This window comes from Arthrobacter sp. B6 (assembly GCF_001663775.1).
GTDB lineage: Bacteria > Actinomycetota > Actinomycetes > Actinomycetales > Micrococcaceae > Arthrobacter.
This window is the reverse complement of the sequence record NZ_KV467169.1, coordinates 130,343-188,013: the sequence shown is the minus strand read 5'-3', so window position 1 is coordinate 188,013 and position 57,671 is coordinate 130,343. Positions and strand designations below refer to the sequence as shown.

The window sequence follows — 57,671 nt, the reverse complement described above, 5'->3', positions numbered from 1 at the left end:
ACACCCTGCCCCGCAACGAGCTGATCTCCGGCATGGCCGAAGTGGTCAAGTGCGGCTTCATTGCAGATCCGGCCATCCTGGACCTGGTGGAAAAAGACCCCGAAGCGGTGGTGGATCCGCAGTCCGCGGTGCTGCGGGAACTCATTGAGCGGGCCATTGCGGTCAAGGCCAAGGTTGTTTCCGAAGACTTGAAGGAGTCCGGGCTCCGGGAAATCCTCAACTACGGGCATACCCTGGGCCACGCCATCGAACTGGTGGAGCGCTACTCCTGGCGCCACGGTGCGGCAGTGTCGGTGGGAATGATGTTCGCCGCTGAGCTGGCCCGCAGTGTGGGACGCCTCAGCGACGCCGACGCCGACCGCCACCGCAGCATCCTGGAGACCCTCGGCCTGCCCGTCACCTACCGCAGGGACCGCTGGCAGGGCCTCCTGGACGGCATGCGCCGGGACAAGAAGTCACGCGGTGACCTCCTGCGTTTCGTCGTCCTGGACGGCGTGGCCAAGCCGGGCATCCTCGACGTGCCGGACACTTCACTGCTGTTCGCCGCCTACCAGGAAATTGCTTCCTGATGCAGGGCGACGTGCAAGGCACCAGCGACTGGCCGGAGGCCGGCTTCCCCGGAATCCGCATCAACCCGGAGACACTGTTGCCGCAGATTGTTAACGAGGATGCCTGCCGGAATGCGCTGGCAGCCTCCAGTGACCCTGCAGACCACATTTTTGTGCTGCTGGTGGAAGGCCACGCCGCCGAAGCGGCCGAACTGCTGGCCGAGGCCCGGTTTAAGGACCCCGAATCGTTCAGGCTGAGGGCCTTCGAAGCCGAAGTGCTGCGAGTCTCCAACCGCCTGGACCGTGCGGTGGAGCTGTTCAGGCAATTGCTGGCCGAAGTCCAGGGGACCCCCCGCGAAGCGCTCGTCCTGCAATTCCTCGGCAAAACGCAGTACACCGCAGGCCAGACCTCCGCCGCCGTTGAATCGTTCGCCCGCGCACTGGACCTGCGCGTTGCCGAATCGGCCGACGCCTCCTTGATCTACTCCTCCACTGTGTCACTGCAGCGGGCCCGCGACGTGCTGGAACTGGCCTGCTGACAGCAGACCATCACGGCCTGGGCACCCGTGACGGAAGCCCCGCCGGATTTACCCGGTAGAATGGTTCTTGGATTTTTGACAAACACGCGCTGGCGGGCCGATTGGCATGCCTGCCCGGCATAGAAACGTCTGACCGTCCAGGCAGATAGAAACCAGAGGAAATCAGTGGCAACCACTAACGACATCAAGAACGGAACGGTCCTTAAGCTCGAGGGCCAGCTCTGGAACATCATCGAGTTCCAGCACGTCAAGCCTGGCAAGGGCGGTGCGTTCGTGCGGACCAAGATGCGCAACGTGATGTCCGGCAAGGTTGTGGACAAGACCTTCAACGCCGGCCTCAAGATCGAGACCGCCACGGTTGACCGCCGCGATTACCAGTACCTGTACCAGGACGGTGCGGACTTCGTGTTCATGGACACCTCTGACTACGACCAGATCACCGTCTCCGGTGCAACCGTTGGCGACGCCACCAACTTCATGCTGGAAAACCAGATGGTCAACATCGCCATCCACGAGGGCACCCCGCTCTACATCGAACTTCCCCCCAGCGTTGTGCTGGAAATCACCTACACGGAGCCCGGCCTGCAGGGCGACCGCTCCTCCGCCGGCACCAAGCCCGCCACGCTCGAAACCGGCTATGAGATCCAGGTTCCGCTGTTCGTCGAGAACAACACCAAGGTCAAGGTCGACACCCGCGACGGCAGCTACCTCGGCCGGGTCAGCGAGTAGTGAGCGCACGCGGTAAGGCCCGTAACAGGGCATTGGACGTTCTTTTCGAAGCTGAGCAGCGCTCGGTTTCTGCCTTTGACGTCCTGCGGGCGCGGCGGGAAAAGACGGACCAGATCGTCAACCCTTACACCTTGGAAATCGTTGAAGGCGTGGTCTCGCAGCAGACGGCGATCGACGAATTCCTGGAGACCTACTCGCAGGGCTGGACCCTGGAGCGTATGCCGTCGGTGGACCGCATCATCCTGCGCATCGGCACCTGGGAACTGCTGTACAACGACGACGTACCCGACGGCGTAGCGGTCAGTGAGGCAGTCGCGCTGGCCAAGACGCTGTCAACTGACGAGTCGCCGTCGTTCATCAACGGTCTCCTCGGACGCCTGCAGCAGCTGAAGCCTTCACTGCTGGCCTGAGGCCTTCTCCGCAGCCGGGCGACGCCTCGCTGCGAAGCAGCCAAAGCCCCGACCAGGTCACCTGGCCGGGGCTTTGTGCTTTCCTGCGCCTCAGTGTTTCGCGAGCCATTGGGCCCAGGTCGTTGCTCCCCGCCGGCCGTCATCGCAAGTTTGGGGACCGCTTGCCCGGACGGCAAAGCGGGGCAGCGGAAACTCCACGATTCTTCGATGGAGGCCGCGGGCGGCCTGATATTGCCGGGCGATGTCCCCCTGGGACAGGACGTCCGGTCCTCCGAAACATGGAGCGTCCCCTGCCGGGCCCGCCAAGAGGCGTTCCGTCACGTAGGGTGCGAACTCGGCAGAATCGCCTGGCTGCATGAGCAGGTTCGATGGGGCAAACCAGATGCGCTGCTCCGTCATGTGGTCATGGAACCGGGCCAACAACCAATAAAAAGGCGTGGCCGGAAGGATCGTCCACGGAACCGCGGAGCTCCGGACGATGTTCTCGGCCTGTGCTTTCCGCCGGAGGTAGGGAAACCTGGACTGCTGGACCCCCACTATTGAGATGTACAGGAAGTGTTGCACGCCAGCGCGTTGTGCTTCCTCCAGGAGCCGTCGTGTTCCGTCCACATCCACGTCGGGAGGGCTTGTCACAAAGTCCACAGGCAGGACCTGGCCTCGCAGGGCGGCCGGTGAAAGCGTTGCGGCGTGAACTATCGCGCGAACCCCCGATGCTGCTTCCCGGATTCCCCGGCCCGTGGCGAGATCGCCCTCGAATGTTTTCACATCCGTTCCTGCACGCGGTGTCCGCGACAAAACACGCACGCGTTCTCCCCGCTCAAGGAGCAGGCGGACGACGTCCGTGCCGAGATGGCCAGATCCTCCGGTGACCAGCACGTCATCCATGATCCGGCACCTCAGCCGGCGACGGCGGCCCGCAGCGCCAGGATCCGCTGCAGCTGAGCGCGTTCTTCAGCCTGGTGCAGCGCCACATCCCTGCCGCTCAGGATGCGCTGCCGCGTGAAGGCGAGCTGCGTGGCCGCCTTCACGAAGGCCTTCATCTGCGGACGGCGGTTGTAGCCGGCTGCCCAGCTCAGGGCGGTTCGCCTGCCGCCGGGCGTGGCCAGCAGGTCCACTTCGGCGGGGGTGAACCAGCCCGCCACTGCATACTCAAGAAGCCGCTGCCGGGTCAGCCGGTTTTCCGCGACGCGCAGCAGGATGACCACGCCAATGAACAGCACAAAGATGGGCACCTGGATGAGGATGTAGTCCGCGAGGAAGCCCTCGCCCATGCTGTTCCACCGGTTGTGGAGGAACATGGCGGGAAGCAGCCCCACCGCAAACGCCGCAACCGATGCGCCTGTATGCCAACGCCGCGCCGCGAACCCCATGATAAGCCCGGTGGTTCCAGTGAAGATTGCATGGGCGAACGGGGACATGACACCACGGAGCAGGAAAATCTGGGCCAGGTCGGTGGCGGGGCTTGCAGATTCGGCAATGGCCCGGCCGAAGTAGAGGATGTTCTCCGTGAAGGCGAAGCCGCCGGCGATCGTGAAGGCGAAGACCACCCCGTCCACCGGTCCGTCGAAGTGGCGGCGTGCCAACAGCAGAAGAAGCAGCAGCCCCAGCGCCTTGGCGAATTCCTCCACTACCGGTGCCTGGACGGTAGCCATGTAGGTCTGGAAGTCGCCCTCGTCTGAAAACTGGTAGGTGAGCGCGAAGAACGGCTGGACCAGCAGCGTGACGGCGATTGATACCGCTGCACCCCAGGTGAAGGCGAAAAACAACAGCCGTTTCGGTTCCGGCTCCCAGCGGTCGATCGCGTGGACCGCCAGGAGCACCGCGGACAACGGGAGCAGCGAGGCTATGAATCCCACCATGAATCCGGCGGTTCCCGTGTTGGCCAGCAGGAAGGGAACCACCAGGAACAGACTGAGGAATGCCAGCGCGCCGCCGCCGATCATCAGAGCCAGCAGGCCTGCCCTCGTGGGCGGGGCAGGCGGCCGCTGGGCGCCTCGGCCGTGCTGCTGCGCGACGGAACGGACGGGGCCGGCTGAATTGCCGGGCACCGGCCGGTAGTACTCCGGCTCCACGTGTCCCATCCAGCTCGGGTTCACCTGGCTGGGCAGGGGTCCTTGCGGTCCGGACCGTCCCGGCTGGCCGGGACGGGGATGGTGGGGGTGCATCGACATAGGGAAAGCCTATGGTGCCGGCATCCGGGCTCAAAGGCGTAACGCCTGGCCGACGGCGGGATCAGCGCCTGCAGGGGCATATCACCTGAGGGGAGAACAGGATGTGACCAGCAACGCGCCCGTCCGGCAGCGGCCCGTGTGGTAATTTTGGAACGCAAATAATCCTTCTTTTAATTCCGTCCTGTGAGGCGGGGAAAGGGGAGACGAGCGTTGACTTCTGTCACAAGCGCACCGGTTCCAGCCAGGGTTGTCCTCAACCAGGCAGACATAGACCGTGCCCTCACTCGTATCGCCCATGAGATCCTCGAGGCCAATAAAGGCTCCAAGGACCTGGTGCTGCTGGGTATCCCGCGGCGCGGCTATCCGCTGGCACTCCGGCTGGCCCGCAAGATCGCTGCCGCCGATCCAACCGTGGACGCCGACGCCATCGTCGGACAACTTGACGTCACCATGTTCCGCGACGACCTCTCCCACCATCCCACCAGGCCTCCCTACCCCACCCAGCTTCCGCGCACGGGGATCGACAACAAGGTCGTGGTGCTCATCGATGACGTGCTGTACTCCGGCCGCACCATCCGGGCCGCGCTGGACGCCATCATCGACCTCGGCCGTCCGCGGATCGTCAGGCTCGCCGTGCTGATTGACCGCGGCCACCGCGAGCTTCCCATCAGGGCCGACCACGTGGGAAAGAACCTCCCTACGTCCTCCGCCGAGAAGGTCCGGGTCCGCCTTGAGGAAACCGACACCGCCCCCGGCGGATCCACGGTCAACGAAGTGGTCATCGAGGGCGGCGCGTGAAACACCTCCTCTCCACTGAAGACCTCAGCCTGTCCAACGCCATCCGCATCCTCGACACCGCCGAAGAAATGGCCGCCGTGGGCGACCGCGAGGTCAAGAAGCTCCCGGCCCTGCGCGGACGCACCGTGGTGAACCTCTTCTTCGAGGACTCCACCCGGACACGGATCTCCTTCGAAGCGGCTGCCAAGCGGCTGTCAGCCGACGTCATCAACTTCGCCGCGAAGGGGTCCTCCGTCTCCAAGGGCGAGTCCCTGAAGGACACGGCCCAGACGCTGGCCGCCATGGGAGCGGACGCCGTCGTGATCCGCCACTGGGCCTCCGGTGCACCCCACCGCCTGGCCGCCACGGACTGGATCGATGCCGCCGTCATCAACGCCGGCGACGGAACCCACGAACACCCCACCCAGGCCCTGCTCGACGCCTTCACCATGCGCCGGCACTGGGCAAAGCTGGCTGGCAGCGGATCCGTTGGGGCGGACCTCAAAGGCATGCGCGTCGCCATTGCCGGAGACGTCCTGCACTCCCGCGTGGCCAGGTCCAACGTCTGGCTGCTCCGCACCCTCGGCGCCGAAGTCACCCTCGTTGCGCCGCCCACCCTGCTGCCCATCGGCGTCGAGCAGTGGCCGTGCAAGGTCAGCTACAACATGGACCAAACCCTGGAACAGGGAGTGGACGCAGTCATGATGCTGCGCGTGCAGGGTGAGCGGATGAACGCCTCATTCTTCCCCTCCACCCGCGAATACTCCCGCCGCTGGGGCTTCGATGACAACCGGCTCCGTGCCCTGGACAGCCTGGGACTGAAGGACACCATCATCATGCACCCCGGCCCCATGAACCGGGGCCTGGAAATATCCGCAGCCGCCGCGGACTCGCCCCGCTCCACCGTGCTGTCGCAGGTGCGCAATGGCGTCTCGGTCCGGATGGCCGCGCTGTATCTGCTGCTTTCCGGGGATACCCGCGAACCAGCCGCCGTCCCGGACACCACACGTGCGTACGCCCATTCCAACGCCGCACATTCCACCAAGGAGAGCAACTGATGGCAGACAACAACGGAACCTACCTGATCCGCGGTGCAGCGGTCCTGGGCGCCGGCGCCGAGGACCTGCTCATCCGCGACGGTGTCATTGGCGCCCGGGGAACGGACCTTCACGCCGACGGCGCCACCGTCATCGAGGCAGCCGGACTGGTGGCCCTTCCCGGCATGGTGGACGTGCACACCCACCTGCGCGAACCCGGCCGCGAAGACGCCGAAACCGTTGAAACCGGCACCCGCGCCGCCGCCCTGGGCGGCTACACCGCCGTGCACGCCATGGCCAACAGCACACCCGTAGCGGACACCGCCGGTGTTGTGGAGCAGGTCTACAGCCTGGGCCGCGCGGCCGGCTGGGTGGACGTCCGCCCTGTCGGAGCAGTCACCGTCGGCCTGGCGGGGGAGCAGCTGGCAGAACTCGGCGCCATGGCGGACTCCCGCGCCCGCGTCCGGATGTTTTCCGACGACGGCATCTGCGTCCACGATCCGGTGCTGATGCGCCGGGCACTGGAATACGTCAAGGCGTTCGACGGCGTGGTGGCCCAGCACGCGCAGGAACCCCGCCTCACCGCCGGGGCGCAGATGAATGAGGGCGAAGTGTCCGCCGTCCTGGGGCTCACCGGCTGGCCGGCTGTCGCCGAGGAGAGCATCATCGCCCGCGACGTCCTGCTGGCACAGCACGTGAACTCGCGCCTGCACGTCTGCCACGTCTCCACCGCGGGCTCCGTTGAGATCATCCGGTGGGCGAAAGAACGCGGCATCAACGTCACCGCCGAGGTCACCCCACACCACCTCCTGCTCACCGATGACCTGGTCCGCAGCTACAACCCGGTCTACAAGGTCAACCCGCCGCTGCGGACCGACGCGGACGTCCAGGCATTGCGGGCCGGCCTCGCGGACGGCACCATCGACGTCGTCGGCACTGACCACGCGCCCCACCCCAGCGAGCACAAGGAATGCGAGTGGGCGCAGGCCGCGATGGGCATGACCGGGCTGGAAACCGCACTGTCAGTGGTCCAGCACACGATGATCGAAACCGGACTCATGACCTGGGCAGACTTCGCCCGGGTGACCTCCACAGCCGCGGCACGGATCGGGCGGCTGTCCGACCAGGGCCGCCCCCTCGAAGCCGGCGAGCCCGCCAACCTCATCCTGGTGGACCCCGCTGCCCGCTGGACCGTTGATCCCGCCAGGATGGCAACCATGGGCCGCAATTCGCCATTTGCGGGACTGGAACTGCCGGGCAAGGTGGTGGCCACCTTCTACAAGGGCCACCCCACCGTCCTGGACGGCGAGCTCAACACCCCGTACCGCGAACCGGCAGCCAGTTCGGCGGTCGTTTCCTGATGGACACCAAGCTCCTCACCGGCCTCATCACCGTGGCGATCATCGCCGTCGTCCTGCTGATGATCTGGACAGGCTGGCGGAACCGCCTCAAGCGGCAGGCCGACGTCGAACAGCTGCCTGAGGTGCCCGAAGCACCCGGGACGGCGCTCGACACGGCCGAGGGACAGTACGTCGCATCAACCACCGCGGGGGACTGGCTGGACCGGATCGCCGTGCACGGGCTCGGCATCCGTACCAACGCGACCCTCGCCGTCTACCCCCACGGTGTCCTCTTTGACAGATCCGGCGCACCGGCGGTCTACATTCCGGCAGCGGACCTCACCGCCGTGCGGCAGGACAGCGGCATGGCCGGCAAGTTCGTGGAAAAGGACGGCCTGCTGGTGCTCAGCTGGAAGCTCGGCTCCCACGAGCTGGACACCGGGTTCCGTACCCGGCGCGCCGCAGACAAGCCCGCCCTCTTCGAATCCCTTCAGCAATTGATCTCCGCTGCCCCCCAGACTGATCCCCAGAGTGGAAAGTAAAACAGTGACAGAAACACAAGTAACAGCAGAAAAAGTGGACGCCACTCCAGCAGTTTCCACCCCTACCTCGCCGGCAGCGCTCGTTCTTGAAGACGGCCGCATCTTCCGCGGCACCAGTTACGGCGCCACCGGCACCGCCCTGGGTGAAGCAGTCTTCGCCACCGGCATGACCGGTTACCAGGAAACCATCACTGACCCCTCCTACGCCCGGCAGCTCGTGGTGCAGACCGCGCCGCACATTGGCAACACCGGCGTCAACAGCGAAGACGCAGAGTCGCGCCGCATCTGGGTGGCCGGCTACATCGTCCGCGATGCCGCCCGGCGCCCCTCCAACTGGCGCTCCGAACGCAGCCTGGACGAGGAACTCGTAGAACAGGGCATCGTGGGCATCCAAGGCGTGGACACCCGCGCCATCACACGCCACCTGCGCGAGCACAAGACGATGCGCGCCGGCATCTTCTCCGGCGACGCCGCCCTGGCCACCGAGAAGGAACTCCTGGCCGCGGTGCTGGCCAGCGCCCCCATGGAAGGCGCCCGGCTGGCTGAGGAAGTCAGCGTCGACGAGGCCTACGTCGTGGAACCCAAGGACCACGGCTGGGACGGCGACACCCGGTTCAGCATTGCCGCCATCGACCTTGGCATCAAGGCCATGACCCCTGTCCGCTTCGCCGAACGCGGCGTCCGCGTCCACGTCCTGCCCGCCACCGCCACCCTCGAGGACGTCAAGGCCGTCAACCCGGACGGCTTCTTTATGTCCAACGGCCCCGGCGACCCCGCCACCGCCGATGCCCAGGTCAAGCTCCTGCGCTCCGTCCTGGACGAGAAGCTGCCCTACTTCGGCATCTGCTTCGGCAACCAGATCCTGGGCCGCGCCCTGGGCTTCGGGACCTATAAGCTGCGCTACGGCCACCGCGGCATCAACCAGCCCGTCATGGACCGCCGCACCGGCAAAGTGGAAATCACCTCCCAGAACCATGGGTTCGCCGTGGATGCACCGCTCGACGGCGCCACCCAGGCGCCCGAGGAACGCTACGGCCGCGTCGAGGTCAGCCACGTCAGCCTGAACGACGACGTCGTGGAGGGACTTGCGTGCCTGGACATTCCCGCGTTCTCGGTCCAGTACCACCCGGAAGCGGCCGCCGGCCCGCACGACGCCGCCTACCTGTTCGACCGTTTCATCGAACTCATGGAAGGCACCCGCGACGGCAGGACCGCCAACCTGTCGAAGGACCCCGTTGACGCAAAGCACCCCGCAGAGGGAACAAACACCGACGGGCCGAACACAGGCGCAGAAGACAAAAACGAAAACAAGACTGAGGACAAGAAGTAATGCCTAAGAGAACTGACCTTAAGAGCGTCCTGGTCATCGGTTCCGGCCCGATCGTCATCGGCCAGGCCGCCGAATTCGACTACTCCGGCACCCAGGCGCTTCGTGTCCTCAAGGAGGAGGGCCTCCGCGTCATCCTGGTGAACTCGAACCCCGCCACCATCATGACTGACCCCGAGTTCGCCGATGCCACCTACGTCGAGCCCATCACCCCGGAGGTGGTGGAGAAGATCATCGCCAAGGAACGCCCGGACGCCGTCCTGCCCACCCTGGGCGGCCAGACCGCGCTGAACACAGCCATCGCGCTGGACAAGAACGGTGTGCTGGAGAAGTACAACGTGGAGCTCATCGGGGCGAACATCGCCGCCATCGAGCTGGGTGAGGACCGGGAAAAGTTCAAGGGAGTCGTGGAGCGCTGCGGGGCCGAATCCGCCCGCAGCCACATCATCCACACCATGGACGAGGCCCTCAAGGCCGCCGAAGACCTGGGCTACCCAATGGTGGTCCGCCCGTCCTTCACCATGGGCGGCCTGGGTTCAGGCCTGGCCTACACCGAGGATGACCTCCGCCGCATCGTGGGCCAGGGCCTGCAGTACAGCCCCACGTCCGAGGTGCTGCTCGAAGAGAGCATCCTGGGCTGGAAGGAATACGAACTCGAGATGATGCGGGACAAGAACGACAACGTGGTTGTTGTCTGTTCCATCGAGAACTTCGATCCCGTGGGCGTCCACACCGGCGACTCCATCACGGTGGCGCCGGCACTGACCCTCACCGACCGTGAATACCAGCGGCTGCGGGACATCTCCATCGCCGTGATCCGCGAAGTCGGCGTCGACACCGGCGGCTGCAACATCCAGTTCGCCATCGAACCGGACACCGGACGCGTGGTGGTCATCGAGATGAACCCGCGTGTGTCCCGTTCCTCCGCGCTGGCCTCGAAGGCCACCGGGTTCGCCATCGCCAAGATCGCCACCAAGCTCTCCCTGGGCTACACCCTGGACGAGATCCCGAACGACATCACGCAGAAGACGCCCGCGTCCTTCGAACCCACCCTGGACTATGTTGTGGTCAAGGTTCCGCGGTTCGCGTTCGAGAAATTCCCGGCCGCGGACAACACGCTCACCACCACCATGAAGTCCGTGGGCGAGGCCATGGCCATGGGCCGCAACTTCACGGAGGCGCTGCAGAAGGCGCTCCGCTCCCTGGAGCAGAAGGGTTCGCAGCTGGACTTCAGCTCCGTCCCCGAATGGGAAGTCCCGGAGCTCATCGAAAAGGCCAAGCGCCCCACCACTGAGCGCCTGCACCAGGTCCAGCGCGCGCTGCTCGGCGGCGCCACCGTGGAGGAGCTCTACGCGGCCACCAAGATCGATCCGTGGTTCCTGGACCAGCTCCAGTTGCTGAACGAGATCTCCCGCGAGATCCGCCAGGCCGGTGCCCTGACCGTGGAGATGCTCAAGCGTGCCAAGCGGCACGGCTTCTCCGACGAGCAGATCGGCGCCCTGACGCACAACTCAGAGGCCGTGGTCCGCGGCGTCCGCCAGGCGCTCGGGATCCGTCCGGTCTACAAGACGGTGGACACCTGCGCCGCCGAGTTCGCCGCCTACACGCCGTACCACTACTCGGCCTACGACGAGGAGGACGAGGTTGCCCTGCACTCCAAGCCCTCCATCCTGATCCTCGGTTCCGGCCCGAACCGCATCGGCCAGGGCATCGAGTTCGACTACTCGTGCGTCCACGCCTCCATGGCGCTGCGCAAAGCCGGCTACGAGACCGTGATGGTCAACTGCAACCCGGAAACCGTCTCCACCGACTACGACGTCTCCACCCGTCTGTACTTCGAGCCGCTGACGCTCGAGGACGTACTGGAAGTCATCGCGGCCGAAGAACGCACCGGCGGCGTCATGGGCGTGTTCGTCCAGCTTGGCGGCCAGACCCCGCTGAAGCTGGCCCAGCAGCTTGCCGACGCCGGCGTCCCCATCCTGGGCACCTCCCCGGAAGCGATTGACCTTGCCGAGCACCGCGGCGCGTTCTCCCGCGTCCTGGACAAGGCCGGCCTGGTCTCCCCGAAGAACGGCACCGCCGTGTCATTCGAGGACGCCAAGAAGATCGCTGACGAGATCGGCTACCCCGTCCTGGTCCGCCCGTCCTACGTGCTGGGCGGCCGCGGCATGGAAATTGTCTATGACGAGGCCAACCTCTCCCGCTACATTGCCAACGCCACCGAGATCACCCCGGACCACCCGGTGCTGATCGACCGCTTCCTGGAGGACGCCGTCGAAATCGACGTCGACGCACTCTTCGACGGCACCGACATGTACCTGGGCGGCATCATGGAGCACATCGAGGAAGCCGGCATCCACTCCGGTGACTCCGCGTGCGTCCTGCCGCCCATCACCCTGGGCACCAACGTCCTGGATCGGGTCCGCACCGCAACGCGCGCGATCGCCGAAGGCGTGGGTGTGCGCGGCCTGATCAACATCCAGTTCGCCCTCGCCTCCGATGTCCTCTACGTCCTGGAAGCAAACCCCCGCGCATCCCGCACGGTGCCTTTTGTCTCCAAGGCCACCGGGGTCCAGATGGCCAAAGCCGCCGCCCTGATCGGCACCGGCGTCACCATCGGGCAGCTCCGCAGCGCCTACAAGATGCTGCCGGAAACGGGCGACGGCTCCACGCTGCCGCTGGATGCCCCCGTGTCCGTCAAGGAAGCGGTGCTGCCGTTCAGCCGGTTCCGCACACCCGAAGGCAAGGTGGTGGACTCCCTGCTTGGCCCGGAGATGCGTTCCACCGGTGAAGTGATGGGCATCGACAAGCACTTCGACACCGCGTTCGCCAAGAGCCAGGCAGCCGCCAACAACGCGCTGCCCACCGAGGGCAAGATCTTTGTCTCCGTGGCCAACCGGGACAAGCGGTCGGTCATCATGGGCGTCAAGCGGCTCTCCGACCTCGGCTTCGAAATCGTCTCCACGGGCGGCACGGCTGATGTCCTGCGCCGCAACGGCATCCAGGCCACCCCGGTACGCAAGGTCGCCGAAGGCAGCAGCGCCGAAGGCGAAGGCACCATTGCTGACCTCGTCATCGCCGGCGACATCGACATGGTGTTCAACACCCCGTCAGGCGGCGAAGCCCGCAGCGACGGCTACGAACTCCGCGCAGCCGCCACGTCCATCGGCATTCCCTGCATCACCACGGTGGCTGAATTCAACGCCGCCGTGCAGGCGATCGAAGCCATGCGCACGTACGAGTGGTCCGTCACCAGCCTGCAGGAGCACGCCGCAGCGCTGGCCGCTTCACAGGACGCCGCCTCGCAGAATGCGGCAGCCCGGAATGCCTGACGCCGGATCCGATGTGACCGGTGCCCCCGGCCGGGAGTCCTTCGGCTCCCGGCTGGGGGCGGCAATGGCCGCCCGCGGCCCGCTGTGTGTGGGCATTGACCCGCACCCTGCGCTCCTGAAGAGCTGGGGCCTGGACGACGACGCCGCCGGGCTCCGGCGCTTTTCGCTGACGGTACTGGAAGCTGTGGGTTCGCTCGCTGCCGCGGTGAAGCCGCAGGTGGCGCTCTACGAACGCCACGGCTCGGCCGGGATGGCGGTCCTCGAGGAAGTCCTGGCCGCCGCCCGGGATGAAGCAGTCCTCACCATTGCTGATGCCAAGCGCGGCGACATCGGCTCCACCATGGCTGCCTATGCGGACGCCTGGCTGCGGGACGGGTCACTGCTGGCCGCCGACTCCGTGACACTCAGCCCCTACCTCGGGTTCGAGTCCCTCCGCCCGGCGCTGGACCTCGCGGCCGAATACGGCCGCGGTGTGTTTGTCCTCGCCCTGACGTCCAACCCGGAGGGGGCATCCGTCCAGCACATCGGCGGAGGCGACTCCGTGGCTCGGCGGATCACGGAGGCGGCAGCAGCGGAAAACCGCCGCTACGGGGGCTCCCTGGGATCCGTTGGACTGGTGGTGGGCGCCACCGTGGGCTCCGCACTGACGGACCTTCGCTTGGATCTGCAGGCCGTCCGCGGTCCCATCCTCGCGCCGGGACTGGGGGCGCAGGGTGCCACTGCTGCCGACCTCCGCCGGACGTTCGGCCCGGCGTACCCGCAGGTGCTGGGAACATCCAGCCGCGACATCCTTGCCGCGGGCCCCGGCCTCCAGGGGCTCCGGGATGCCGCGCTGCGGACGCTCGACGGCTTCGGGAAGGCTAGGCCGCCGGGGGCGTCGGTCCATTGATTCGCGGGGCACCAAGGGGTAGGTTTCAGGACAAGTCCAATGGCGGCCGCCTTGGATGCATCCGACGAATCCGGGGGTGTCCTCCATGAGCCTGCGACCGTTATCCGCGTCGGAACGCGCGGACGCGCTGCAGAAGGCAGCCGCTGCCAGGGCAGCCAGGGCAGCGGCGAAAGAGCGGCTCAAGACCGGCGAGATTTCGGCTGCCGACATCATCAGCTCGGCGGCCGGTGACGACGCCCTGGCCAGGATGCGCGTGGCAGAGCTGTTGGAAGCGCTGCCCGGCATCGGCAAGGTACGGGCTGCGGCCATCATGGAGCAGTTGGGAATCGCCGCTTCACGGCGGGTCCGGGGGCTGGGCGTTCACCAGCGCCAGGCGCTGGTAGATTTTATAGACGAGAAGTAGGGCGTGCCACGGTCCGCCCATCCGAACCGAAGCCGCAAAGGAATACGTGAGCAAGAAACCGGGACTGACAGTCCTCGCAGGTCCGACGGCTGTTGGCAAAGGCACCGTGTCCACCTACATCCGGGATAACTACCCCGAAGTCTGGCTTTCCGTTTCGGCCACTACCCGGGCTCCGCGGCCGGGTGAGCAGGACGGCATCCACTACTTCTTCAAGTCAAAGGAAGAGTTCGAGTCACTCGTGGCCGCCGGGGAGTTCCTGGAGTGGGCCGTAGTCCACGGCCAGAACACCTACGGCACCCTGAAGAGCACCGTCAAGGAAGCCATCGCCGACGGCAGGTCCGTCCTGCTGGAGATTGACCTGCAGGGCGCCCGGCAGGTCAAGGCGGCGGTCCCGGACGCCCAATTCGTCTTCCTCGCGCCGCCGAGCTGGGACGAAATGGTGCGCCGGCTGGTAGGCCGGGGCACCGAAACGGCGGAGGAACAGCAGCAGAGGCTGGAAACCGCTAAACTAGAACTTGCCGCTGAACCGGAGTTTGACCACACCGTCATCAATGATGACGTTCGCCGGGCAGCGGACGAGCTTGTTTCACTCATGGGGCTGACACCGCACCCGCACTAGCAGCAGGTAGCAGTCGGCCCGTTAGAATTTGGAGAATTCGTGTCCACGAACCTTGAAGGCATCATCAACCCGCCGATCGACTCGCTGCTTGAGGCAGCCGACTCCAAGTACGGCCTGGTGATCTTCGGTGCCAAGCGTGCACGTCAGATCAACGCTTACTACGCCCAGCTGCACGAGGGCCTGTTCGAGTACGTCGGCCCGCTGGTCGACACCAAGCTGAACGAGAAGTCGCTGTCCATCGCCCTGCGCGAGATCAACGAAGGCAAGCTCGTTTCGACGCCAATCGAAGCCACAGAGTAAGTTACACAGACTGCCTGTTGACGGAGGTCACGTGCGCATAGTCCTCGGAGTCGGGGGAGGGATTGCCGCCTACAAGGTGGCATCGCTCCTCCGGCTTTTTACTGAAGCCGGCCATGACGTCACGGTGATTCCCACCGAAGCGGCCACCCGCTTTGTGGGAGTTGCAACGTGGGAGGCCCTGTCCGGGCATCCCGTCAGCAACAGCGTCTTCGACGACGTCCACCAGGTCAACCATGTCCGGCTGGGCCATGAAGCCGACCTGATCGTGGTGGCACCGGCCACCGCGGACCTGCTGGCCCGTGCCGCGACAGGGCAGGCCAACGACCTCCTGACCAACACCCTCCTGATGGCCAGGGGCCCGGTGCTCTTTGCCCCGGCCATGCACACGGAGATGTGGCAACACGCCGCAACCCGCGCCAACGTGGAAACCCTCAGGGGGCGGGGCGCCGCCGTGCTGGAGCCCGCCACCGGACGGCTCACCGGTTCCGACTCAGGCCCCGGACGCCTGCCCGAGCCGGAAGCCATCTTCGACGCCGCCATAGCCCTGACCCAGGGCAGGTCCGACTATCAGCTCCCGCTCGCGGGGAAGACTGTCACCATCAGCGCAGGCGGCACCCGGGAACCCCTGGACCCGGTGCGGTTTTTGGGCAACCGTTCATCCGGCAAGCAGGGCGTCGCCCTCGCCGTCGCCGCCCGGAACGCCGGGGCCTCCGTCCGGCTGCTGGCCGCACATATGGAAGTTCCCCCGCCCGCCGGAGTCGAGGTCGTGGCGGTTGAGACTGCCCTGCAGCTTCGGGAAGCCGCGCTGGCGGCGGCAGCCGATTCCGACGTCGTGATTATGGCCGCGGCTGTGGCCGACTTCCGTCCAGCCGAGATTTCCGGCACAAAAATCAAGAAGCGCGACGACGCCGCCGACCCCGTCATCTCGCTGGTCCGCAATCCCGACATCCTGCAGGAACTGGTGGAAGTACGGGACGCGGCCGAAGACCAGGTCCGCCGCAGCCAGCTCATCGTGGGTTTCGCCGCCGAGACCGGTGACGGCGAGGCTGATGTCCTGGCGTACGCCGAAGCGAAGCTCAGGCGAAAGGGCTGCGATCTCCTGGTGGTTAACCATGTGGGCACGGACAAAGTGTTTGGACAGGACACCAACGCCGTGGTCATCCTGTCGCGTTCCGGCTCCGAACCCCAAGAAGCTTCCGGATCGAAAACCGAAGTCTCGGCCGCCGTCATCAACCGGATCGGCTATGAGCTGAACCACGTTTCGCCCCGCGCCTGACGGAACACGGCACGTTTCCTTAGCACGGGGACACACGCTGCCGGGCGTCCGATTCCCAACCAGTAAGGTAGTTGAGTGACTTTACCGCTGCACATTCCCCACACCCACGTGGCCACGCCCTCCGCGCTCCGCCTCTTCACCTCCGAGTCGGTGACTGAAGGCCACCCGGACAAGATCTGCGACCAGATCAGCGACGCGATCCTGGACGCCCTGCTGGCTGCGGACCCGGAGTCCCGCGTCGCCGTCGAAACCATGGCCACCACGGGCCTGGTCCACGTTGCCGGGGAAGTCACCACCGACGCGTATGTGGAGATCCCGCAGATCGTCCGGGAGACCATCCTGGGCATCGGTTACGATTCCTCGGCCAACGGCTTTGACGGCGCCCGCTGCGGTGTGTCCGTCTCGATCGGGCAGCAGTCCAACGACATCGCCGGCGGGGTGTTCAACTCCCTGGAAGCACGTGAGGGCCGCCAGGAGGATGACTACGACCTCCAGGGCGCCGGTGACCAGGGCCTGATGTTCGGGTACGCGAGCGACGAAACAGCGTCCTACATGCCGACGCCGATCTGGCTCGCGCACCGCCTTTCCGAACGCCTCACCGAGGTGCGCAAGTCCGGCGAGCTCTCCTACCTCCGGCCTGACGGCAAGACCCAGGTCACTGTCGGCTACGACAAGGACGCGCCGGTTTCCGTGGAAACCGTGGTCATTTCCAGCCAGCACGCCGAAGGAACCAGCCTGGACCGTCTCCGGGCCGACCTCGCCTCCTTTGTGATCAACCCGGTGCTGGCCGCCGCCAACCTGGACATCTCGCGGGCAGCCAACATCCTGAACCCCGCCGGCGAGTTTGTCATCGGCGGACCCGTAGGCGATGCCGGCCTGACCGGACGCAAGATCATTGTTGACACCTACGGCGGCATGGCCCGCCACGGCGGCGGCGCCTTCTCGGGCAAGGATCCGTCCAAGGTGGACCGCTCGGCTGCCTACGCCATGCGCTGGGTCGCCAAGAACGTGGTGGCTGCCGGCCTGGCCAAGCGCGCCGAAATACAAATTGCGTACGCCATCGGCCAGGCGCGCCCCGTGGGCACCTATGTCGAAACCTTCGGCACCGAAACCGTGGACCCGGCACGGATCAGCGCCGCCATCGCCGAGATCTTCGACCTCCGCCCGCGGGCCATCATCGACGCCCTGGACCTCAAGCGACCCATCTACGCCAAGACCGCGGCCCACGGCCACTTCGGTCGTGACGATCCCGACTTCACGTGGGAGCGTTTGGACCGGGTGGACGACCTGAAGGCTTTCTTCAACGCGTAGCGTTCATCACCCACCCAGTCCGTCTGCCTGGGGCCCGGCCGAAAATGTCAGGACCAGGTGGTTGGCTGGTTGTGTCCAGTCAGGAACTCCCGGTGTGAATGCCCGGGAATAACCGTCCTGACCCGCCGCCGGATGCTGAAGGGGTAGCCGCCATGGCATCAGACAAGGCTGTCCAGGCAGAGCCTGACGTCCCTGCTGCCGTGCAGATGTCCCTGCTCCAGGGATTCCCGCCACGCACGCCGCAGGCCGGGCCTCCGCTGGCAGCACGCCTCCCGGTCGCCAGGGTGCTGGTGGAATCGCCGCTTCCCCACCTGGACCGCCCGTTTGACTACAGCGTCCCTGCCGATCTCGATGATGCTGCCCAGGCCGGCGTGCGGGTCAAGGTCAAGTTCAATGGCCAGGAACTGGGCGGCTTCATCATGGAACGCGCGGCGGAATCCGACGCCGGCCATATCCTGGTCCCGCTGCACAAGGTCATTTCCCCGGTGCCGGTCCTCACGCCGGCTGTCCGGGATCTGGCCTCCGCCGTTGCCGCCCGTTATGCGGGGACCGTCAGCGATGTGCTGCGCGCCGCGGTTCCGCCGCGCGTCGCCAGGCTTGAAAAGGAGTTCCTGGCCCGGCCCTCCGGGGCTGGGGCAACAGTCCCGGAGGCTGCCCGGCCGGCGTCCGAAACCGCCGAACCCACCGGCGCTGACACAGCTGCCCGCCCCACACGCGGCACGGCTGCTGCCTCCGCCGGCACGGCCGCTGGCACGGCTGGGTCCGCAGGGTCCGCCGGGTGGGATGCCTACCGCAACGGCGAAGCCTTTCTCCGGCACCTGAAGGACGGCGGTTCCCCGCACGCGGTGTTCAGCCCGCTCCAGGGCTTCGGGCGGGCGGCATGGCCCCGACTGGTCGCGGAAGCAGTCGCCGCCGTCCGTGCGTCCGGCCGTGGTGCCGTCGTAGTGGTTCCCGACCACCGGGACCTGGACCGGCTCGAACAGGCGCTGGCAGTGCTCTTGCCTGTCGGCGACATCGCGCGCCTGACCGCCGATGACGGCCCCACGCCGCGGTACCGGAACTTCCTGCGTGTGCTGGACGGTTCCGCGCGGGTGGCCATAGGCACCAGGTCGGCAGCGTTCGCGCCTGTCCGCGATCTTGGCCTCGTGGCCTGCTGGGACGATGGCAATGACCTTCATATCGAGCAGCGTGCCCCCTACGCGCATACCCGCGATGTCCTGCTGCTGCGCGCCGGCCAGGAGGGCACTGCCTGCCTGATGGCGGCCCACACCCGCAGCACCGAAGTGCAGCGGCTGGTGGAAACCGGCTGGGCCACGCCCGTGGACGCCGAACGCACTGCCATACGCTCCACCGTGCCCAGGGTGCTGAACACGGCTGACAGCTTTGAACAGGAACGAGACCCGCTGGCCCGGATCGCGCGGCTGCCCGGTGCGGCCTGGCGCGCCGCCAAGGACGGCCTGGAACGCGGCCCTGTCCTGGTCCAGGTGGCACGTGCCGGCTACGCACCGTCGCTGGCCTGCGAAACCTGCCGCGAAGCAGCGCGCTGCGGATCGTGCCAGGGGCCCTTGGCCGTCGCCGGTGCCAGCGGGAGCGCCGCCATGCCCCAGTGCCGCTGGTGCTCCACCCCTGCCCCGGACTGGCACTGCAGCCACTGCGGCGGACGCCGGCTTCGAAAAGGCGCCACCGGCGTAATGCGGACGGCCGAGGAATTGGGCAGGGCGTTCCCCGGCAAGGCGGTGGTCACCTCCTCCGGGGACCACGTCAAGACGGAGGTTGGCAACGCGAAAGCCCTGGTGGTCGCCACGGTGGGAGCCGAGCCGGTGGCGGACGGCGGGTACGCCGCGGCACTGCTCCTCGACGGCGACTCCTTGCTCCGCCGCGAAAACCTCCGTGCGGGGGAGGACACGGTCCGGCGCTGGTTCAATGCGGCAGCCCTGGTGCGACCGGCCTCCGAAGGTGGCCTCGTGGTGATCACTGCAGCGGATACGGCGGCGGTGGGAGCTTTGCTGCGCTGGGATCCCGCCGGCTATGCCCAGCGCGAACTGGCGCTGCGGGTGGAACTCCAGTTGCCCCCGGCGGTACGGATCGCATCCGTCACCGGCCCGCGCACCGCCGTCGTGCATTTCACCGCGGGTGTCGAAAAGCAGCTGGAAGCAGCCGGAGTGGCGCTCCGGACGGCAGGACCGGCGCCGGTCCTGCTGGTGGGCGCAGCCGGCCCGCAGCGCGTTGGCGAGGACGTCCGCACACTGCTGTTCTTCCCCTACGGGCAGGCGGCGACGGTGACCCGGGTCCTTCGTGCCGCCCGTGCCGCCGCAGCGGCCAAAAGGAGCGAGGAACCAGTCCAGCTCCGCCTTGACGGCGTGGACGTCCTTTAGGTTGGAAAGGTCGGCCGTTTCAGGCGTGATCGCATCACCTTGATGTCATGCGCCACGTCAACCAGCTGCCTGGCGGATTCATCCCAGCTGAACTCCGCGGCCCGCGCGACGGACTGGCGCGACACCTCCTGCCAGTGGTCATCGTTGCCGAGTTCCTTCACGGCGGCAGCAAAGCCTGAGGCTGAGCCAGGGTCTACGTAGGACGCGGCGTCGCCGCCCACTTCGCGGAAGATGGGGATGTCGCTGGCAATGACCGGCGTCCCCAGCGCCATGGCCTCCACGAGGGGCAGCCCATAGCCCTCGGCCCGGGAGAGGCTCACCAGTGCAGTGGCGCGCTTGAGCAAGGTGGCGTACTCGTCGTCGGTTACGCCGTTGTGGAACACCACTTTGGCACCCGGGGGAACCATAATTTCCAGCTCGGCCCTGCGCTGCGGGGTGATCCTGCTCAGCAGATGCAGGGTGAAGTCCGGCAGTTCGGCCATGCCGGCCACCATGGTTTCCACGTTCTTGTAAGGCATGAAGGAGCCCATGTAGACGAGCGAGCGCTCGGCCCCGGCGGCCTCGTCGCGCGGTTCCTGGTCAGGTTGGGGCGCGTTGCTGATGATCCGGACGGGGCGGCTGGTGAGCCGGTGTTTGGCCATCAGCGCCTCGGTGGTGCTGCTGATGGTGGCCACGATGTCTGCCCTGTTGAGCAGGAGCCGCTGTGGCCAGAACGCCTTGTGGTACAGACGCCAAAGAACCCGTATCGGGGCGGGCAGGAACGCGGGAGGTGCGGGGTGCTCGTAGTAGATGAGGTCATGCAGGGTCAGGACCAGCCCGTAGCTCCGGCCCCAGGTGCCCATGGTCTGCATGGGACATACCACCACGTCCGCGCCGAGCGGGTTGATCCTGCGCGCCACGAAGAGTTCCGTGGGGGAGAGCGGGCTGTTGATCAGCGTGTAGGGAACGTCGGGGAGCAGGGCGAGCTGCCGGGGGTCGCTGATAAGCATGGACACGTCGGCGATCTTTGATGTTGCCGCTATCAGGCTGGCGCCGTAGCGGCTGATTCCGTCGTGGTGGTCGGTCCGGGTGAAGCGGGCATCGACGATTATTTTCACGCGGGATGGTCCTTAAGGAAGCTGACGATGTGGCCGGCGGCAGGCGCGGGCGTTTCGTAGTGGATCAGGTGCCCGACGCCGGGGATCACCTTAAGCGTCCCGTCCGGCAGAAGCGCGGCGAGCCGGTGCTGGTCGGGCAGCATCGCGATTTCGTCCTTTTCGCCCGCGATGAGCAGGACCGGCAGGTTCAGCTGAGGTGCCACCTCGGCTACGTGCCCGCTGACGGAGGCGGTGAAGGATTCCAGGAGGCTGTCGCGGTCGGCGAAGGCGCTGAAGTAGGCATGGTGCTGGCCGTGGATGAACCGGCGCAGCTCCTTGTCAGGCGTTTTTGCCATGGCCTCACTCATCACGCGGACGATCAGCGGGCTGCGAAGCAGCGCAAGCCCCAGCCTGCGCGGGAGCCGGGCTGCGAGCCGGTAGTAGAGCACGGCGAGTTTGGTCATGATCCCCTTTGGCCCTTCCAGCGCCGGTGCGGCGATCGGGTTGATTAAGATGAGCGGGGAGACTGCACCGGGGTGGGCTGCCACAAAGTGCGCGGCAACGATGGACCCGAACGAATGGCCCAGCAGTACGGTGTCCGGGCCGAGCTCCAGGGCGGCCATGAAGTCGGTGATGAAGGTGCCGTAATGCTCTATGGAATGCGGTCCCGAGGCGAAGGCATCGGAGCTGCCAAAGCCAGGGAGGTCGGGCATGATGATCCGCATTCCAGGCAGCTGGTCCGCAACCCTGAGCAGGCCGTGGTGATCGCCGCGGAAGCCGTGGATCACCAAAATGGTCCGCGTGTCCGGCGTCACCTGGACCGGCTCGTAGGTCCAGTAAGCCACCGTGGCTCCATTGAGCTCAATGTCGGAGGCCCGGGTCCGGGCTGCGAGTTCCCGGCTGAAGTAGGACTGCGTGGCGGGAGGCGGGGAGTCAGCTGTTTTCATGGCCCTCGGTCCTAGTTGACGTTGTCGGGATGGGACCCGGTGCGGTGTCCCCGGTCAAGTTCGGCAAGCGCACCCATGTCCCGGTCCGAAAGTGCAAAGTGGAAGACATCCAGGTTCTCGCGGATGCGGGCCTCCGAACTCGCCTTGGGGATGGCGATGTTGCCCAGCTGGATGTGCCATCGCAAGATGACCTGCGCCGCGGTCACGCCATGTTCAGCGGCACACGCCAGGACGACCGGATCCGCCAGGACCTGTCCGCGCCCCAAGGGGCTCCAGGCTTCCGTCCGGATCCCCAACTCCTCGTGCTTTTTGCGAAGTTCAGCCTGCTGGAGCCACGGATGCAGTTCGATCTGGTTGACGGCCGGTACCACTTCCGCCGTCTGCAGGAGCCGGTCCAGGTGGGAGGGCTGGAAGTTGCAGACACCGATGGCGCGCACTTTGCCTTCGCGGTACAGGGTTTCCAGGGCGCGGTAGGTGTCCGTGAACAGCCCGCGCCGGGCGCAGGGCCAGTGGATCAGGTACATGTCCACGTAGTCCAGGCCAAGGTTCACCATTGAGTTATCGAACGCCCGCAGGGTGGAGTCGTAGCCCTGGTCATCGTTCCAGACCTTTGTGGTGACGAAGACGTCTTCGCGGGCCAACGCGGGCGCCGCCTCCCCCGAACCGCCGGTTCCCGTCCCGATTCCGCCGTCGTAGCCGAAGAGCGAACTCATCCCGCGGGCTACCCCGGTTTCGTTCCCGTACATGGCCGCTGTGTCGACATGGCGGTATCCGCAGCCGAGGGCCGTGGCCACGAGGCCGGCCGCCTCCAGCACCGGAACCTTGTACAGCCCGAATCCCAACTGGTCGATCAGCACGCCGTTGTTCAGGCTGAGCCGGGGTGAGGTTTTCATAGCAACGACTCTACCCATTCTGTACACGGACTCCGTCAGGCTGCTCCGTCGAAACTCACCAGGCGGCGCGCGGTTGCCTCATCGAGGATCAGGTCCGTCGCCAGCCCCGCCGTCAGTGCCCCCCGAAGCCCGTTGATCTTGGACGCCCCGGACACCACACAGATGCGGCGCCTGACCTGCTTGAGTTCCGCGAGCGCCGGTCCAGTTGACCGCTCGTTCAGGACAATGCCGTCGGAGGACCCGTCGCCGCGGAAAAAGACGGTGGCGACGTCGCCCACAACATCCGAGCCCGCAAGGCTTTTGAGGTCGCTTTCGTCCAGGTAGCCGCCAGCGTAAACATGGCTGGGATAGTCTGCGTCCACTGAACCCACGCCAAAGATGGCGATGCTCATCCTCGACTGGAGCTTGAGGATCCTTTGCACGCTGCGTTCATTCCACATGGCGGTCTTGGTCGCAGCGTGGTCAAAAAACGCGGGCACCGGGAACTGCTCAACGCGCGCCCCGTAGGCACTGCCGAAGCGGCGCATGATGTCACTGGCGTACGTGATGCCCGTGGTGTGCATGTTTCCGGCCCCGTTGAGCTGGACGATGACGCTGTCGTGGGTGATCTTGCGGGTCAGGTGCCTGCTGACTGCGCTCAGCGTTGACCCCCAGGCCACCCCGATGATGGCGTTGGAATCCACCAGGGGCCCGATGGTCCGTGCGGCCTGCATAGCCACCCGCTCCAGGGTCTCAGCCTCATTCAGTGTTTCCAGGACCGGGACAACGTGCACGTCCAGGTTGTACTCGTCCCGGATGATTCCTTCCAATTCCGGGCCCGTATCCATCGGATTGCGGATCTGGATCTGTACCAGCCCCGAGTCCCGGGCCGAAGACAGGAGACGGGAAACCGTGGAACGGGAGGTGCGGAGCTCCCGTGCGATGGCGTCCATGGTGAGGTCCTGCAGATAGTACATCTGTGCAGCACGCAGGGCGTCGGAGTGGCGTGAGGGTGACATTCGAAATCCGTTCTGCACGTTTGTGCATGGAGGTTGACTCTATTTTCCATCAATTCAAAGAATAGTTGGAGACCTGCGAGGCGCCGGCTGGCGGCCGCACAGAACCAACCCCCAGGGAGTCGTTTTGGGAACCACGCATTTATTCGGCCGTAGCGGAGTTTTGCCTTCACCTGGCAGGGGAACCCGTTCTTCAGTCCAGGCCCTGCGGCAGCGTCCGCGGGCCAAAGTGTTGATCATCGGCGGCGGTATCAACGGCGCAGGCACGTTCCGCGACCTTGCCCTTCAGGGGGTTGACGTTGCCCTGGTGGAACGCGGCGACTACTGCCAGGGCGCCAGCGGGGCCTCCTCGCACATGATCCACGGCGGCATCCGCTACCTGGAAAACGGAGAATTCCGCCTGGTCCGGGAATCCGTAGCGGAACGCAACCGCCTGCTGCGCATCGCACCGCACTACGTAAAACCCCTCCAGACCACGATCCCGATCTTCAGCACGTTCTCCGGCGTGCTGTCCGCACCCCTGCGCTTCCTCACGCACAAGCAGCAGGGCCAGCCCAAGGAACGCGGCGCGTTCCTCATCAAGCTGGGGCTCAGTCTCTACGACTCGTTCTCCCGCGACGGCGGCGCTGTTCCCCGCCACCAGTTCCGGGGCCGCAAGCGTGCACTGGCCGAACTGCCTCACCTCCACCCAGGCATCAAATACGCGGCCACGTACTTCGACGCCTCGGTTCACAACCCGGAGCGGCTCACCCTCGACGTGCTCCAGGACGGCGAAAAGGCCGGGCTGGCCGGTGCAGGCCCCGCAGACTCGACAGCCCGGGCCAGCAACCATCTCTCGCTCCAGTCGATGACAGCCGGGGCGGCTCCGGGCAAGGGCAGCCCTGCTGCAGGCGGCACCGTCCAGCTTCGCGATGAACTTACCGGCGAGATGTTTGACTTCACCGCTGACGTCATCGTGAACACCACCGGGGCATGGGTGGACCTGACCAACGAAGCAATGGGCGCTGCCTCCCGCTTCATGGGCGGCACCAAGGGCTCCCACATCGTCCTGGACCACCCTGGGCTCCTCGAAGCGTGCAATGGCCGCGAAATCTTCTTCGAACACACTGACGGCCGGATCGTCCTGATCTACCCGATGGGGGACAGGGTCCTGGTGGGAACCACCGACGTGTACGCCGACATGGGCGAGGACGCGGTGTGCACCGACGAGGAAATCGAGTACTTCCTTGAGCTCATAGGCCATGTCTTCCCCGGCATCCCGGTTGACCGCGGGCAGATCGTGTACACATTCTCCGGCGTCCGTCCGCTGCCCCGGCACGACGCAACCCAGCCCGGATTTGTCTCGCGGGACTACCGGATCGAACGGCGCGAAGGCGCGGCAGGCGCCGTCGTCCTCTCCCTGGTTGGCGGCAAGTGGACGACGTTCCGTGCGCTGGCCGAGCACATGACCAATGACGTGCTTGCCGAACTGGGCATGGAACGGAAAGTTTCGACGGCGAAGCTCGCCATCGGGGGCGGAGCAGGCTTCCCGGAAGACGAGGCGGGGGTCCAGAAATGGATCAAGGCCCACATGTCCGCCGGCCGTGACGCCGCCAGGACCGCGGTCCTGCTGACGCGTTACGGCACCCGCGCAGAGGACGTCATCCGCTACCTCGACGCGGGCCCGGACCGGCTCCTGCACTCCACCCACGAGCTCAGCGTCCGCGAACTGGAGTTCATGGCCGCCAATGAGCAGGTTGGGCACCTTGCGGATGTCCTCATCCGCCGCACGTCCCTGGCCTTCCGCGGCCTGGTGACGGGCGAACTGCTTCATGAGGCGGCGGACGTGCTGGCCGGCCCGCTGGGCTGGGATGCGGCAGCCAGGGCAGCAGAGATCCATGCAGCCCAGGACGTGCTGGAACGTTTCCACCGCGTGCAGGTACACAGCCTGGTCGCCTAGGCAGGTCCCGGCCGAAAGCCGGGGCACCAAAGTGCCCCCGGCTCCGCGGTCCTTCAACCTGCGAGGGACCGGCAACAGAAAGTGGAGTCAAAGATGTCTCTTGGAATTGTTTTTCTTTCCGAAGTCTTCGGAACGGCGATGCTCACCCTGCTGGGTTGCGGCGTCGTGGCCAACGTTGCCCTGCGGGGCACCAAAGGCAACAGCGGCGGGTTCCTGATGGTGACCTGGGGGTGGGGCATCGCCGTCTTCGCGGGTGTGTTCGTTGCCGCTAAGTCCGGCGCGCACCTCAATCCAGCCGTCACTCTCGGGATCCTGGTTGAAGGCAAACGGCAGTATGCGCCGGACGTCCCGGTTGATTTTGCTTCCACCCTGACCTACTTCGGCGGGGAGCTGCTCGGGGCATTCCTCGGCGCGGTGATCTGCTGGGCCGCCTACAAGCAGCACTTCGACGCCGAGCCCGAGGCCGCCAGCAGGCTGGGCGTTTTCTCCACCGGTCCCGCCATCCGCTCCACGCCGTGGAACCTGGTCACCGAAATCATCGGAACTTTTGTCCTGGTTTTTGTGATCCTCTCCTTCGGCGGAACACCCTCGGGCCTGGGACCACTGGCAGTGGCCCTGCTGGTGGTGGGCATCGGTGTTTCACTGGGTGGGCCCACCGGCTACGCCATCAACCCCGCGCGTGATCTCGGTCCACGTATTGCCCACGCGCTGCTGCCCATCCGGGGAAAGGGAACCAGCGACTGGGCCTACTCGTGGATTCCGGTAGTAGGACCCCTGGTGGGCGGTGCGCTGGGCGGTATCGTCGCCAGGGTCGCTCCGATCATCATCTTTGCCGCTTCCTGACCATTCAGCCATGACCTCAGCCATCAACCTGCATACAGACAAGGACGTCATTATGGACCAGTACGTAATCGCCATCGACCAGGGCACCACCAGTTCCCGGGCCATCATCTTTGACCACAGCGGAACCATCGTGTCCTCGGGCCAGATGGAGCACGAACAGATTTTCCCGCAGGCCGGCTGGGTGGAGCACAACCCTGCCGAGATCTGGAACAACACCCGGGAGGTCATCGCCTCCGCCCTCTCCAAGGCAAACCTGACGCGGCACGACATTGCCGCCGTCGGAATCACCAACCAGCGCGAAACCGCCGTTGTGTGGGACAAAACAACGGGTGAAGCCGTGTACAACGCGATCGTCTGGCAGGACACCCGCACCCAGGACATCGTGGCTGAGCTCTCCCGGGACGGCGGACCGGAACGGTTCAAGCAGAAGGTGGGCCTGCCGCTGGCCACCTATTTCTCCGGCACCAAGATCAAGTGGATCCTGGACAATGTCGACGGCGCGCGTGCCAAGGCCGAAGCCGGCGACCTGGTTTTCGGCAATACCGATGCCTGGGTTCTCTGGAACCTGACCGGCGGCGTTGACGGCGGCGTGCACGTCACGGACGTCACCAACGCCTCGCGCACGCTGTTCATGGACCTCGAGACGCTGACCTGGGACGAGGAGATCCTGGGGATCTTCGGGGTCCCGCTGAGCATGATGCCGGAGATCAGGTCCTCCTCCGAGGTCTACGGTGCCGTCCATACCTCGCAGCTCCTGCGCGAGGTCCCGGTGGCCGGGATCCTGGGGGACCAGCAGGCAGCCACGTTCGGCCAGGCCGCGTTCCAGACCGGTGAAGCCAAAAACACCTACGGCACCGGCTGCTTCCTCATCTTCAACACCGGCGAGGAAATCGTCCACTCCAAGAACGGCCTCCTGACCACCGTGGGCTACAAGCTGGGGAATGCCGCCCCGCACTATGCCCTGGAAGGCTCCATTGCCGTCACCGGTTCCCTGATCCAGTGGCTGCGCGACAACCTGGGCATGATCAGCAGCGCTCCCGAGGTAGAAACCCTGGCCGCCTCGGTCAAGGACAACGGCGGTGTCTACATTGTTCCGGCATTCTCGGGACTCTTCGCACCGTATTGGCGCCCGGATGCGCGCGGCGCCATCGTTGGGCTGACCCGTTTCGTCAACAGGAACCACATCGCCCGTGCAGCGCTGGAGGCCACCGCCTTCCAGACGCGCGAAGTACTGGACGCCGTCAACGCGGACTCCGGCGTTCCGCTCACCGAGCTGAAGGTCGACGGCGGCATGGTCGCCAATGATTCGCTGATGCAGTTCCAGGCGGACATCCTGGGCGTCCCGGTGATCCGGCCAGAGGTTGTCGAAACCACTGCCCTGGGTGCCGCCTACGCCGCTGGCCTTGCCGTCGGGTTCTGGAAGGACCTCGGCGAGCTGTCGGCCAACTGGTCCGAGGACAAGCGCTGGGAACCCCAGCTGGACCAGACCGAGGCGGACCGCCAGCTTCGCCTGTGGCGGAAGGCCGTGACCAAGTCCATGGACTGGGTGGACGAGGACGTGAAGTAGACACGTCCTCCCCTTTTTGTGCCGGCTCACCGGCGCCCCCGTTGCTATCCCGACCGGACACGGCTTCGGGCTGGGCGTAACCTTTGCACCGATGCCGGAAACTATAGGGGTGAGCCGGCATCAGCCGGCCAGCAGGCTTTTCAGGGGGAATAACACGTATGGGGTCCAGCCGCTTCCGAATGAGCACAGCAGTTATCCTTTACCTTCTGACCGCAAGTGTGGCTCTGTCCGCCTGCGGGTCCCAGCCGGGACCCGGCGCCGCGACGGGGAGCGCGCCGCCGGCGTCAACACTCCAGGCCAGTGCGGATCCGTCACCTGCCGTGTCTGCGACTGCCGCGGTATCCACGCCGGCTGTTCCTGACGCAACAGGCCCCGCCGAGGAGCCTGTTGCGCCGGCCCGGAAAGTCTTCACCTTCCCGGACGGGCACATCTCCTTCTCCTACCCGGAGGACTGGTCAGTCAGGATCCAGCGCGGTCCCGGGCGCGATGGCCCGCCTTGGCAACCCGCCGAAGCGATCGTCTCGGACAGTACAGGCGACGACCTCCTCCGCGTCTCGAGCGGGGCCGACGGCATCGGGTGCACCGTCGGGCCGGCCCACCGCACCGTGCTGGACAGGTCCGCTGTCCCCGCAATGCGTGATGCGGAGGGCACCGTGCCGGAGTTCGGGTTCGTTGTGGAGAGCGTCGGGGGGCAGGACTGGTACAGCATGACGGTCAGGCAACCGCGGTACCTGGAAGAAGGCGAAACGTCGTCGGGCTGTGACATTCTGACCATGGGAAACGGTGCCTCCATCACCAGTGTCATCTTCAACACCCCGCCCCAGCCGGCCTTCGCAGGCAGGGAAGCAGCGCTGGCATGGATGGCTACAGAGCAGTACGCCCAGCTGAAGGCCCTGATGCTCAGCCTGGCCTACGCGTGAGAACCCCGTTGATCGGAAAGGCCGCCCACTTCGACAGTCCCGGCGTTGCCGTCGACAGTAACCAGCTGCCCTGTCCGGAGGACGGTGGTGGCGTTGCCGGTGCCTACCACGGCGGGGATACCGTACTCTCGGGCCACCAGGGAAGCGTGTGCGGCCAGGTTGCCGCCGTCCGTCACGACGGCGGCAGCGACGGCAAACAGCGGGGTCCATGCCGGCGCCGTGGCTTTGGCCACCAGGATCTCGCCCGGCAGGAACCGGGAGAATCCCTCGGGGCCGTCCACCACGCGCACGCGGCCCTCAGCCCGTCCCGGACTGGCCGGATGCCCCACCAGGGCACCTGCCGGCACGTCCCTGGTGCTGCGGGCGCTGTTGGCGATTTGGTCGAACATGTTCCCCAGCACCGGCGGCAGCTTTCCCAGTTGCAGCGGGGCTGAGAGCTTCCGCTGCCGTGCCCATTCCTTGCGGCGCCGGGCTACGTCTTCCTGCTGCGGCGGCGCGTCCAGGCGCAGGGCGTCGAAGGTCAGGAAGTAGACGTCCGCGGGGTCGGCGATGATTCCGCCGTCCCGGAGGCGGGTGCCAATTTCGGTGGCACACCGGCGCAGCAGTGGCCAGCCCAGCGTGAAGTCCCTCGCCTGCTCCTCGCGGAGCAGGGCGTAGTGCTGGGCCACGCTGAGGAGGTTGTCAAACCTGTGCAGCTGGCGCGTTCGCGTCAGCACCGCACGGCACGCCGCCTCAGCCGCCCGGCGCCGTTGAGTGGCAGGCACCACGGGCGGGGGCTGAGGCAAGCTGGCCCGCTCCGTGACGGCCGTGCCGGGTTGCTCACCTGCCGTCCTGTGGTACCAGTCGATGCTGTAGACAGCGTGCGGAACGCGTGCAGGGAGGGCAGGAGCCAGGCCGCCCAGAAGTGTTTGGTATCCGGTCACCTCCAGTTCCCCCGGCGCGGCCCGGCCGGCGGGCGCACCGGCAATATGCCGGCGCCAGAACCGTGCCAGTACCATCTCCATTTTCCAGGCAGCACCGCCGGTGGCCGCGAAGAACCACAGGTACTCGCCGGCCTTCCGCGCCACCCGCTCCACGATATCCAGCAGTTCGGGCAGGGTAGCCGTTCCGGCGACACCCAGCGAGGACTCCACCAGGGTCCGGTATGAGGGCAGGCATTCAGTGCGCCATTCGTGCTCGAGCTCACGCAGCACCCGCCGGTCTGCGCCTACGGGGTCGAACATGGGCCGCACCACGGAGTTGAAGAAGTACGGCAGTGACCGCGGTTTGCCGCCGAACAGCAGGTGCGGGAGTGCCCGGGGACTCGGCGGGGAAACGTAGTACCAGCCGTTGACCTGCCCGTGCCCCATGGCCACGGAGATGCCGGCCGATGCGAAGACAGCCTCGTTGTAGGCGGCATCTATCCGCGGTATCACCCAATCCATGAACAGCGGCGTGACCGGTTCGGGCAGCCATTCGCCCAGGCGGAAGTTTCGAAGCCAGGTGCCCTTTCCCGGCGGTTCCCAGCTCACCGGCTCGGGCAGGGCGGTCATCGGCCGGGACTGGAGAATCCGCACCATACCGGCATGGTCAACTGCCCATTCGATGTCCTGGGGGCAGCCGAAGTGCACGGCGACCTGCTCCGCAATGGCGGCCACCGCCGCCGCGCTTTCCTTGGAAAGGACTCCGGCCGCGCCGCGGGTCAGGGCGGGCCGTCCCGCCCGCACAACCCACTCCTCGCCCGTCTCCACCCCGGACACGAGGCCTTCGGCGAGGCCCGGAACCGCGGAAATGATGGTTTCGCTGCGGTCCCCGGTCAGCGGGTTGGCCGTCAAGGCGACCCCGGCGGCGGCAGGGTCCACCATCTGCTGAACCAGGACCGCCATGCCGGCCCCGGCACCTGCAGTGGCGCCGTCGTGCGTCCCTGGTCCTTCGCCGGCGTCCGTCCGCAGGGAGGCCTGGTAGGCCCGGATGCGGTCGGCTTTGGCGGATTGACGGCATCGTTCCACCGCCCCGGGCAGGTCAGCCGCCGACACGTTCAGGTAACTCTCGTACATGCCCGCGAAGGATGCGCCGGGCAGGTCTTCCGCAGCGGCCGAGGACCTCACCGCATACGGGCCAGGGCCGGCAGCGGCGGCTGCCGCCTGAAGGCCTTCGATCACGCGTTGCGCTGTGACGGCGCCAAGAGCAGCCGCAGTGACCACAAATCCTGCCGGAACCGGAAAACCTGCAGCCACCAGGGCGGAAAGCGCCGCAGCCTTGCTGCCGACGGCCTCCCTGGACAGCGCGGCAGGGTGGCCGAGAGGGGGAAACGCGATGTTTTCACTCACCAGGGTCACCGGTCCGGTCCGTTGTTGCACAGCGGACTTCAGTCTATTCACGGCCGGCCACGACGGGTAGGCGACAGGCACAGCGGCGTCGCTCCGTGGTGCGCTAAAGTAGTTCTATGCGTGCGATCCTTCTGCTTAGCTAGCCGCCCGGTATCCGGATTCAACCGGTTTGCCGCGCGGCTGCCCCTCCATGGAGAGGGGCTTTTGTGTGTCCGGGCAGGTTTTCCGGGCCGGCAGCAGAAGGGATCAGAGAAGTTATGGCCGCACAGATGCCGTAACAGAACAGAAGAGGGCAGCAGTGAGCGTTCAGCCGGAGACAGACACCGGAACAGCAGCAGTGGCAGCGGAAGGGCCCGAGGAGGGCACCTACAGCTTCGCGGCAATGGAGGCCAGGTGGCCGCAGGTATGGGAAGACCTCAAGGTCTTCACCCCCGTCGATGACGGCTCCCGCGAGCGCCGCTACGTCCTTGACATGTTCCCGTACCCGTCGGGCGATCTCCACATGGGCCACGCTGAAGCGTTTGCCATGGGTGACGTCGTGGCGCGGTACCTGCGCCAGCAGGGCTTCGATGTCCTGCACCCGATCGGTTGGGACTCCTTCGGCCTGCCGGCGGAGAACGCCGCCATCAAGCGCAACGCCCACCCCAGCGAGTGGACCTACGCCAACATCGACACGCAGGCCGCGTCCTTCAAACGGTACGCGATCTCAGCCGACTGGTCGCGGCGGCTGCACACCTCGGACCCGGAGTACTACCGCTGGACCCAGTGGCTGTTCAAGCGCTTCTACGAGCGTGGCCTGGCCTACCGCAAGGACTCCCCGGTTAACTGGTGCCCCAAGGACCAGACGGTGCTCGCCAACGAGCAGGTGGTCAACGGTGCGTGCGAACGCTGCGGCACCGCCGTCACCAAGAAGTCGCTGAACCAGTGGTACTTCAAGATCACCGAATACGCGGACCGGCTGCTCGATGACATGGATGAACTGCGGGGGCACTGGCCCGAGCGCGTCCTGGCCATGCAGAAGAACTGGATCGGCCGTTCCGAAGGTGCCCACGTCAACTTTGTGATCGAGGCCGACGGCGGCAAACCCGCCAAGGACGTCACGGTCTTCACCACCCGTCCCGACACCCTCTACGGCGCCACGTTCTTCGTCGTGGCCGCTGACGCTCCGCTCGCCGTCGAACTGGCCACCGACGAGCACGCCGAGGCCCTGGGCGCCTACCGCGAGCAGGTCAAGGCCCTCACGGAAATTGAACGCCAGTCCACCGAGCGTGAAAAGACAGGGGTCTTCACCGGCCGGTACGCCATCAACCCCCTGAACGGCGAGAAGCTGCCGGTCTGGGCCGCAGACTACGTACTGGCCGACTACGGCACCGGCGCCATCATGGCCGTCCCGGCGCACGACCAGCGGGACCTCGACTTCGCCAGGACGTTCGACCTGCCAGTCCGCGCCGTGCTGGACACCGGCGAGGAGGACCCTGCGGTTTCCGGCAAGGCAACGGCGGGGGAGGGCACCTTGATCAACTCGGGCGTCCTTGACGGCATGCCCAAGGCTGAAGCCATCCCGGCCGCCATAGGCATTTTGGAAAAGCAGGGCACGGGCGAGAAGTTCGTCAACTTCCGCCTGCGTGACTGGCTGCTGAGCCGCCAGCGCTTCTGGGGGACACCCATCCCGATCATCCACTGCCCCGTCTGCGGCGAGGTTGCCGTTCCGGACGAGCAGCTGCCCGTCACCCTCCCGGCAGACCTCCGCGGCGAAGACCTGTCGCCGAAGGGTACCTCGCCGCTGGCTGCCGCGGAGGCCTGGGTCAATGTGGAGTGCCCCAACTGCCACGGACCGGCCAAGCGCGACACCGACACCATGGACACGTTCGTGGATTCGTCCTGGTACTTCCTGCGGTTTGTCTCTCCCCAGTACACCGACGGTCCCTTCGATCCGGCGAAGATCAACGACTGGATGCCCGTGGGCCAGTACGTCGGCGGGGTGGAGCACGCCATCCTGCACCTGCTGTACGCCCGCTTCTTCACCAAGGTCATCCACGATCTCGGCATGATCGAGGCCGACGAACCATTCAGCGCCCTGCTGAACCAGGGGCAGGTCCTCAACGGCGGCAAAGCCATGAGCAAGTCCCTGGGCAACGGCGTTGACCTCGGTGAGCAGCTGGACAAGTACGGCGTGGACGCTGTCCGCCTGACGATGATCTTCGCCTCCCCGCCGGAGGACGACGTTGACTGGGCCGACGTTTCTCCGTCAGGTTCCGCAAAGTTCCTGGCCCGTGCCTGGCGGCTGGCACAGGACGTCACCAGCAGTCCCGGCGTCGACCCGGTGTCCGGGGACCGCGCGCTCCGGTCCGTCACCCACCGCACCATTGCCGACTCCGCAGCCCTGCTGGACGCGAACAAGTTCAACGTGGTGGTGGCCAAGCTGATGGAGCTGGTCAACGCGACCCGCAAGACCATAGATACAGGGGCGGGCGGCTCGGACCCGGCGGTGCGCGAAGCTGCCGAAGCCGTTGCCGTCATCCTCAGCCTTTTCGCCCCGTACACAGCAGAGGACATGTGGAACGTCCTGGGCCACCCTGCCTCCGTGGCGAACGCCGGCTGGCCGGCCCACGACGAAGCGCTTCTGGTGCAGGAAACCGTGACCGCCGTCGTCCAGGTCCAGGGCAAGGTCCGTGACCGCCTCGAGGTGTCTCCGGAGATCGGTGAGGACGGGCTCCGTGAACTGGCCCTGGCGTCGGAGAACGTCCAGCGCGCCCTGGACGGGCGGGATATCCGCACAGTCATCGTGCGTGCCCCTAAACTGGTGAACATCGTCCCGGCGTAGCCGGTGCACCGGCCGCCGGATCCCTCCGGCGGCCGGCATATCTCCAGGAGGCGCTCTTGCCCGACCGTGATGCCGCTGCCTGGCTGTGGCTCCGGGACCGCCTGGCGGCCTTCCGTCCCGCGCCGCGGCCGGGTGTCACCGGCGCTGGCCAGCCCGACGTCGTCCGTACCGCCGTTGTAACGGATTCCGCAGCCGCGCTGCCGGCCGAGTGGGTGGCAGCCTTCGCCGGCGACGGGCGCCTGACCGTGATTCCCATGCCCGTGATGGTGGGTGAGGAAATCTACGGTGAAGGCGAAGACGACATCACCGAAACCATTGCGCTGGCACTGGCCAGTGGAAAATCGGTCAAGACCTCCCGTCCGTCACCGGGGCAGTTCGAACAGGCCTTCCGGGCCGCCGAAAGCCGGGGTTACGAGGCCGTTGTCTCCATCCACATTTCCGGCGGATTGTCCGGAACCGCTGATGCGGCCCGGCTGGCCGCCGGCCGGGTGGACATCCCCGTCGAAATCGTCGATTCCGGCACTGTCGGAATGGCGCTGGGCATGGGAGTGCAGGCCGCCGTGGTCGCAGCAGCGGCGGGCGGGGATGCCGCCGTCGTGGCGGTTGCCGCCCGGGAACAGCTCGGCCAGACCAAAGTGTACTTTTACGTCCCCAGCCTGGAGCAGCTCCGCCGCGGCGGAAGAATCGGGACGGCCGCTTCCCTGGTGGGAACCATGCTGGCCATCAAGCCTATTCTCGCTGTTGACGGCGGCAAGATCGTTCCGCTGGAAAAGGTCCGGTCGGCCGCCAAGGCGGTGGCGCGGCTGGAGGAGATTGCTGCCGAAGACGCAGCTTCCCGCCCCTCCGGGAACGTCAGCCTCGCAGTCCACCACTTCGGAAACCCCGCAGAAGCCGAGGCGCTTGCCGACCGCCTGGCCGCCGCGCTGCCGGACTGCCCCCGCGCCCAGATCAGTTCACTGCCCGCGGTCCTCGCCGCCCATGCGGGACTGGGCGTCCTGGCGGTGATCGTGGGGGACGGGGGCGCCCCAGGACCGGCCGCCGACCTTCCGGGCCTTTCCACATAGCCGCACCCGGTACTGCCGCCACACTCGGGCGTGCCATCACGGGATGCCCAAACCAGGGCTATGAGCCGGCGCTCCGCTCCGTCCGGCAGCTTATGAGCCGGCGCGAGCGCCGTGCACACGTGGGCATCATTCCCCGGACAGGTACCTACGCGGGGACGTTGACGCTGGGGTTGGGCATCAGCAGCCGCGCTAACCCGGGGGAAGAATGGGCATCTTGGGGTTTCTTCTTATTCTGAACGCTCTCCTGTTCATTGCCGCGCTGGTCAGCATTGCCCGGAACAGGACCACACCGCTGGCCGCGCTGTAGTTTGGGCTCTCATTGTTCTCGCGGTGCCCGTTCTTGGCTCGGTGATTTGGTTCCTCATTGGGCGTCGTGGATCTCTGGCCCTCGTGTCCGCCGCCCAGCGCGATCACGACCCCTCCTGACCCAGCTCCGACACAGGTGCTACCGGTGACCTCGCTGGCATCATGTTAAGAAAAGTACGCATTTGCAACCTCAAGCGGTGAATTCCCTGATCGCCGCCGCCGCTGCGTGAGCCGGGGGGTGGGATTGCCCGGGGCGTAGCTCGTCTGTGCCGCCCATGCCGGACTGGGCTTCCTGGTGGTGATAGTGGGGGACAGTGCGCCCCAGGCCCGGCTGCCGACCGTCCGGGCCTTTCCACATAGCCGCACCGGGTACTGTTCCGGGCAGGCCGCGGTCCCTAGCGTGGGGGTATGTCACGCCGTGATGCTGGAACCGCAGCCAGCACTGGGGCGCGCCATGCCGGCAGCCGTTTGCAGGCCACCCTCGGATCCGCCTCCGGCGGGCTGCTGCCTGGCGGTGAGGAGACGTTTGTCTACGGGGGCGGTCCCGGCCACGGTAAGGAGCCTGATCCCGCACGAGGCGCCGGAGGGGGAGCCTCTTCCGAAAGCCTTTCCCGAAATGCGGCTCGCGCTCCGTCCATCTCGGGGCGGACGGGGCCGGTCCTGAGGTGGCGGCTGGGGCTCAAGGTTGCACTGCTCGTGGGCATCGCTGCAGTCCTGTGCGGTGCGTGGTTCTGGTGGCAGGTTTCCACCGGCCGGCCCGAGGTGCTGCCACTCAGCGACGCCACGCCATCGGGAAGCACCGCACCGTCCGGCCCGGCCACGGAGAGTGCAGAAACTGCGGCCGCTGGTGCTGAGCAAACGGAGCCTGGGCGAGCAGGACCCACCGTGCTGCATATGGCCGGCGCTGTCGCCCGGCCAGGCATCGTGGAGCTGGCGCCAGGAAGCCGCGTTCACGATGCCATCGCCGCTGCCGGCGGCAGCACCCCCGTGGCGGACCTTGACAGCCTCAACCTGGCAGCCGTCGTCGTGGACGGGCAGAAGATCTACGTGCCCCGGCAAGGTGAGCCCCTGCCGGCTGATTCGGTCGGGGCCTCCCCGGGCGGGACCGCCGGCTCCCCCGAGGCCGGGGCCGCGTCGGCCTCCCCGGCGGGCAAGACCAACCTCAACTCCGCGGGGCTAGAGGAGCTTGGGACTTTGCCCCGGGTTGGGCCCGTGCTGGCCCAACGGATCGTGGACTGGCGGAAGGAACACGGGCCGTTCACATCGGTCGAGGAGTTGGACGCGGTGGACGGCGTGGGACCGAAAATGCTTGAAACCCTGCTCCCCTTGGTGAGCGTGGATTGATGTGCCTGGCCGGAGCAGGCACACGTGCGTAGCCCCAGCCGGTGGAGCCGGTTTGTGGAATCGGCAGTGCAGGGGCCGGATGCTGTCGAGTCCCCTGGGGACCCCGTTCAGACGCGGGAGGCATCTGCCCGGGCCGGCGCAGAGGTGCCCGGCCTGCGGGAAACCGTCCGCCACGTGGTCACGGAGAAGGTACGTGGGCGGCCCAAGGCATCCGGCTCCGGAGACAGGCCGCGGCGGCGCATGGACGTGCGGCTGGCTCCTGCCGCACTCCTGGTCTGGTGCGCCGCCATCGCCGGGGTCTGGCTGACACCTGCAGCCCTCCTGGGCGTCTGTTGCGGCCTGCTCATTCTTGCCACGGCACTACTCGGCATGGCCGTGCGAAGCGCAGTTCCCCGCAGTGTCCTCACTACCGCCGCCGTTGCCGTGCTGCTGGCCGTTTCCACAGCCGCGCATTCGGCGGTGTCATCTTCGCAGCGGAACGATGGTCCCCTCGCCGATGCGGTGCGGGACGGCAGATCGGTGGTGGCCATCATGGAGATCACCGGGGCGCCCCGTGCGGTAGCGCCGGCGGGGCAGGCCGGGACCGGACGGTGGGCCGTACCCGCCACGGCCCTTGAAATCACCGCCGGGGGCGAGGTGCTTCGGAGCCGTGCCGACATCGTGGTCATGGGCGGGGGCGACTGGGGCGCCCTGGCGTCCGGTCAGCGTATCCGCAGCACGGGGAAGCTGAAGCCCGCGGATCCGGGGCAGACCGAGGCAGGGATCCTGGCCGCTTCATCGGCGCCGGTACTGCAGTCCGCAGGTTCTCCCGGCCTGCAGGAGGCTGCAGGGCAGTTGCGGGGGCGCTATGTCTCCGCCGCAGCGTTCCTGGCGCACGATTCCGCAGGACTCCTGCCCGGCATGGTCACCGGAGACACCAGTGCCCTGGACGAAGGGCTGAATGCAGCCATGCGGGCCGTTGGCATGACACACCTGACGGCTGTCAGCGGAGCCAACTGCAGCCTGGTGCTGGGCGCCCTGCTGTTGCTGGCCCGCAGCCTGCGCCTGCCGCGAGTGCCAGCGGCTGCTTTGGCATTGGCCGGTCTGGCGCTCTTTGTCCTGCTGGTGGGCCCGGACGCCAGTGTCCTGCGGGCGGCCCTGATGGGCTCAATCGCCCTCGCATCACTGGCCGGCGGGCGGACGGGCCGGGGACTGAGCTTCCTATGCCTTGCAGTCATCGGGCTTTTGCTGTTCGAGCCGGGCCTGGGCACCAGTTTCGGCTTCCTGCTGTCCGTCCTGGCAACCCTGGGCATCATCGTGCTCGGCCAGCGGATGGTGGACCTTACTCCTGCGGTGGTGCCGCGCTGGGTCGCGGCGGCATTCGCCGTGCCGTTGTCAGCACAGCTGCTGTGTGGTCCGGTGATTGTGCTCCTGCAACCACAATTCTCAACCTACTCGCTGATGGCGAACGTGGTGGCCGCCCCGCTTGTTGCCCCGGTGACCCTTCTCGGCACGGCCGCAGTTCCCCTCACGGTCCTGGCGCCGTGGGCAGCAACGGTCCTGATCGCGGTGGCGGGCACTTTCTGCGGCGGTGTGGCCGGGACGGCGAGGTTTATGGCTGGCCTGCCCGGCGCATCACTTCCGTGGCCGGAAGGAGCCTTCGGGCTGGTGACAATGCTGGCTTTGTCGGTGCTCACGCTTGCAATAGTGCTCCTGGCACTTCGTCCACGGGCCGCAGCGGACCTGCTCCTGGGGCTGCACCGCCGCATCGAACGGCTACTTGAACACGTGGAGTCCCTCCCGTGGCCACCATGGCGGCGCCGCAGGCACACCGTTCCGTGGCACGGCTTGGAGCCACCGTCCCGCCGTGGCAGGCTTAGACACTGCACTAACACTTCCGGAAGGAACCCAGAATGGCCGCTGCGCCGAATGCACGAAACAGGACGACGGCGTCCGGCACGGCCACCTGGCAGGACGTAGAACCGGCTGGAATAGTGCTGATTGGCGGTCCGGAGGAGTATCTGGGGATCCGGGCGATGGACCGCGTCAGGGCACAGGTTCGGGCAACATCGCCGGACGTCGAAGTCACCCGCCTGAACGCCGGAAGCTACGAGGCAGGCTCGCTCACCTTGCACGTCAGCCCTTCCCTGTTCGGGGAGAACAAGCTGATCGAGGTCGAAGGCGTTGAAGGCATGAACGACGCTTTCCTGGCTGACGCCCTCGCCTACGTCGCCCGCCCGGAGCCTGATGCGGTTCTGGTCCTGCGCCATGGCGGGGGAGTCCGGGGCAAGAAGCTCCTTGACGCCGTCAAGGCCGGCGGCTGGCCCGTGGTGGACTGCCAGCCGCTGAAAAAGGATGCTGACAAGAGCGCCTTCGTCGCCGCGGAGTTCAGGGCGGCCGGCCGGAAGATCAGCGGCGATGCCGTACAGTCCCTGGTCAACGCCGTGGGCGCCAATCTCGCCGAACTCGCGGCGGCCTGCAGCCAGCTGATCGCGGACGCGAGCGGGGCCGTGACCCCTGAGCTGGTGGACCGCTATTACGGCGGCCGGATCGAGGCCACGGCGTTCAAGGTTGCAGACGCCGCCATGGCGGGCAACGGCCCGGCGGCGCTATCCGCACTGCGCCACGCCCTGGCCACCGGAGCTGATCCTGTTCCGCTCGTGGCTGCGCTGGCCGCCAAGCTGAGGACTGTCGCCAAGGTGGCGGGCGCCCAGGGGTCTTCGGCCCAGATAGCCCGGGACCTCGGGATGCAGCCGTGGCTCGTGGAACAGGCCCAACGCGACGTCCGGCGCTGGACGCCCGAGGGCCTGGTGCGCTCCATCCAGGTCACAGCCGAAGCGGATGCGCAGGTCAAAGGACTCTCGCGGGATCCTGTCTACGCGGTGGAGCACGCTGTCACGGTCATCGCCATGTCCGCGCGCGGGCGCTGAGGGTTCTCGGCCCAAAAGGCTGCATAAGCCGCAGGCGGCAAAAGCGGTCACGCTTTAAAGCGGTGTGGCCGGCACCCAAGGGTGCCGGCCACAACCATCAGTTCAGGGAACTGGAAGCCTTACAGTGCGTTGACCTTCTTGGAGATCGCCGACTTGCGGTTCGCTGCGTTGTTCTTGTGCAGAACACCCTTGCTGACAGCCTTGTCCAGCTTGCGGCTGGCGGCAACCAGGGCAACAGCAGCTGCATCCTTGTCGGTGGACTCAACAGCGGTGTTGACGGCGCGGATGGCCGTCTTCAGCTCAGACTTGACTGCGTTGTTGCGCAGGCGTGCCTTCTCGTTGGTGAGGATGCGCTTCTTCTGGGACTTGATATTAGCCACGTGTGAACTCTCTTTTTAATGCGGAAATGGTCTAGAGGGCTTTCAGATTGGCCATTGACTGAGCGGCGTGGGGATACCTATGGCGGCCAACCATCAGTGGCCGTCGACCTGCACGGACACACAGCTACAAAGAATAGCAGATGGGCCCGAAGGCTGGCCATTCAGGGGGCCTGGACCCAGCCGTGTCGCCGGCGAAGTGCCGCGGCCACCAATTCGAAGCGACGACGGTCAAGTACAGCACCTTCGCGGCGTATCCGGTCCGGGTTAATCTGCAGGACCCGGTCCAGCTTCGCTTCGCTGGGCCGTGACTGCCGGTCCCAGGCGCCGGTGCCGATGTCCACGTAGTCCTCGCTTCCGTGGGCGTCCTGGTCGTGGTCCCGGCTGGTGAGCATCAGCCCCAGGAGGTGGCTGCCATGGTGGCCGATCAGCAGCACGGGACGGTCCTTGCCCCTGCCGTGATCCTCTTCATAGGGCACCCAGGCCCATACGACTTCGCCCGGGTCCGGGGCGCCGTCAGGATGCGGGGCGTACCGGACGGTAACGGTGCCGTGGAAGTCGCCTGGATACGCGGCTGCGGTCCCCGTCCCGGCGGAAGGTGATCGTGGCGCCGATGGCTTTGCTGCCCTTCCCGGGGTTTTGACCGGATTCCTTACCTTGGTGCCGGAAGCGGCGCTTGGGTCGCGCCCTATCCTGTCCAGCAGCCGGACGGACTTCAGGAACGCGTGGACCAGCGAGGGGAAGTTCAGTGCCATGGGGCAACCCTATCGCTGCATGTGAAACGCGGGCCCGGCAATAACGCCGGAGAGTTGTCCGCCGGATGCGGTGTGGCAGGCGCTGACGTGGGACACTGGAGGTTGAAAATGTGCGGCCTGTCCGCGCGCCGCCCACGGTGCGCACTGGCGATGGCCGTGTGAATGCCAACAGTAAGGACCCCTGCGTGTCTCCCATGGCCCGCACCGCCCCGGTGCCCGCCGCGACAGATCCGGCCATCATTCGGAATTTCTGTATCATCGCGCACATTGACCACGGTAAGTCCACCCTGGCCGACCGGATGCTGCAGTACACCGGAGTGGTCCAGTCCCGCGACATGAAGGCCCAGTACCTGGACCGGATGGACATCGAGCGCGAGCGCGGCATCACCATCAAGTCCCAGGCGGTCCGGATGCCATGGGAACTTGACGGCACCAGCTACGCGCTGAACATGATCGACACCCCCGGCCACGTGGACTTCACCTACGAAGTCTCCCGCTCGCTCGCCGCCTGCGAAGGTGCAGTACTGCTTGTTGACGCGGCCCAGGGCATTGAGGCGCAGACCCTCGCCAACCTTTACCTGGCAATGGAAAACAACCTCACCATCATCCCGGTCCTGAACAAGATCGACCTTCCGGCTGCCCAGCCGGAGAAGTACGCCGCTGAACTGGCCAGCCTGATCGGCGGAGACCCCGACGACGTACTCCGCGTCTCCGGCAAGACGGGCATGGGGGTCGAGGCGCTGCTGGACAAAATCGTCCGGGACCTTCCGGCCCCGGAAGGCGACGCGAACGCCCCGGCCCGCGCGATGATCTTCGACTCCGTCTATGACACCTACCGTGGCGTGGTCACCTACGTCCGCGTGGTTGACGGCATGCTGCACCCCCGCGAACGCATCCAGATGATGTCCACCCGGGCCACCCACGAACTCCTGGAGATCGGAGTGAGTTCCCCGGAGCCCACTCCCTCCAAGGGCCTGGGCGTTGGCGAAGTGGGCTACCTCATCACCGGTGTGAAGGACGTCCGGCTATCCAAGGTTGGCGACACAGTCACCAACCTTGCCAAGCCCGCCGCCGACTCCCTCCCCGGCTACGCCGACGCCAAACCCATGGTCTTTTCCGGCCTGTACCCGCTGGATGGCACCGACTATCCCGTGCTCCGCGATGCGCTGGAGAAGCTGATGCTCAACGATGCCGCGCTGGTATACGAGCCAGAAACGTCTGCCGCACTGGGATTCGGCTTCCGCGTGGGGTTCCTGGGGCTGCTCCACCTGGAGATTACCCGTGAGCGGCTCGAACGCGAATACAACCTTGACCTGATCTCCACTGCCCCCAACGTGGAGTACGAGGTGACGCTGGAGGACAAGAAGGTAGTCCATGTGACCAACCCCAGCGAATACCCCTCCGGGAAGATCGCCGAGGTCCGTGAGCCCATGGTTTCCGCCACTATCCTGGCGCCGAACGAATTTGTGGGCGCCATCATGGAGCTGTGCCAAAGCCGCCGCGGTGTGATGGGCGGCATGGACTACCTCTCCGAGGACAGGGTCGAAATCCGCTACCGCCTGCCGCTGGCCGAGATCGTCTTCGACTTCTTCGACATCCTCAAGTCCAAGACCCGCGGCTACGGCTCGCTGGACTGGAAGGCAGACGGCGAGCAGGTGGCCGACCTCGTCAAGGTGGACATCATGCTCCAAGGTGAGCAGGTGGACGCGTTCTCGGCCATCACCCACCGCGACAAGGCGTACGCCTACGGCGTGATGATGACCACCAAGCTGCGGGAGCTTATTCCCCGCCAGCAGTTCGAAGTGCCCATCCAGGCTGCCATCGGATCCAGGATCATCGCCCGGGAAAGCATCCGGGCCATCCGCAAAGACGTTCTCGCCAAATGCTACGGCGGTGACATCTCCCGGAAGCGGAAACTGCTGGAGAAGCAGAAGGAAGGCAAGAAGCGCATGAAGATGGTGGGCCGCGTGGAGGTACCACAGGAAGCATTCATCGCTGCGCTGACCACCGACGAGTCCAAGGACAAGGCCAGGAAGTAGTGATCACCGTGGCCGGAACCACCGGAGGCCGCACCCGTGCCTAGCGTCCTTCCCCTCGGCGATCCCGCGCCGTCGGACGGTCTGCTGCCCCAGCAGGCAGCGGATGGTTCGGCGGACCGCGCCTTCGGGCTGTACGTGCACATTCCGTTCTGCGCCGTCCGGTGCGGATACTGCGACTTCAACACGTACACAGCCACAGAGCTGGGCGGCGGAGCGTCACAGGACGCGTACGCCACCACTGCCATCTCCGAGGTGGACTTCGCGGCAACAGTCCTGCGGGACTCGGGGATTCCGGACCGGCCGCTGGGCACTGTGTTCTTCGGCGGCGGCACACCCACACTGCTTCCGGCCGAGGATCTGGGCCGGATCCTCAAGGCTGCCATCAATAAATGGGGTATTGAGGCGGGCGCCGAGGTCACCACGGAGGCCAACCCTGATTCCGTCACGCCGGAGTCCCTTGCCGTCCTCAAGGACGCCGGTTTTACGAGGGTCTCCTTTGGCATGCAGTCCGCAGTGCCCCATGTGCTGAAGGTCCTGGACCGGACGCACACTCCCAGCCGCGTACCGCAGGTGGTGCAATGGGCGCGGGAAGCCGGACTGGCTGTGAGCCTGGACCTGATCTACGGGACCCCGGGAGAGTCGCTGGAGGACTGGCGGTACTCCCTTGAAACGGCGCTGTCCTACCAGCCCGACCACATCAGCGCCTACGCCCTGATCGTGGAGGACGGAACCAAACTCGCCGCCCAGATCCGCCGCGGTGAAGTCCCGGGAATCGACGACGACGACCACGCCGACAAGTACGAACTCGCCGACCAGCTGATCGGTGAAGCAGGGCTGAGCTGGTATGAAGTCAGCAACTGGTCACGGACGCCGGAGCAGGCGTGCCGCCATAACCTGGCGTATTGGCGCGGCGACGACTGGTGGGGCATCGGTCCCGGAGCCCACTCGCACGTAGGCGGCGTGCGCTGGTGGAACGTTAAACACCCCACGGCTTATGCCGGGCGGCTGGCCCAGGGACTGTCACCGGCGGCCGGTCGGGAAACGCTCGACGACGGCACCCGGGACATGGAACGGATCATGCTCGAGGCGCGCCTCGCGTCAGGAGTAGGCGTCAGTTCGCTGGGGGAGTCGGGACGGAAAGCGGTGGCCGGACTCATCGCCGACGGCCTGGTGGACCCCGCGTCCGCGTTCCGGGGACGCCTTGTCCTGACGCTGAAGGGCCGCTTGCTGGCAGACGCGGTGGTCCGCAGGATCCTGCCTGACTGACGCGGGGTACCATCCAACACCCGCAGGCAGGCCCGCGTCGGCGCCCTCGGGACGCCGCCTAGGAGACTGCTGAATTAGTCAAGGTTGGGGCGCGTCGGCTGGACTCACGTGTCTGGTGGTTAAGACTGGTCTTATGCAGGGACGCGAGGACGCGCAACGCGGGTATTTGGATGTGGAGGCGCTGGCCGGAGAGTTGTTGGCTCCGGGCAGTGTCTTCGCTTTTCTGGCCAAGCATCGGGGGCGGTTGTTTCCGGATTCGATGATGGAGGACCTGTTTCCGTCGCGGCGGGGCCGGCCTTCGGTTCCGGCTCCGGTGATCGGCTCGGTGCTGGTGTTGCAGTCGTTGCAGGGCCTCTCTGACCGGGAAACAGCCGAGGCTTTAACCTTTGATCTGCGTTGGAAAGCCGCGTGCGGGTACGGGCTGACCGATACCGCGTTCCACCCGAGCACCCTGACGTACTGGCGCAGGCGTCTGGCCGGTTCCGGGAACCCGCACCGGATCATGGAAGCTATCGCCGAGGTCGTCGCGGAGACCGGGGTCCTGAAGGGCAAACGCCGGCGGGCTGTGGATTCAACAGTGTTGGATGACGCGGTCGCGAGGCAGGACACCATCACGCAGCTGATCGCGGGGATCCGCCGCTTCGGCCGTGACCTCCCCGGCGGCCGGGAACTGCTGGCCAGCCAGGCCACAGGCTATGACTACACGCGCACCGGCAAACCGGACATCGCCTGGGATGACCAGGATGCCAAGGAAGGGCTGGTTTCGGCGCTGGTCACCGACGCGCTGGCGCTGCTGGCCGCGGTCGATCCCGAGACCTTGGACGGCAGGGCGGCCGATGCGTACGCGCTGCTCGCACTGGTCGCCGGGCAGGACGTGGAACCGGCCGAGGATTCGGACGGGACCGACGGGCGGTGGCGTATCGCCCGCAAGGTCGCCCCGGACCGGATGATCTCCACCGTGGATCCGGAGACCCGGCACGCGCATAAAACCCAGTCCCGGCAGCAGGATGGATTCAAGGCCCATCTTGTCATCGAGCCCGATACCGGACTGATCACCGCCGTGGAGCTGACCAAGGCCTCCGGGCCGGAGAACAGTGACGGGACCGTTGGTGCCCGGCTGATCTCCATGGATCCCACGATCGCCGGCACCAGCGTGGACGTCCTGGCCGACTCGGCCTACGGTTCCGGGGAAATGCTCGCCGCTCTCGCCCGCACCGGCCATACCCCGGTGATCAAACCGTGGCCGCTTCGCCCTGCCGTCGAGGGCGGGTTCACCCTCGATGACTTCACCGTCGATGAAGCAGCCGGCACCGCAACCTGCCCGAACGGTATCACCAGGAACATCACCGCCAAACGGCGGGTCACGTTCGGCGCCGCCTGCACCGGCTGCCCCCTCCGGCACCGGTGTACCGCCTCACCGCGGGGACGCAAGCTCGATCTCCACGAACACGACGCGCTGCAGCGCGAGCACCGTCAACGCGCCGCGGACCCGGCCTTCCGGGACGCTTACCGCAGGCACCGCCCGATGGTCGAGCGGTCCATCGCCTGGCTCACCCGCGGCAACCGACGCGTTCCCCACCGCGGCATCAAACGGAACAACGCCTGGCTGCACCTACGAATCGCGGGACTAAACCTGCGACGCCTGCTGGCCCTCGGACTCACCACGAACAAGGGATCATGGGCGCTGGGATGAACCGCCCGCCGGACCGGATCCATCGGTAAAAATCGCTGGATGACACCCCAGATCTGCGGCAGAATGTACGCAAGCGGGCGGAACGACCCCGTTGTCGCACCCAAGGGTGCTGACCAGAACACGCCGCTAGACGGCCATTGGCGGCGTTCCGCCCGCCCCAACATCCCGCTAATTCAGCAGTCTCCTAGCGGATCCAGGGCAAGTTGTCCGCTATTTAATCCAGCGCAGGTTGTACTGGTAGCGGTGCGGCTGGCCACGGTTCACGTGGATGCCGGCAGCAACGGAGAAGCACGTCAGAGCTATCCAGATAAGCGTGGCAATGACGGCAAAGATATTGCCAACGACAGGAACGAACACCAGAAGGTTGGCCACAACGGCCGCGATGGTGGGTGGCAGGCTGAAGTTCAGCGCTTCCTTTGATTCCTGGGCGGTGAACGGCCCGCGGTCACGGAAGATAAGGTAGATCAGCAATGACGGGACGCACCCGAGGATGCCGCCAAAATGCGCCAGGGTTGCCCACTGCCGGTCTTCGCTGGCCGTAAGCGGCAGCGCATTTGCCGGAACGCCATGGTACTCGGAGCGGCTCTGACCGCCCTGGTTGTCCCTGTGTTCGCGTGCGTTTTCTGCCACGGTGTCTTCCTTCGAAAATGCAATCGTGCGGTGGTGTGGAACATTCAAAGTTACAGGGTGCCGGTTTTGATCGCACCGGCGCCTGCAGTACCAAGAATACTGCTAGGGGACGGTCAGGAAGTCGATAACCTCTTCCACCCTGCCCAGCAGTGAAGCTTCAAGGTCAGAATAGCTGCGGACCGCCCCCAACAGTTTCTGCCAACCCAGCCCGATGTCTTCCTTGGTGGAATGCGGCCAGCCGAACGCGGCCAGGATGCCGGTTTTCCAGTCCTGCCCACGGGGGACCACGGGCCAACGTTCAATCCCCAGCACGGCCGGGCGGATGGCCTGCCACACGTCAACGTACGGATGGCCAACAATCAGCACATTGCCGGCAGCGCCCGGGGACGCCATCACGGCGTCCGCTATCCGGGACTCCTTGGAATCCGGCACGAGGTGGTCAACGAGCACCCCGAGCCGGCGGCCCGGCCCCGGGGCGAAGCCGGCCACGGCTCCGGCAAGGTCATCAATTCCGTGCAAGGGCTCGACGACGATGCCCTCCACCCGGAGGTCGTCTCCCCAGACCTTCTCCACCAGTTCGGCGTCGTGCTTTCCTTCGACCCAGATCCTGCTTGCCTTTGCCACCTGGGCGCGCTGGCCGGCCACGCGGACGGAACCCGAAGCCGTCCGTCCGGCCGGAACGGTGGGCTGCCGGGGCGCCGGTGGCATCAGGCGGATGGGCTGCCCCTCGAGCAGGAAACCAAAACCAAGCCGAAAGGACCGCGATTTGCCGCGCCGGTCCTCGAGGGCCACCACATGCATGCCGCCGGATTTCTCGACCCGCGTCACGGCGCCCACCCAGCCTGACTGGACCTCTTCCAGGACCATGCCGCGCTCCACCGGGACTTCGGGGAGCTGATTCCTGACGGGGGCGGCGATCTGCTGGGGGCCCCAGTTCTGGTACTGCATGGATATGTTCCCCTTGCCTAGGTCCTGGCCGGGAATTTCGCCCGGAGCGGTACCAATGCTAACAACGGGGTGAGTCATATTAGACTGTTAGCACTTAGGCATGTCGAGTGCTAAGCCGCGCCAAGACCGCGGCCGGTGCACACCGCGGGGAAACCCGGCGGCCTGTGACCATGGATGGAGGTGGAGTGTGAGCGAGCCGCGCAAACTTGAAGTACTGCGTGCCATCGTGGAGGACTACGTGCACTCCCGCGAGCCCGTGGGCTCCAAGGCCCTGGTTGAGCGCCACCATCTGGGCGTCTCCAGCGCCACCATCCGCAACGACATGGCGGCCCTGGAGGATGACGGCCTGATCACGGCGCCGCACACCAGTGCCGGACGCATCCCCACGGACAAGGGCTACCGGCTGTTTGTGGACCAGATCTCGGCCGTGAAACCCCTGTCACAGGCGGAGCGCCGGGCCATCCAGACGCTTTTGGAGGGATCGGACGATCTCGACGACGTCCTGGAACGTACGGTACGGCTGCTGTCACAGCTGACCAACCAGGTGGCAGTGGTCCAGTACCCTCACTTAAGCCGCGCCACGATCCGGCACATCGAATTCGTGCTGCTGGCGCCCCGCCAAGTCCTTGTTGTCCTGATCGCCAACACTGGCAAGGTGGAGCAGAAAGTGGTCGACGTCGGCCAGGAGCTTGCGGACGACGCCCTCGCCGGCATCCGGGCCAGGTTCCTCGGCTCGCTCGCCGGCACGTCGCTGAGCCAGCTGACCCAGTCGCTTCCGGCCGTGGTCTCGGGGATCGGGCCGGCACAGCGGCAGGCGGCGCAGGCCCTTGCCCACGGCCTGGAGATTCTCGCCCACAGCAGCCGCGAAGACCGCATGGTCATGGCCGGTACCGCCAACCTCGCCAGGTCCAACGTCGATTTCCCCCTCAGCATCGGCCCGGTGCTGGAAGCGCTTGAGGAACAGGTGGTCATGTTGCGCCTGTTGAGCGAGATGGCGCAGGATCCGCGCGGCGTGACAGTCAGCATTGGCCGCGAAAATCCGTATGACGGGCTCGCCGAGGCGTCGGTGGTCGCCACGGCGTACGGCCCGGACAGCACGGCCAAGATCGGGGTGCTCGGCCCCACACGGATGGATTACCCCACCACCATGGCGGCAGTCAGGGCAGTGGCCCGCTACCTGTCGAGGATTCTGGGCCCCTGACAGCATCTGGCCGGGGCCCAGGCAAGAAGAGCAGTGCAAGCAGTCCGACTGCAGCAGTACAAACAGGAAGAGATACGAACTTTGAGCAGCCACTACGACGTCCTTGGAGTCTCACCGGAAGCCACCGGGGAAGAGATCAAGAAGGCCTACCGCAAGCTGGCCCGCACGCTTCACCCGGACGTCAACCCCGGTGAGGATGCTTCGGACCGCTTCAAGGCCGTTACCCACGCCTATGAGGTGCTCTCCGACCCGCAGAAGCGCAGGGTCTATGACACCACCGGTAACGAAAACGGCACCGACAACGGCTTCGGCGGCGGCGGTTACGCCGGGCAGGGCTTTGCCTTCCAGGACATCTTTGACACGTTCTTCGGCGCCGGAGGCTCGTCCGGGCCGGCGTCACGCGTCCGGCGCGGACAGGATGCCCTCATTAGTGTCCGCATCGAACTCCGGGACGCCGTGTTCGGGGTCAACAAGAAGCTCGAAGTGGACACCGCCGTCGTCTGCCCCACGTGCAACGGCTCCTGCTGCCGGGAAGGAAGCCACCCGGAACGGTGCGACATCTGCGGCGGCAGCGGACAGGTCCAGCGGGCGGTACGCTCCATCCTGGGCCAGGTCATGACGGCCGCACCCTGCGGAAGCTGCGAAGGGTTCGGCACCGTGATCAAGGACCCGTGCAACGAGTGCAGCGGCCAGGGACGGATCCGCAGCAGGCGCTCAATGACCATCAAGGTGCCTGCCGGTGTGGCCACCGGAACCCGCATCCAGCTTTCAGGCCAGGGCGAAGCAGGTCCGGCGGGCGGCCCCGCCGGAGACCTGTACGTTGAGATCCGCGTGAACAACGACGCCACGTACGTGCGTGACGGCGACGACCTCCATGCCACCCTCAATATCCCGATGACCGCTGCCGCGCTGGGAACCGAACTGTCCCTGGACACCTTCGACGGGCTGCAGGAAATCGACGTCAAATCGGGAACCCAGTCAGGCGAGATCATCACCTTGCGGGGCCTGGGCGTGACCCACCTCCGCGGATATGGCCGCGGCGACCTTAAGGTCCACCTCCAGGTGGAGACCCCTGCCAAGCTGGATCCGGCGCAGGAAGACCTGCTGCGACAGCTGGCGAAGCTGCGCGGCGAGCAGTTCACCGAGGGCAAACTCGCGGCGAGCGGCGGCGTTTTCGCCAAGCTGCGGGACCGGCTCGGTAACCTGTAGGGGTGAGCAATCCGGTCTTCTTCAGCGCTGCCGGGACGCTGGACCACTTGGTCCCGGGCGGCCACTTTGGCCTGCAGGGGCCCGAGGCGCGGCATGCGGTGACGGTCAGGCGGCTGGCGCCCGGCGAATCAGTGGACATCTCGGACGGCGCCGGCAAGCGCCTGACCGGAACGGTAGTGGCGGCATCGCCCTCCGAACTCACAGTGGAGTGCTCCGCGCTGACGGTCGAGGAAAAACCAGACATCAGGCTGGTCCTGGTCCAGGCACTGGCCAAGGGCGACCGCGATGAACTCGCGGTGGAAACCGCCACCGAGCTGGGAATCGACGCCGTCATCCCCTGGCAGTCCGAACGGTCCATCGTGAGGTGGAAGGGCGAACGGGCAGCGAAGTCACATGCCAAGTGGCAGTCGGTGGCCACGGCGGCTGCCAAGCAGGCAAGGCGTGCCTGGATCCCCGAGGTGCGTGCCGCCGTCGAAACCCCCGGACTGGCCGCCGCGGTCGGGGCGGCCGACCTCGCCATCGTCCTGCATGAAGACGCTGTCCGGCCGCTGCGGTCCGTTTTGGAGTCCTGGCAGGCTACGGCGAACGGCAGCGGGCCCCGGGAAATCCTGCTCATTGTGGGACCCGAGGGCGGGATCAGCCCTCGCGAAGTCACCCGTCTGTGCAGTGCCGGTGCAGTGACGGCGCTGCTGGGGCACCACGTGCTCAGATCGTCCACCGCCGGCCCCGCCGCGGTGGTCCTTGCCAGCGATGTATTGGGCCGCTGGTCCGCTCCTGCGGGCTGACAGTAAAGCTAGCGCACGCTGAAGCTGCGCGTATCAACGTTCAGCTCCTGGTCGTTCCCTGACGTGTCCGCCTGGGACACGCGAAGCTCGTAGTCGCCCGGACCCAGGGTGAGGGCCAGGGTGAACACTCCGGATTGGGCGGCCTCCGCCGCGGCCGTGGTTTCGCCGGTGAGGTAGGGCGTTTTGTCGCCGTTCTCTTCCTCGCGCAGGATCCGCCAACGGAGCTTGCCGCCGGCGAGTGTGTTGCGGCCGGTGATCTTCACACTGCCATCAGCCACTTCCACGTCTTCCTGCGGATCGATGATCCAAACCGGTGCCACCATGCCGGGGCTGCGGGACATCAGCGTGCCCAGGCGTACATGGTTGAACGCCAGGTAATCAGTGTGCCCGTCCACGAGAATCATCACCTGAATCTGCTGGCCGGCATCGATGAGGCCGGAGCTCGCGCCGGCCGCCGTGGCCGTGTAGACGAGCTGCTGGATGGCACGGCCGGCCATGTCGGCGTCGAGGTTGCTGTTGAAGGCGTCCTCCGATACATCAACCGTGATGACGTTCTTACCCGAAATGGACGTAGCCAGTTTCTTGGGGTTTTGCCACGGAGTAAAGAAGTCCGGGTCAAGCGGCTTGTCCGACATCATGGCCCGCAGTGCCCGGGTTACCGGGTTCTCCTGTTCAGGCACATCCCTGAACTCCCGGTACAGGAAAACGTTGCTGTTACTGCGGCCGATCCAATAAACGGGAGCCTTGTTGGTTGACTGTGTGGTTTCCAGCGGGGCGCTGGTGGAGGGTACCCCCGGCATTGTGCTTGCCGGGGACCGGGTTGAACTCTCCGCAAGGGTGGGCTCCGGTCCTGTATCCGCAATGCAGCCCGTGAGGACCATGACGGCAGGGAGGACACCGAGCACAACGGCGGAGCGGAAACGCCCCAGGGCAGGCCCCAAGGCAGGGGGTGTTACTGGTCCCGGCACTCTGATGGCACTGTCCTTCCTTGTTGTGTCTGCGTCGCCGGTCCCCGGACGGCCTTGATTTCCAGCATTACATAAGGAAACTCACGCCGACCGCCCAATCCCGTTGCCGCGAGGAACTGCAACGCGAACGATATGAGGCCGATATGAAGTTGATACCTTATGACGGCAACATTGGGCGCCCCAACGGGCGGTTGCGGCACCGGCAGGTGGCTGCCCGCAGCCGTTGTGCGCCCGGCCGCCAGCCGCGTCTGGCCCCGCGCTGGCGTAAGATGGTATGAATCCGGAGACCTCCGGCGGGCGTGACAATACGCCCCGGCGGTCTACGATAAGCCGTACTTGAACTGGAGGGGACCATAGGCCTGCGGGCCAGCACCATGACTGAATCAGCGAACGGAAAGCGCCGGTTGAATACTGAGCGCACCGCAGGAGAATTTCCACACACCCTTCCCGGCATCCGGACGGAGGTGGTTGTTTTTGATAACTCCGACCAGATGGTCCAGTCGCTCGGCAGCCACGATGAGGCGCTTCGCTTCATCGAAGAACAATTCCCTGCCGTGAATTTCCATGTGCGCGGCAACGAACTGTCCATCAGCGGACCGGCGGCCGACGTTCCCAGGATTATGCGGCTGCTGCAGGAAATCCGGGGCCTGGTAGCGCGCGGCACGGTGATCAGCCCGGCAGTACTGCAACAGCTCGTTGCGCTGTTGCGGAGCCAGTCCCTGCAGAACCCGGTTGATGTCCTGACCCATGACATCCTTTCGAGCCGCGGCAGGACCATCCGGCCCAAAACGCTGAACCAGAAGAACTACGTGGACGCCATCGACGAAAATACGGTGATTTTCGGCATCGGTCCCGCAGGCACGGGCAAGACGTACCTGGCCATGGCCAAAGCCGTGCAGGCGCTTCAGCAGAAGGAAGTCAGCCGCATCATCCTGACCCGGCCGGCTGTTGAGGCGGGCGAACGGCTTGGCTTCCTGCCCGGTACGCTCAGCGACAAGATCGACCCCTACCTCCGTCCGCTCTACGACGCCCTCCACGACATGATGGACCCCGAATCCATTCCCCGGCTCATGGCCGCCGGCACCATTGAAGTGGCACCCCTTGCCTACATGCGCGGCCGGACCCTCAACGACGCCTTCATCATCCTCGACGAAGCCCAGAACACGACGCCCGAACAGATGAAGATGTTCCTCACCAGGCTGGGCTTTGGCTCCAAAATGGTGGTCACCGGAGACGTAACCCAGGTGGACCTTCCGTTCGGTACCCGTTCGGGACTGCGGATCGTGGAGGAAATCCTGCGCGGCATCGAGGACATCAACTTCTCCGTCCTGGATGCCACCGACGTCGTGCGCCACCGCCTCGTTGGTGACATCGTGCAGGCCTACAGTGTCTGGGACGACGTCCAGCGGAACCGGGTCAAGCATTCGGTAGGCCGTGAAAAGCAGGGGGAGCGCGCATGAGCATCGAGGTTAACAACGAGTCCGGTATCCAGGTGGACGAGGCTGAACTGGTTGCTCTGTCCCGGTACATTTTTGGACAGCTTTTCATTCACCCGCAGGCAGAACTGTCGATTCTCCTTGTGGATGAACCCGCCATGGAGAAGCTGCACATTGAACTGATGGACGAGCCCGGTTCCACAGATGTGCTTTCTGTTCCCATGGATGAGCTGACCCCCGGCACCCCCGACCGGCCCACTCCGCAGGGCATGCTGGGTGACATCGCTGTCTGCCCGCAGGTGGCCAAGGTCCAGGCCAAAAACGCAGGGCACTCCCTCCAGGACGAGATGCTCCTCCTCACCACCCACGGGATCCTTCACCTCCTGGGCTATGACCACGCGGAACCAGAAGAAAAGGCTGAAATGTTCGGGCTGCAGCGCGAACTCCTCTCCGGCTTCACCGGCAAAGAAGCTCCCGCCGAGACAACCCAGTGACCCCCCTGCTCCTTGTCGGCATGGCCTTGGCATTCCTCAGCATTGCGGCCGTCCTGACCGCGGCCGAGGCCGCATTCAATTTCCTTCCCCGTCATGACGCTGAAGAGGCTCTGCTGAGGAGCCGCGGGAACGCCATGAAGCGCATCATGGCCCATCCGGTGGCCCACATCCGGGCATTGAGGTTCTGGCGCATCTGGTTCGAAATGGCCTCGGCGGTGGCCGTCGCCGTCCTCTTGCACAGCCTGCTGGACAACATCTGGCTCGCCGGCCTGGCAGCCACCGGGATCATGGCCCTTCTCGGATTCGTCATTGTCGGGGTCTCGCCGCGGCAAATCGGCCGGCTCCATTCCGCAGCCGTGGTGAGCTTCACTGCGCCTTTCATCAGGTTCCTCACCTGGGTCCTCGGACCCATTCCGGCGTGGCTGGTGGCCCTGGGCAGTGCCGCGGCTCCCGGTGCGCCCGGCGGGGACGAGGCGTTCTTCAGCGAACAGGAATTCCGCGAACTTGTGGACCGGGCCAGTGAATCGGACATGATCGAAGACACCGAAGCCGAGATGATCCAGTCCGTCTTCGACTTCGGCGATACCCTGGTGCGAGCCGTGATGGTGCCCAGGACCGACATTCTCAGCATTGATGCCGGATCCAGCCTCAGGCGGGCCATGTCCCTCTTCCTGCGCTCCGGTTACTCACGCATTCCGGTCATCCAGGACAACACGGACCAGATCCTGGGGATCGTGTACCTCAAGGACGTTGCGGCGACGCTGCACGAACTGGCCCCGGGCGAAGAGCCGCCGCCCGTCGAATCCCTGGCCCGTGAGGTGCGCTATGTTCCGGAGTCCAAGCCGGTCAGCGACCTGTTGCGCGAACTTCAGAAGGAATCAACGCACGTAGCCATCGTGATCGACGAATACGGCGGCACGGCAGGCCTGGTGACGCTGGAGGATCTTATCGAGGAGATCGTCGGGGAGATCGTGGACGAATACGATACCGAAAGCGCCGAAGCCGTGATGCTGGATGATGGCTCCTACCGGGTCAGTTCCCGCATGAGCATAGATGACCTTGGCGAACTTTTTGACATTGAACTCGACGACGACGAAGTGGACACCGTGGGCGGGCTGCTGGCGAAAGCCCTTGGCCGGGTGCCGATCGTGGGAAGCAGCGTGGAGGTGGGCGGCATCTCGCTGCGCGCTGAACGGCTCGAAGGCCGCCGCAACCGCGTCAGCCACATCGTTGCGGCCGCAGCACCAAGAGTAGACACTGACCTTGAAGACCTCCTCGACGAGGCGGAAACAACCCAGCAGGGAGTTCCACGTGAGCAAGAAAAGTAAAGCCCCTTCCATCGAAGATTTTGGCGGCTTCCGTGCCGGCTTTTCCGTCCTGGTGGGGCGGCCGAATGCCGGCAAGTCAACCCTGACCAACGCGCTGGTGGGCAAGAAGGTGGCCATCACGTCGGCCAAGCCCCAGACCACCCGGCACACCATCCGCGGGATTGTCCACCGCGACGATGCCCAACTCATCCTGGTGGATACGCCCGGCCTGCACCGGCCGCGCACGCTGCTGGGCAAACGGCTCAACGACCTGGTGGCGGACACACTGGCGGAAGTGGATGCCATCGGGTTCTGCCTGCCGGCAAACGAAAAGATCGGCCCCGGCGACAAATACATTGCCGCCCAGCTGGCGGCGGTGGGCAACAAACCGGTCATCGCCATCGTTACCAAGGCGGACCTTGTGGACCGCCAGGCGCTGACGGAACAGCTTCTGGCAGTCGCCGCCCTCGGCCGCGAAGTACTCGGGGAGGAAGGCTGGAAGGACATCGTTCCGGTCTCAGCAGCTGACGGTTTCCAGGTAAGCACCGTAGCGGATGTGCTCATCAGCCACATGCCGCCGTCGCCCCCGCTGTACCCGGGAGGCGAACTCACCGATGAGCCTGAGGCCGTGATGGTGGCCGAGCTCATCCGGGAGGCCGCCCTGGAGGGCGTCCGCGATGAGCTGCCCCACTCCCTGGCAGTGGTCGTTGACGAAATCGTGCCCCGTGAAGGCAGGGCAGAGGACAACCAGCTCCTCGACGTGCGCGTGAACCTCTACGTGGAGCGCCCGTCACAGAAGGCCATCATCATCGGCAAGGGCGGCAGCAGGCTGCGGGAAGTGGGGACAAATGCCCGCAAGGGAATCGAGGCCCTGCTCGGCACCCGTATCTACCTTGACCTCCATGTGAAGGTCGCCAAGGACTGGCAGCGGGATCCCAAGCAACTGGTCAAGCTGGGTTTCTGAGAACGTCCCGGCGGGCGCCCCGGCCCGGGGCACCCGGCCTATTCCCAGCCTGGACTACTAAAATGGGCCGGATTCAGATTTTAGAGGAAGGTACACCCTGTGGTGCGAGGCCGCGATGAGCGCGAGTATGGGGCTGAACTGTCAGCCGGAGCAGGACCTGTTTCCCGTCACGCGGAAGATGCCGCCGTAGTCGCCGCCCGCCACCTTGGACCACAGCGCCGGATGCCGGTGTGGCTGAAGGTGGCCACAGCTCTCGTCACCGTAGTGGTGGTGGCAGGCCTTGCCTTCGCCGGCTACTGGTACTTCCGCCTTCAGTCGAACATCTCCAAAGCACCACTCACCGCAGGGGATGGTGCCGCTAATCAGGTCAGTGACTCCAACGACCGTATGCAGATCCTGATCCTCGGCTCGGACACGAGGGACGGCAAGAACTCCGAATACGGCACCGCCGAGGACTCCAGCGGCTACGGGCAGTCGGACGTGATGATGCTGATGGACATTTCCGCTGACAACCGGCGCGTCAATGTCATCAGCTTTCCCCGTGACCTGCTCGTGGACATTCCCCAGTGCAAGGATCAGAAGACCAACCAGGTCTATCCCGCACGTAGCGGAGTCATGATCAACGAGGCGATGGCGGAGGCCGGCATCGGGTGTGCGGTTGACACAGTCAACAAACTCACAGGGCTCGAAGTGGACCACTTCATGATGGCCGACTTCAACGCCGTCAAGGAACTTTCGAACACTGTGGGCGGGGTCGAAGTGTGCATCAGCGACGCCGTTTATGATCCTGATTCACGGCTCCGCCTCCCACAGGGGACGTCCTCCGTGGAGGGTGAAATGGCACTTGCCTTCCTGCGGACCCGGCATGCCTTCGCTGACGGCGGCGACCTGGGCCGGATCAAGGCCCAACAGGGTTTCCTCTCCTCCCTGACCCGCAAGATCAAGGACGAAGGCACCCTGTCCGATCCCGGCAAGATGTTGCGGATTGCTGATGTTGTCACGCAGAACCTCACCGTCGATGAGGGGCTGGCCTCAGTGCCGTCCCTGCTCACCATTGGGAACCGGCTGAAGGACATCGACATCAGCAAGGTCGCTTTCGTCGCCGTTCCCACCACCCCCGCATTGCTGGATCCGAACCGGCTGCAGATCGCCGAACCTGCGGGTGCGCAGTTATTCTCAGCCCTCCGCAAGGACGTTGATCTTACCGACCCCAACGCACCCACCACGCCGTCGCCATCACCGACTGAGACGGCCGCTCCGCCCACCGCCGCACCGACGGAAACTGCCCCGCCTGTGCCGCCCTACGATAAGGCGCTCCAGCCGGTGACGGTGGCAAACGGAACCGGCGTTCCTGGAAGGGCGCAGGAGATCGTCCAGGCGCTGGTGTCGGGTGGCTTCACCCAGACCGGACAGCTGGAAGCCCAGGCAGTGGCCCAGTCAGTGGTGTACTACGGACCGGACTTCGCGGATGTGGCTGCCGATGTGGCTGCGGTGCTCGGGATTCCCGCCGAACAGGTACTGCCAGCCCCTGCCCTGGCAGGAGTGCAGGTTTACCTCGGAACCGACTTCACCAGCGGCGCCACCTACGGCGCCGTGGCACTGCCCGAGGACATCGTGAACCAGACGGCCGGCGACTCCCTCTGCCAGCAGGCGAATCCGGAACTCGTCGTCGCTGGCTGACCGGCAACGCTTAAGCAAAAAGGCGGGCCGGCACACACGTGCCCGCGCCCCGCCCCCC

At 66.0% G+C, this 57,671-nt stretch carries 50 protein-coding genes (1 of these 50 cut by a window edge); 38 read left to right on the top strand and 12 right to left on the bottom strand.

Translation table 11 applies throughout. The features are described 5' to 3' along the window. The 4 genes from aroB to nusB all read left to right on the top strand — a co-directional run. Window positions 1–569, top strand: the 3' portion of a protein-coding gene (gene aroB / locus AU175_RS15495; RefSeq protein WP_066291645.1) for a 3-dehydroquinate synthase. Its footprint begins 523 nt before the window's first position; only the last 569 of its 1,092 coding nucleotides appear in the window; the start codon falls outside the window, past its left edge; its stop codon occupies window positions 567–569. Beyond that, window positions 569–1,087 carry a tetratricopeptide repeat protein gene (locus AU175_RS15490; protein WP_066291641.1) on the top strand — a complete coding sequence of 173 codons (519 nt, stop codon included), beginning with the start codon at window positions 569–571 and terminating at the stop codon, window positions 1,085–1,087. The genes aroB and AU175_RS15490 overlap by 1 nt, the downstream gene beginning before the upstream one ends. Window positions 1,088–1,252: 165 nt before the next feature. Beyond that, window positions 1,253–1,816: an elongation factor P gene (gene efp, locus AU175_RS15485; RefSeq protein ID WP_066291638.1), complete on the top strand. Its 564-nt coding sequence runs from the start codon at window positions 1,253–1,255 to the stop codon at window positions 1,814–1,816. Further along, window positions 1,816–2,226: a transcription antitermination factor NusB gene (gene nusB / locus AU175_RS15480; RefSeq protein ID WP_066291630.1), complete on the top strand. Its 411-nt coding sequence runs from the start codon at window positions 1,816–1,818 to the stop codon at window positions 2,224–2,226. The genes efp and nusB overlap by 1 nt, the downstream gene beginning before the upstream one ends. A gap of 90 nt (window positions 2,227–2,316) precedes the next feature. Here the strand turns inward: nusB and AU175_RS15475 are convergent, their stop codons facing one another. Both AU175_RS15475 and AU175_RS15470 read right to left on the bottom strand, forming a co-directional pair. Continuing rightward, on the bottom strand, window positions 2,317–3,111 hold the full coding sequence (locus AU175_RS15475; RefSeq protein WP_066291628.1) for an SDR family oxidoreductase: 795 nt from the start codon (window positions 3,109–3,111) through the stop codon (window positions 2,317–2,319). An 11-nt stretch (window positions 3,112–3,122) separates the two neighbouring features. After that, window positions 3,123–4,397, bottom strand: coding sequence for a PrsW family intramembrane metalloprotease (locus tag AU175_RS15470; protein WP_066291624.1), 1,275 nt, complete (start codon window positions 4,395–4,397; stop codon window positions 3,123–3,125). A gap of 210 nt (window positions 4,398–4,607) precedes the next feature. On the opposite strand from AU175_RS15470, the gene pyrR reads away from it, so the two are divergent. From pyrR to AU175_RS15405, 13 genes are all read left to right on the top strand, one after another. Next, window positions 4,608–5,195 carry a bifunctional pyr operon transcriptional regulator/uracil phosphoribosyltransferase PyrR gene (gene pyrR, locus AU175_RS15465; RefSeq protein ID WP_066291622.1) on the top strand — a complete coding sequence of 196 codons (588 nt, stop codon included), beginning with the start codon at window positions 4,608–4,610 and terminating at the stop codon, window positions 5,193–5,195. Continuing rightward, window positions 5,192–6,232, top strand: a complete 1,041-nt coding sequence (locus AU175_RS15460) for an aspartate carbamoyltransferase catalytic subunit (protein WP_066291619.1) — start codon at window positions 5,192–5,194, stop codon at window positions 6,230–6,232. The genes pyrR and AU175_RS15460 overlap by 4 nt, the downstream gene beginning before the upstream one ends. Next, a complete protein-coding gene (locus AU175_RS15455; RefSeq protein WP_066291616.1) occupies window positions 6,232–7,572 on the top strand; it encodes a dihydroorotase in 1,341 nt (446 codons plus the stop codon). Before AU175_RS15460 ends, AU175_RS15455 begins: the two co-directional genes overlap by 1 nt. Continuing rightward, window positions 7,572–8,093: a PH-like domain-containing protein gene (locus AU175_RS15450; protein ID WP_066291613.1), complete on the top strand. Its 522-nt coding sequence runs from the start codon at window positions 7,572–7,574 to the stop codon at window positions 8,091–8,093. The genes AU175_RS15455 and AU175_RS15450 overlap by 1 nt, the downstream gene beginning before the upstream one ends. A gap of 4 nt (window positions 8,094–8,097) precedes the next feature. Further along, window positions 8,098–9,423, top strand: a complete 1,326-nt coding sequence (gene carA, locus AU175_RS15445) for a glutamine-hydrolyzing carbamoyl-phosphate synthase small subunit (protein WP_442855323.1) — start codon at window positions 8,098–8,100, stop codon at window positions 9,421–9,423. Beyond that, the gene (gene carB / locus AU175_RS15440) at window positions 9,423–12,752 is read left to right on the top strand and encodes a carbamoyl-phosphate synthase large subunit (RefSeq protein ID WP_066291610.1); all 3,330 of its coding nucleotides are present in this window, start codon (window positions 9,423–9,425) and stop codon (window positions 12,750–12,752) included. Before carA ends, carB begins: the two co-directional genes overlap by 1 nt. Beyond that, window positions 12,745–13,641 (top strand): orotidine-5'-phosphate decarboxylase, encoded by an 897-nt coding sequence (gene pyrF / locus AU175_RS15435; protein ID WP_066294220.1) that lies wholly within the window; start codon window positions 12,745–12,747, stop codon window positions 13,639–13,641. The genes carB and pyrF overlap by 8 nt, the downstream gene beginning before the upstream one ends. Window positions 13,642–13,726: 85 nt before the next feature. After that, window positions 13,727–14,044 carry an integration host factor, actinobacterial type gene (mihF, locus tag AU175_RS15430; RefSeq protein ID WP_197497156.1) on the top strand — a complete coding sequence of 106 codons (318 nt, stop codon included), beginning with the start codon at window positions 13,727–13,729 and terminating at the stop codon, window positions 14,042–14,044. Window positions 14,045–14,090: 46 nt separating this feature from the next. Then, complete coding sequence (gene gmk, locus AU175_RS15425) at window positions 14,091–14,663, top strand: guanylate kinase (protein ID WP_066291607.1); 573 nt, start codon at window positions 14,091–14,093, stop codon at window positions 14,661–14,663. A gap of 39 nt (window positions 14,664–14,702) precedes the next feature. Continuing rightward, window positions 14,703–14,963 carry a DNA-directed RNA polymerase subunit omega gene (gene rpoZ / locus AU175_RS15420; RefSeq protein ID WP_066291604.1) on the top strand — a complete coding sequence of 87 codons (261 nt, stop codon included), beginning with the start codon at window positions 14,703–14,705 and terminating at the stop codon, window positions 14,961–14,963. Between the two features lie 31 nt (window positions 14,964–14,994). Next, complete coding sequence (coaBC, locus tag AU175_RS15415; RefSeq protein WP_066291602.1) at window positions 14,995–16,239, top strand: bifunctional phosphopantothenoylcysteine decarboxylase/phosphopantothenate--cysteine ligase CoaBC; 1,245 nt, start codon at window positions 14,995–14,997, stop codon at window positions 16,237–16,239. Window positions 16,240–16,314: 75 nt separating this feature from the next. Further along, window positions 16,315–17,550: a methionine adenosyltransferase gene (metK, locus tag AU175_RS15410; protein WP_066291598.1), complete on the top strand. Its 1,236-nt coding sequence runs from the start codon at window positions 16,315–16,317 to the stop codon at window positions 17,548–17,550. 152 nt (window positions 17,551–17,702) lie between these two features. Next, window positions 17,703–19,925, top strand: a complete 2,223-nt coding sequence (locus AU175_RS15405; protein ID WP_066294215.1) for a primosomal protein N' — start codon at window positions 17,703–17,705, stop codon at window positions 19,923–19,925. On the opposite strand, the gene AU175_RS15400 is transcribed toward AU175_RS15405, so the two are convergent. The 4 genes from AU175_RS15400 to AU175_RS15385 are packed head-to-tail and all read right to left on the bottom strand — an operon-like array spanning window position 19,922 to window position 23,839. Then, window positions 19,922–21,022, bottom strand: a complete 1,101-nt coding sequence (locus tag AU175_RS15400; RefSeq protein ID WP_066291595.1) for a glycosyltransferase family 4 protein — start codon at window positions 21,020–21,022, stop codon at window positions 19,922–19,924. The two genes, AU175_RS15405 and AU175_RS15400, sit on opposite strands and share 4 nt — an antisense overlap. Continuing rightward, window positions 21,019–21,948: an alpha/beta fold hydrolase gene (locus tag AU175_RS15395; RefSeq protein ID WP_066291592.1), complete on the bottom strand. Its 930-nt coding sequence runs from the start codon at window positions 21,946–21,948 to the stop codon at window positions 21,019–21,021. The genes AU175_RS15400 and AU175_RS15395 overlap by 4 nt, the downstream gene beginning before the upstream one ends. Before the next feature lie 11 nt (window positions 21,949–21,959). Then, window positions 21,960–22,841 (bottom strand): aldo/keto reductase, encoded by an 882-nt coding sequence (locus tag AU175_RS15390; RefSeq protein ID WP_066291590.1) that lies wholly within the window; start codon window positions 22,839–22,841, stop codon window positions 21,960–21,962. 35 nt (window positions 22,842–22,876) lie between these two features. Next, window positions 22,877–23,839 (bottom strand): sugar-binding transcriptional regulator, encoded by a 963-nt coding sequence (locus tag AU175_RS15385; RefSeq protein ID WP_066291588.1) that lies wholly within the window; start codon window positions 23,837–23,839, stop codon window positions 22,877–22,879. A 160-nt stretch (window positions 23,840–23,999) separates the two neighbouring features. Here AU175_RS15385 and AU175_RS15380 point away from each other — a divergent pair, with 160 nt between their 5' ends. From AU175_RS15380 to AU175_RS15365, 4 genes are all read left to right on the top strand, one after another. Further along, window positions 24,000–25,775 carry a glycerol-3-phosphate dehydrogenase/oxidase gene (locus tag AU175_RS15380; RefSeq protein ID WP_066291585.1) on the top strand — a complete coding sequence of 592 codons (1,776 nt, stop codon included), beginning with the start codon at window positions 24,000–24,002 and terminating at the stop codon, window positions 25,773–25,775. Between the two features lie 93 nt (window positions 25,776–25,868). After that, the gene (locus tag AU175_RS15375; protein WP_066291581.1) at window positions 25,869–26,618 is read left to right on the top strand and encodes an MIP/aquaporin family protein; all 750 of its coding nucleotides are present in this window, start codon (window positions 25,869–25,871) and stop codon (window positions 26,616–26,618) included. A 52-nt stretch (window positions 26,619–26,670) separates the two neighbouring features. Next, window positions 26,671–28,185 carry a glycerol kinase GlpK gene (glpK, locus tag AU175_RS15370; RefSeq protein ID WP_066294213.1) on the top strand — a complete coding sequence of 505 codons (1,515 nt, stop codon included), beginning with the start codon at window positions 26,671–26,673 and terminating at the stop codon, window positions 28,183–28,185. Window positions 28,186–28,364: 179 nt separating this feature from the next. Next, window positions 28,365–29,105, top strand: coding sequence for a hypothetical protein (locus AU175_RS15365; RefSeq protein ID WP_066291578.1), 741 nt, complete (start codon window positions 28,365–28,367; stop codon window positions 29,103–29,105). Here the strand turns inward: AU175_RS15365 and AU175_RS15360 are convergent. Further along, complete coding sequence (locus AU175_RS15360) at window positions 29,096–31,444, bottom strand: PEP/pyruvate-binding domain-containing protein (RefSeq protein WP_066291576.1); 2,349 nt, start codon at window positions 31,442–31,444, stop codon at window positions 29,096–29,098. The genes AU175_RS15365 and AU175_RS15360 overlap by 10 nt on opposite strands. Before the next feature lie 268 nt (window positions 31,445–31,712). Between AU175_RS15360 and leuS the strand changes: the two genes are divergently transcribed. The 6 genes from leuS (at window position 31,713) to holA (ending at window position 39,861) form a co-directional block, all read left to right on the top strand. Continuing rightward, a complete protein-coding gene (gene leuS, locus AU175_RS15355; protein WP_066291573.1) occupies window positions 31,713–34,238 on the top strand; it encodes a leucine--tRNA ligase in 2,526 nt (841 codons plus the stop codon). Between the two features lie 56 nt (window positions 34,239–34,294). Continuing rightward, a complete protein-coding gene (locus AU175_RS15350) occupies window positions 34,295–35,302 on the top strand; it encodes a DegV family protein (protein WP_066291571.1) in 1,008 nt (335 codons plus the stop codon). Between the two features lie 318 nt (window positions 35,303–35,620). After that, window positions 35,621–35,728: a hypothetical protein gene (locus AU175_RS22825; RefSeq protein WP_082979244.1), complete on the top strand. Its 108-nt coding sequence runs from the start codon at window positions 35,621–35,623 to the stop codon at window positions 35,726–35,728. 288 nt (window positions 35,729–36,016) lie between these two features. Then, window positions 36,017–36,952 (top strand): helix-hairpin-helix domain-containing protein, encoded by a 936-nt coding sequence (locus AU175_RS15345; protein ID WP_066291569.1) that lies wholly within the window; start codon window positions 36,017–36,019, stop codon window positions 36,950–36,952. Between the two features lie 54 nt (window positions 36,953–37,006). Continuing rightward, complete coding sequence (locus tag AU175_RS15340; protein WP_231938628.1) at window positions 37,007–38,911, top strand: ComEC/Rec2 family competence protein; 1,905 nt, start codon at window positions 37,007–37,009, stop codon at window positions 38,909–38,911. After that, window positions 38,845–39,861: a DNA polymerase III subunit delta gene (gene holA / locus AU175_RS15335; RefSeq protein ID WP_066291561.1), complete on the top strand. Its 1,017-nt coding sequence runs from the start codon at window positions 38,845–38,847 to the stop codon at window positions 39,859–39,861. The genes AU175_RS15340 and holA overlap by 67 nt, the downstream gene beginning before the upstream one ends. A 119-nt stretch (window positions 39,862–39,980) precedes the next feature. Here holA and rpsT read toward each other — a convergent pair whose 3' ends face one another. Both rpsT and AU175_RS15325 read right to left on the bottom strand, forming a co-directional pair. Continuing rightward, window positions 39,981–40,241: a 30S ribosomal protein S20 gene (rpsT, locus tag AU175_RS15330; protein ID WP_066291556.1), complete on the bottom strand. Its 261-nt coding sequence runs from the start codon at window positions 40,239–40,241 to the stop codon at window positions 39,981–39,983. Window positions 40,242–40,402: 161 nt separating this feature from the next. Continuing rightward, window positions 40,403–40,993: a type II toxin-antitoxin system PemK/MazF family toxin gene (locus AU175_RS15325; protein ID WP_066291554.1), complete on the bottom strand. Its 591-nt coding sequence runs from the start codon at window positions 40,991–40,993 to the stop codon at window positions 40,403–40,405. A 185-nt stretch (window positions 40,994–41,178) separates the two neighbouring features. Between AU175_RS15325 and lepA the strand changes: the two genes are divergently transcribed. The 3 genes from lepA to AU175_RS15310 all read left to right on the top strand — a co-directional run bounded on the left by lepA (window position 41,179) and on the right by AU175_RS15310 (window position 45,991). Next, the gene (gene lepA, locus AU175_RS15320; protein WP_197497154.1) at window positions 41,179–43,032 is read left to right on the top strand and encodes a translation elongation factor 4; all 1,854 of its coding nucleotides are present in this window, start codon (window positions 41,179–41,181) and stop codon (window positions 43,030–43,032) included. A 36-nt stretch (window positions 43,033–43,068) separates the two neighbouring features. Further along, window positions 43,069–44,298 carry a radical SAM family heme chaperone HemW gene (gene hemW, locus AU175_RS15315; RefSeq protein WP_066291546.1) on the top strand — a complete coding sequence of 410 codons (1,230 nt, stop codon included), beginning with the start codon at window positions 43,069–43,071 and terminating at the stop codon, window positions 44,296–44,298. A 133-nt stretch (window positions 44,299–44,431) separates the two neighbouring features. Continuing rightward, on the top strand, window positions 44,432–45,991 hold the full coding sequence (locus AU175_RS15310; protein WP_066285291.1) for an IS1182 family transposase: 1,560 nt from the start codon (window positions 44,432–44,434) through the stop codon (window positions 45,989–45,991). Between the two features lie 210 nt (window positions 45,992–46,201). Here AU175_RS15310 and AU175_RS15305 read toward each other — a convergent pair whose 3' ends face one another. Both AU175_RS15305 and AU175_RS15300 read right to left on the bottom strand, forming a co-directional pair. Next, window positions 46,202–46,621 carry a DUF4870 domain-containing protein gene (locus tag AU175_RS15305; RefSeq protein ID WP_066291532.1) on the bottom strand — a complete coding sequence of 140 codons (420 nt, stop codon included), beginning with the start codon at window positions 46,619–46,621 and terminating at the stop codon, window positions 46,202–46,204. A gap of 102 nt (window positions 46,622–46,723) precedes the next feature. Then, window positions 46,724–47,569 carry a DUF3097 domain-containing protein gene (locus tag AU175_RS15300; protein WP_066291530.1) on the bottom strand — a complete coding sequence of 282 codons (846 nt, stop codon included), beginning with the start codon at window positions 47,567–47,569 and terminating at the stop codon, window positions 46,724–46,726. Window positions 47,570–47,756: 187 nt separating this feature from the next. Between AU175_RS15300 and hrcA the strand changes: the two genes are divergently transcribed. The 3 genes from hrcA (at window position 47,757) to AU175_RS15285 (ending at window position 50,764) form a co-directional block, all read left to right on the top strand. After that, window positions 47,757–48,770, top strand: coding sequence for a heat-inducible transcriptional repressor HrcA (hrcA, locus tag AU175_RS15295; protein WP_066291520.1), 1,014 nt, complete (start codon window positions 47,757–47,759; stop codon window positions 48,768–48,770). Between the two features lie 81 nt (window positions 48,771–48,851). Continuing rightward, window positions 48,852–49,979 (top strand): molecular chaperone DnaJ, encoded by a 1,128-nt coding sequence (gene dnaJ / locus AU175_RS15290; RefSeq protein WP_066291518.1) that lies wholly within the window; start codon window positions 48,852–48,854, stop codon window positions 49,977–49,979. A gap of 2 nt (window positions 49,980–49,981) precedes the next feature. Beyond that, window positions 49,982–50,764 carry a 16S rRNA (uracil(1498)-N(3))-methyltransferase gene (locus AU175_RS15285; protein WP_066291500.1) on the top strand — a complete coding sequence of 261 codons (783 nt, stop codon included), beginning with the start codon at window positions 49,982–49,984 and terminating at the stop codon, window positions 50,762–50,764. An 8-nt stretch (window positions 50,765–50,772) separates the two neighbouring features. On the opposite strand, the gene AU175_RS15280 is transcribed toward AU175_RS15285, so the two are convergent. Beyond that, the gene (locus AU175_RS15280) at window positions 50,773–51,693 is read right to left on the bottom strand and encodes a GerMN domain-containing protein (RefSeq protein ID WP_066294211.1); all 921 of its coding nucleotides are present in this window, start codon (window positions 51,691–51,693) and stop codon (window positions 50,773–50,775) included. 413 nt (window positions 51,694–52,106) lie between these two features. On the opposite strand from AU175_RS15280, the gene AU175_RS15275 reads away from it, so the two are divergent. The 5 genes from AU175_RS15275 (at window position 52,107) to AU175_RS15255 (ending at window position 57,613) form a co-directional block, all read left to right on the top strand. Then, window positions 52,107–53,192 carry a PhoH family protein gene (locus AU175_RS15275; RefSeq protein WP_066291497.1) on the top strand — a complete coding sequence of 362 codons (1,086 nt, stop codon included), beginning with the start codon at window positions 52,107–52,109 and terminating at the stop codon, window positions 53,190–53,192. Continuing rightward, window positions 53,189–53,662: an rRNA maturation RNase YbeY gene (ybeY, locus tag AU175_RS15270; protein WP_066291496.1), complete on the top strand. Its 474-nt coding sequence runs from the start codon at window positions 53,189–53,191 to the stop codon at window positions 53,660–53,662. The genes AU175_RS15275 and ybeY overlap by 4 nt, the downstream gene beginning before the upstream one ends. Continuing rightward, window positions 53,659–54,990 (top strand): hemolysin family protein, encoded by a 1,332-nt coding sequence (locus AU175_RS15265; protein WP_066291491.1) that lies wholly within the window; start codon window positions 53,659–53,661, stop codon window positions 54,988–54,990. Before ybeY ends, AU175_RS15265 begins: the two co-directional genes overlap by 4 nt. Then, window positions 54,974–55,933, top strand: coding sequence for a GTPase Era (gene era, locus AU175_RS15260; protein ID WP_066291490.1), 960 nt, complete (start codon window positions 54,974–54,976; stop codon window positions 55,931–55,933). Before AU175_RS15265 ends, era begins: the two co-directional genes overlap by 17 nt. Before the next feature lie 99 nt (window positions 55,934–56,032). Further along, window positions 56,033–57,613 (top strand): LCP family protein, encoded by a 1,581-nt coding sequence (locus tag AU175_RS15255; protein WP_156642433.1) that lies wholly within the window; start codon window positions 56,033–56,035, stop codon window positions 57,611–57,613. The last annotated feature ends 58 nt before the right edge of the window (window positions 57,614–57,671 follow it).

Coding starts and splice junctions, on each gene's coding strand:
- AU175_RS15325 (WP_066291554.1), bottom strand. CDS start 40,993: ATGGCACTGAACTTCCCCTCGCTGGTCCACGCGTTCCTGAAGTCCGTC.
- AU175_RS15450 (WP_066291613.1), top strand. CDS start 7,572: ATGGACACCAAGCTCCTCACCGGCCTCATCACCGTGGCGATCATCGCC.
- AU175_RS15405 (WP_066294215.1), top strand. CDS start 17,703: ATGGCATCAGACAAGGCTGTCCAGGCAGAGCCTGACGTCCCTGCTGCC.
- AU175_RS15385 (WP_066291588.1), bottom strand. CDS start 23,839: ATGTCACCCTCACGCCACTCCGACGCCCTGCGTGCTGCACAGATGTAC.
- AU175_RS15345 (WP_066291569.1), top strand. CDS start 36,017: ATGTCACGCCGTGATGCTGGAACCGCAGCCAGCACTGGGGCGCGCCAT.
- AU175_RS15490 (WP_066291641.1), top strand. CDS start 569: ATGCAGGGCGACGTGCAAGGCACCAGCGACTGGCCGGAGGCCGGCTTC.
- AU175_RS15300 (WP_066291530.1), bottom strand. CDS start 47,569: ATGCAGTACCAGAACTGGGGCCCCCAGCAGATCGCCGCCCCCGTCAGG.
- AU175_RS15475 (WP_066291628.1), bottom strand. CDS start 3,111: ATGGATGACGTGCTGGTCACCGGAGGATCTGGCCATCTCGGCACGGAC.
- mihF (WP_197497156.1), top strand. CDS start 13,727: ATGAGCCTGCGACCGTTATCCGCGTCGGAACGCGCGGACGCGCTGCAG.
- glpK (WP_066294213.1), top strand. CDS start 26,671: ATGGACCAGTACGTAATCGCCATCGACCAGGGCACCACCAGTTCCCGG.
- holA (WP_066291561.1), top strand. CDS start 38,845: ATGGCCGCTGCGCCGAATGCACGAAACAGGACGACGGCGTCCGGCACG.
- AU175_RS15275 (WP_066291497.1), top strand. CDS start 52,107: ATGACTGAATCAGCGAACGGAAAGCGCCGGTTGAATACTGAGCGCACC.
- AU175_RS15390 (WP_066291590.1), bottom strand. CDS start 22,841: ATGAAAACCTCACCCCGGCTCAGCCTGAACAACGGCGTGCTGATCGAC.
- AU175_RS15470 (WP_066291624.1), bottom strand. CDS start 4,397: ATGTCGATGCACCCCCACCATCCCCGTCCCGGCCAGCCGGGACGGTCC.
- pyrF (WP_066294220.1), top strand. CDS start 12,745: ATGCCTGACGCCGGATCCGATGTGACCGGTGCCCCCGGCCGGGAGTCC.
- ybeY (WP_066291496.1), top strand. CDS start 53,189: ATGAGCATCGAGGTTAACAACGAGTCCGGTATCCAGGTGGACGAGGCT.
- AU175_RS15455 (WP_066291616.1), top strand. CDS start 6,232: ATGGCAGACAACAACGGAACCTACCTGATCCGCGGTGCAGCGGTCCTG.
- AU175_RS15310 (WP_066285291.1), top strand. CDS start 44,432: ATGCAGGGACGCGAGGACGCGCAACGCGGGTATTTGGATGTGGAGGCG.
- AU175_RS15395 (WP_066291592.1), bottom strand. CDS start 21,948: ATGAAAACAGCTGACTCCCCGCCTCCCGCCACGCAGTCCTACTTCAGC.
- AU175_RS15375 (WP_066291581.1), top strand. CDS start 25,869: ATGTCTCTTGGAATTGTTTTTCTTTCCGAAGTCTTCGGAACGGCGATG.
- carB (WP_066291610.1), top strand. CDS start 9,423: ATGCCTAAGAGAACTGACCTTAAGAGCGTCCTGGTCATCGGTTCCGGC.
- AU175_RS15365 (WP_066291578.1), top strand. CDS start 28,365: ATGAGCACAGCAGTTATCCTTTACCTTCTGACCGCAAGTGTGGCTCTG.